The organism is Candidatus Accumulibacter vicinus, assembly GCF_000584955.1.
In the GTDB taxonomy this organism is placed as follows: Bacteria; Pseudomonadota; Gammaproteobacteria; order Burkholderiales; family Rhodocyclaceae; genus Accumulibacter; species Accumulibacter vicinus.
Genome location: NZ_JDSS02000006.1, coordinates 144,303 through 200,204, shown reverse-complemented (window position 1 = coordinate 200,204; position 55,902 = coordinate 144,303). Strand labels below are relative to the sequence as shown.

The 55,902-nt window shown below is 61.0% G+C and carries 52 protein-coding genes, 1 tRNA gene and 3 pseudogenes (1 of these 56 cut by a window edge); 29 read left to right on the top strand and 27 right to left on the bottom strand.

The genetic code is table 11. The features are described from left to right. The 3 genes from CAPSK01_RS01730 to CAPSK01_RS01720 form a co-directional block, all read right to left on the bottom strand. Nucleotides 1-251, bottom strand: partial view of a hypothetical protein gene (locus CAPSK01_RS01730; RefSeq protein ID WP_273702874.1) — the 5' portion only. It extends 238 nt beyond the left edge of the window; only the first 251 of its 489 coding nucleotides appear in the window; the start codon lies at nt 249-251; the stop codon falls past the left edge of the window. 209 nt (nt 252-460) lie between these two features. Continuing rightward, nucleotides 461-1,102, bottom strand: coding sequence for a response regulator transcription factor (locus CAPSK01_RS01725; protein WP_034921460.1), 642 nt, complete (start codon nt 1,100-1,102; stop codon nt 461-463). Then, nucleotides 1,099-2,364 (bottom strand): sensor histidine kinase, encoded by a 1,266-nt coding sequence (locus CAPSK01_RS01720; protein WP_273702873.1) that lies wholly within the window; start codon nt 2,362-2,364, stop codon nt 1,099-1,101. Before CAPSK01_RS01720 ends, CAPSK01_RS01725 begins: the two co-directional genes overlap by 4 nt. 58 nt (nt 2,365-2,422) lie before the next feature. Here CAPSK01_RS01720 and CAPSK01_RS01715 point away from each other — a divergent pair, with 58 nt between their 5' ends. Continuing rightward, on the top strand, nt 2,423-4,231 hold the full coding sequence (locus CAPSK01_RS01715; protein WP_034921457.1) for a serine hydrolase domain-containing protein: 1,809 nt from the start codon (nt 2,423-2,425) through the stop codon (nt 4,229-4,231). A gap of 3 nt (nt 4,232-4,234) precedes the next feature. Continuing rightward, on the top strand, nt 4,235-5,014 hold the full coding sequence (locus CAPSK01_RS21375; RefSeq protein ID WP_273702872.1) for an alpha/beta hydrolase family protein: 780 nt from the start codon (nt 4,235-4,237) through the stop codon (nt 5,012-5,014). Here CAPSK01_RS21375 and CAPSK01_RS01705 read toward each other — a convergent pair. From CAPSK01_RS01705 to CAPSK01_RS01690, 4 genes are all read right to left on the bottom strand, one after another. Then, the gene (locus CAPSK01_RS01705) at nt 4,983-7,826 is read right to left on the bottom strand and encodes a valine--tRNA ligase (RefSeq protein ID WP_034921454.1); all 2,844 of its coding nucleotides are present in this window, start codon (nt 7,824-7,826) and stop codon (nt 4,983-4,985) included. The two genes, CAPSK01_RS21375 and CAPSK01_RS01705, sit on opposite strands and share 32 nt — an antisense overlap. Nucleotides 7,827-7,894: 68 nt before the next feature. Then, nucleotides 7,895-8,374, bottom strand: coding sequence for a hypothetical protein (locus CAPSK01_RS01700; RefSeq protein ID WP_034921451.1), 480 nt, complete (start codon nt 8,372-8,374; stop codon nt 7,895-7,897). Next, nucleotides 8,374-8,799, bottom strand: a complete 426-nt coding sequence (locus CAPSK01_RS01695; RefSeq protein WP_034921449.1) for a DNA polymerase III subunit chi — start codon at nt 8,797-8,799, stop codon at nt 8,374-8,376. Before CAPSK01_RS01695 ends, CAPSK01_RS01700 begins: the two co-directional genes overlap by 1 nt. After that, nucleotides 8,796-10,292 carry a leucyl aminopeptidase gene (locus CAPSK01_RS01690; RefSeq protein WP_034921446.1) on the bottom strand — a complete coding sequence of 499 codons (1,497 nt, stop codon included), beginning with the start codon at nt 10,290-10,292 and terminating at the stop codon, nt 8,796-8,798. Before CAPSK01_RS01690 ends, CAPSK01_RS01695 begins: the two co-directional genes overlap by 4 nt. Nucleotides 10,293-10,366: 74 nt before the next feature. On the opposite strand from CAPSK01_RS01690, the gene lptF reads away from it, so the two are divergent. Next, the gene (lptF, locus tag CAPSK01_RS01685) at nt 10,367-11,446 is read left to right on the top strand and encodes an LPS export ABC transporter permease LptF (RefSeq protein ID WP_034921444.1); all 1,080 of its coding nucleotides are present in this window, start codon (nt 10,367-10,369) and stop codon (nt 11,444-11,446) included. Then, the gene (gene lptG, locus CAPSK01_RS01680) at nt 11,443-12,516 is read left to right on the top strand and encodes an LPS export ABC transporter permease LptG (RefSeq protein WP_034921442.1); all 1,074 of its coding nucleotides are present in this window, start codon (nt 11,443-11,445) and stop codon (nt 12,514-12,516) included. The genes lptF and lptG overlap by 4 nt, the downstream gene beginning before the upstream one ends. Nucleotides 12,517-12,523: 7 nt before the next feature. Here lptG and CAPSK01_RS01675 read toward each other — a convergent pair whose 3' ends face one another. Genes CAPSK01_RS01675 through CAPSK01_RS01660 form a run of 4 tightly spaced genes read right to left on the bottom strand, consistent with a single transcriptional unit; the run spans nt 12,524 to nt 14,494 of the window. After that, nucleotides 12,524-12,952, bottom strand: a complete 429-nt coding sequence (locus CAPSK01_RS01675) for an RDD family protein (RefSeq protein ID WP_273702871.1) — start codon at nt 12,950-12,952, stop codon at nt 12,524-12,526. Continuing rightward, nucleotides 12,952-13,581 carry a DUF3106 domain-containing protein gene (locus CAPSK01_RS01670; RefSeq protein ID WP_273702870.1) on the bottom strand — a complete coding sequence of 210 codons (630 nt, stop codon included), beginning with the start codon at nt 13,579-13,581 and terminating at the stop codon, nt 12,952-12,954. The genes CAPSK01_RS01675 and CAPSK01_RS01670 overlap by 1 nt, the downstream gene beginning before the upstream one ends. Further along, nucleotides 13,554-13,931 carry a DUF3619 family protein gene (locus CAPSK01_RS01665; protein WP_034921437.1) on the bottom strand — a complete coding sequence of 126 codons (378 nt, stop codon included), beginning with the start codon at nt 13,929-13,931 and terminating at the stop codon, nt 13,554-13,556. Before CAPSK01_RS01665 ends, CAPSK01_RS01670 begins: the two co-directional genes overlap by 28 nt. Next, nucleotides 13,928-14,494: an RNA polymerase sigma factor gene (locus CAPSK01_RS01660; RefSeq protein WP_034921671.1), complete on the bottom strand. Its 567-nt coding sequence runs from the start codon at nt 14,492-14,494 to the stop codon at nt 13,928-13,930. The genes CAPSK01_RS01665 and CAPSK01_RS01660 overlap by 4 nt, the downstream gene beginning before the upstream one ends. A 134-nt stretch (nt 14,495-14,628) precedes the next feature. On the opposite strand from CAPSK01_RS01660, the gene ilvB reads away from it, so the two are divergent. The 5 genes from ilvB (at nt 14,629) to CAPSK01_RS01635 (ending at nt 20,485) form a co-directional block, all read left to right on the top strand. Next, nucleotides 14,629-16,341 (top strand): biosynthetic-type acetolactate synthase large subunit, encoded by a 1,713-nt coding sequence (gene ilvB / locus CAPSK01_RS01655; RefSeq protein ID WP_273702869.1) that lies wholly within the window; start codon nt 14,629-14,631, stop codon nt 16,339-16,341. A gap of 12 nt (nt 16,342-16,353) precedes the next feature. Further along, complete coding sequence (gene ilvN / locus CAPSK01_RS01650) at nt 16,354-16,845, top strand: acetolactate synthase small subunit (protein ID WP_034921432.1); 492 nt, start codon at nt 16,354-16,356, stop codon at nt 16,843-16,845. Between the two features lie 32 nt (nt 16,846-16,877). After that, entirely contained in the window at nt 16,878-17,894 is a 1,017-nt protein-coding gene (ilvC, locus tag CAPSK01_RS01645) for a ketol-acid reductoisomerase (protein WP_034921430.1), read from the top strand. Between the two features lie 70 nt (nt 17,895-17,964). Next, nucleotides 17,965-18,732, top strand: a complete 768-nt coding sequence (gene pssA, locus CAPSK01_RS01640) for a CDP-diacylglycerol--serine O-phosphatidyltransferase (RefSeq protein WP_273702868.1) — start codon at nt 17,965-17,967, stop codon at nt 18,730-18,732. A gap of 214 nt (nt 18,733-18,946) precedes the next feature. After that, a complete protein-coding gene (locus tag CAPSK01_RS01635; protein WP_034921427.1) occupies nt 18,947-20,485 on the top strand; it encodes a 2-isopropylmalate synthase in 1,539 nt (512 codons plus the stop codon). Between the two features lie 30 nt (nt 20,486-20,515). Here the strand turns inward: CAPSK01_RS01635 and CAPSK01_RS01630 are convergent, their stop codons facing one another. Further along, complete coding sequence (locus CAPSK01_RS01630; RefSeq protein WP_034921424.1) at nt 20,516-20,860, bottom strand: DUF2069 domain-containing protein; 345 nt, start codon at nt 20,858-20,860, stop codon at nt 20,516-20,518. Then, nucleotides 20,860-21,453, bottom strand: a complete 594-nt coding sequence (gene wrbA, locus CAPSK01_RS01625) for an NAD(P)H:quinone oxidoreductase (RefSeq protein ID WP_034921667.1) — start codon at nt 21,451-21,453, stop codon at nt 20,860-20,862. The genes CAPSK01_RS01630 and wrbA overlap by 1 nt, the downstream gene beginning before the upstream one ends. Nucleotides 21,454-21,475: 22 nt before the next feature. Here wrbA and CAPSK01_RS01620 point away from each other — a divergent pair, with 22 nt between their 5' ends. Next, the gene (locus tag CAPSK01_RS01620; RefSeq protein ID WP_273702867.1) at nt 21,476-22,318 is read left to right on the top strand and encodes a YihY family inner membrane protein; all 843 of its coding nucleotides are present in this window, start codon (nt 21,476-21,478) and stop codon (nt 22,316-22,318) included. Between the two features lie 126 nt (nt 22,319-22,444). Here CAPSK01_RS01620 and CAPSK01_RS01615 read toward each other — a convergent pair whose 3' ends face one another. Continuing rightward, complete coding sequence (locus CAPSK01_RS01615; protein ID WP_034921421.1) at nt 22,445-23,950, bottom strand: hypothetical protein; 1,506 nt, start codon at nt 23,948-23,950, stop codon at nt 22,445-22,447. 309 nt (nt 23,951-24,259) lie between these two features. On the opposite strand from CAPSK01_RS01615, the gene rpsP reads away from it, so the two are divergent. Genes rpsP through rplS form a run of 4 tightly spaced genes read left to right on the top strand, consistent with a single transcriptional unit; the run spans nt 24,260 to nt 26,263 of the window. Then, on the top strand, nt 24,260-24,514 hold the full coding sequence (gene rpsP / locus CAPSK01_RS01610; RefSeq protein ID WP_034921418.1) for a 30S ribosomal protein S16: 255 nt from the start codon (nt 24,260-24,262) through the stop codon (nt 24,512-24,514). 18 nt (nt 24,515-24,532) lie between these two features. After that, entirely contained in the window at nt 24,533-25,087 is a 555-nt protein-coding gene (rimM, locus tag CAPSK01_RS01605; RefSeq protein ID WP_273702866.1) for a ribosome maturation factor RimM, read from the top strand. After that, a complete protein-coding gene (gene trmD / locus CAPSK01_RS01600; protein WP_273702865.1) occupies nt 25,084-25,875 on the top strand; it encodes a tRNA (guanosine(37)-N1)-methyltransferase TrmD in 792 nt (263 codons plus the stop codon). Before rimM ends, trmD begins: the two co-directional genes overlap by 4 nt. Before the next feature lie 22 nt (nt 25,876-25,897). After that, nucleotides 25,898-26,263 (top strand): 50S ribosomal protein L19, encoded by a 366-nt coding sequence (rplS, locus tag CAPSK01_RS01595; protein WP_034918938.1) that lies wholly within the window; start codon nt 25,898-25,900, stop codon nt 26,261-26,263. 69 nt (nt 26,264-26,332) lie between these two features. Here the strand turns inward: rplS and folE2 are convergent, their stop codons facing one another. The 4 genes from folE2 to CAPSK01_RS01575 are packed head-to-tail and all read right to left on the bottom strand — an operon-like array spanning nt 26,333 to nt 30,319. Beyond that, nucleotides 26,333-27,160 carry a GTP cyclohydrolase FolE2 gene (folE2, locus tag CAPSK01_RS01590; RefSeq protein WP_034921416.1) on the bottom strand — a complete coding sequence of 276 codons (828 nt, stop codon included), beginning with the start codon at nt 27,158-27,160 and terminating at the stop codon, nt 26,333-26,335. A 15-nt stretch (nt 27,161-27,175) separates the two neighbouring features. Beyond that, nucleotides 27,176-29,068, bottom strand: coding sequence for a 1-deoxy-D-xylulose-5-phosphate synthase (dxs, locus tag CAPSK01_RS01585; protein WP_034921413.1), 1,893 nt, complete (start codon nt 29,066-29,068; stop codon nt 27,176-27,178). A 43-nt stretch (nt 29,069-29,111) separates the two neighbouring features. Beyond that, entirely contained in the window at nt 29,112-30,035 is a 924-nt protein-coding gene (locus tag CAPSK01_RS01580; RefSeq protein ID WP_273702864.1) for a polyprenyl synthetase family protein, read from the bottom strand. Beyond that, entirely contained in the window at nt 30,032-30,319 is a 288-nt protein-coding gene (locus CAPSK01_RS01575; protein ID WP_273702863.1) for an exodeoxyribonuclease VII small subunit, read from the bottom strand. The genes CAPSK01_RS01580 and CAPSK01_RS01575 overlap by 4 nt, the downstream gene beginning before the upstream one ends. 146 nt (nt 30,320-30,465) lie before the next feature. On the opposite strand from CAPSK01_RS01575, the gene CAPSK01_RS01570 reads away from it, so the two are divergent. Together CAPSK01_RS01570 and CAPSK01_RS01565 are read left to right on the top strand one after the other, a co-directional pair. After that, nucleotides 30,466-32,190, top strand: a complete 1,725-nt coding sequence (locus CAPSK01_RS01570; protein ID WP_034921410.1) for a proline--tRNA ligase — start codon at nt 30,466-30,468, stop codon at nt 32,188-32,190. Nucleotides 32,191-32,201: 11 nt separating this feature from the next. Next, a complete protein-coding gene (locus CAPSK01_RS01565; protein WP_273702862.1) occupies nt 32,202-32,780 on the top strand; it encodes a lytic transglycosylase domain-containing protein in 579 nt (192 codons plus the stop codon). Nucleotides 32,781-32,807: 27 nt separating this feature from the next. On the opposite strand, the gene ffh is transcribed toward CAPSK01_RS01565, so the two are convergent. Beyond that, on the bottom strand, nt 32,808-34,163 hold the full coding sequence (gene ffh, locus CAPSK01_RS01560) for a signal recognition particle protein (protein WP_034921404.1): 1,356 nt from the start codon (nt 34,161-34,163) through the stop codon (nt 32,808-32,810). A gap of 30 nt (nt 34,164-34,193) precedes the next feature. On the opposite strand from ffh, the gene ccsA reads away from it, so the two are divergent. Together ccsA and CAPSK01_RS01550 are read left to right on the top strand one after the other, a co-directional pair. Beyond that, nucleotides 34,194-35,033: a cytochrome c biogenesis protein CcsA gene (gene ccsA / locus CAPSK01_RS01555; RefSeq protein WP_034921403.1), complete on the top strand. Its 840-nt coding sequence runs from the start codon at nt 34,194-34,196 to the stop codon at nt 35,031-35,033. A gap of 136 nt (nt 35,034-35,169) precedes the next feature. Further along, nucleotides 35,170-35,553, top strand: a complete 384-nt coding sequence (locus tag CAPSK01_RS01550) for a VOC family protein (protein ID WP_034921400.1) — start codon at nt 35,170-35,172, stop codon at nt 35,551-35,553. Between the two features lie 142 nt (nt 35,554-35,695). On the opposite strand, the gene CAPSK01_RS01545 is transcribed toward CAPSK01_RS01550, so the two are convergent. Further along, a complete protein-coding gene (locus tag CAPSK01_RS01545; RefSeq protein WP_273702861.1) occupies nt 35,696-36,142 on the bottom strand; it encodes a glycine zipper 2TM domain-containing protein in 447 nt (148 codons plus the stop codon). A 135-nt stretch (nt 36,143-36,277) separates the two neighbouring features. Further along, nucleotides 36,278-37,720, bottom strand: coding sequence for an SPOR domain-containing protein (locus CAPSK01_RS01540; protein WP_034921397.1), 1,443 nt, complete (start codon nt 37,718-37,720; stop codon nt 36,278-36,280). A gap of 255 nt (nt 37,721-37,975) precedes the next feature. On the opposite strand from CAPSK01_RS01540, the gene CAPSK01_RS21370 reads away from it, so the two are divergent. The 3 genes from CAPSK01_RS21370 (at nt 37,976) to CAPSK01_RS01525 (ending at nt 41,684) form a co-directional block, all read left to right on the top strand. Continuing rightward, nucleotides 37,976-39,391: an FkbM family methyltransferase gene (locus CAPSK01_RS21370; protein ID WP_273702860.1), complete on the top strand. Its 1,416-nt coding sequence runs from the start codon at nt 37,976-37,978 to the stop codon at nt 39,389-39,391. A gap of 102 nt (nt 39,392-39,493) precedes the next feature. Then, on the top strand, nt 39,494-40,618 hold the full coding sequence (gmd, locus tag CAPSK01_RS01530; RefSeq protein WP_034921395.1) for a GDP-mannose 4,6-dehydratase: 1,125 nt from the start codon (nt 39,494-39,496) through the stop codon (nt 40,616-40,618). Between the two features lie 7 nt (nt 40,619-40,625). Then, the gene (locus tag CAPSK01_RS01525) at nt 40,626-41,684 is read left to right on the top strand and encodes a GDP-L-fucose synthase (protein WP_034921392.1); all 1,059 of its coding nucleotides are present in this window, start codon (nt 40,626-40,628) and stop codon (nt 41,682-41,684) included. A gap of 101 nt (nt 41,685-41,785) precedes the next feature. Here CAPSK01_RS01525 and CAPSK01_RS01520 read toward each other — a convergent pair whose 3' ends face one another. The 3 genes from CAPSK01_RS01520 to CAPSK01_RS01510 form a co-directional block, all read right to left on the bottom strand. Further along, nucleotides 41,786-43,633: a glutamine--tRNA ligase/YqeY domain fusion protein gene (locus tag CAPSK01_RS01520; RefSeq protein ID WP_034921389.1), complete on the bottom strand. Its 1,848-nt coding sequence runs from the start codon at nt 43,631-43,633 to the stop codon at nt 41,786-41,788. Nucleotides 43,634-43,708: 75 nt separating this feature from the next. Continuing rightward, nucleotides 43,709-44,221: a type II toxin-antitoxin system RatA family toxin gene (locus CAPSK01_RS01515; RefSeq protein ID WP_034921386.1), complete on the bottom strand. Its 513-nt coding sequence runs from the start codon at nt 44,219-44,221 to the stop codon at nt 43,709-43,711. Nucleotides 44,222-44,312: 91 nt separating this feature from the next. Further along, entirely contained in the window at nt 44,313-46,199 is a 1,887-nt protein-coding gene (locus CAPSK01_RS01510; RefSeq protein ID WP_273702895.1) for a sulfatase-like hydrolase/transferase, read from the bottom strand. A gap of 141 nt (nt 46,200-46,340) precedes the next feature. On the opposite strand from CAPSK01_RS01510, the gene CAPSK01_RS01505 reads away from it, so the two are divergent. Further along, complete coding sequence (locus CAPSK01_RS01505) at nt 46,341-47,288, top strand: cation diffusion facilitator family transporter (RefSeq protein ID WP_034921382.1); 948 nt, start codon at nt 46,341-46,343, stop codon at nt 47,286-47,288. After that, on the top strand, nt 47,285-47,737 hold the full coding sequence (gene dtd / locus CAPSK01_RS01500; RefSeq protein WP_034921379.1) for a D-aminoacyl-tRNA deacylase: 453 nt from the start codon (nt 47,285-47,287) through the stop codon (nt 47,735-47,737). The genes CAPSK01_RS01505 and dtd overlap by 4 nt, the downstream gene beginning before the upstream one ends. Before the next feature lie 130 nt (nt 47,738-47,867). Here the strand turns inward: dtd and CAPSK01_RS01495 are convergent, their stop codons facing one another. Next, nucleotides 47,868-48,191: a hypothetical protein gene (locus CAPSK01_RS01495; protein ID WP_273702898.1), complete on the bottom strand. Its 324-nt coding sequence runs from the start codon at nt 48,189-48,191 to the stop codon at nt 47,868-47,870. A gap of 11 nt (nt 48,192-48,202) precedes the next feature. Here CAPSK01_RS01495 and CAPSK01_RS01490 point away from each other — a divergent pair, with 11 nt between their 5' ends. Together CAPSK01_RS01490 and CAPSK01_RS01485 are read left to right on the top strand one after the other, a co-directional pair. Next, nucleotides 48,203-49,483, top strand: coding sequence for an aspartate kinase (locus CAPSK01_RS01490; protein WP_034921376.1), 1,281 nt, complete (start codon nt 48,203-48,205; stop codon nt 49,481-49,483). Next, nucleotides 49,483-49,576, top strand: a tRNA-Ser gene (locus CAPSK01_RS01485). Before CAPSK01_RS01490 ends, CAPSK01_RS01485 begins: the two co-directional genes overlap by 1 nt. Before the next feature lie 220 nt (nt 49,577-49,796). Here the strand turns inward: CAPSK01_RS01485 and CAPSK01_RS01480 are convergent. Next, nucleotides 49,797-50,279: an HNH endonuclease gene (locus CAPSK01_RS01480; RefSeq protein ID WP_273702859.1), complete on the bottom strand. Its 483-nt coding sequence runs from the start codon at nt 50,277-50,279 to the stop codon at nt 49,797-49,799. 393 nt (nt 50,280-50,672) lie between these two features. Next, a pseudogene (locus CAPSK01_RS01475) lies at nt 50,673-51,776 on the bottom strand (transposase). Here CAPSK01_RS01475 and CAPSK01_RS21365 point away from each other — a divergent pair. From CAPSK01_RS21365 to CAPSK01_RS01465, 4 genes and pseudogenes are all read left to right on the top strand, one after another. Next, nucleotides 51,723-52,094: a DUF2934 domain-containing protein gene (locus CAPSK01_RS21365; protein WP_273702858.1), complete on the top strand. Its 372-nt coding sequence runs from the start codon at nt 51,723-51,725 to the stop codon at nt 52,092-52,094. The pseudogene CAPSK01_RS01475 and the gene CAPSK01_RS21365 overlap by 54 nt on opposite strands. Continuing rightward, nucleotides 52,095-52,178: pseudogene (locus CAPSK01_RS21360) on the top strand (BAX inhibitor (BI)-1/YccA family protein); the annotation flags it as partial. A 280-nt stretch (nt 52,179-52,458) separates the two neighbouring features. Continuing rightward, nucleotides 52,459-52,614: pseudogene (locus CAPSK01_RS21355) on the top strand (universal stress protein); the annotation flags it as partial. A 200-nt stretch (nt 52,615-52,814) separates the two neighbouring features. Next, on the top strand, nt 52,815-55,448 hold the full coding sequence (locus CAPSK01_RS01465; protein ID WP_034921372.1) for an HAD-IC family P-type ATPase: 2,634 nt from the start codon (nt 52,815-52,817) through the stop codon (nt 55,446-55,448). Nucleotides 55,449-55,902 lie beyond the last annotated feature (454 nt).

Genomic DNA, 55,902 nt, shown 5'->3' with positions numbered 1-55,902 from the left:
TTCTTGTAACTGGTATCGGTCAAGGTCAGCGTGTCACGCAGCCCGTCCGCCGCGAGCATCCACGGCATGGCCAGAACCGCCGGGACGAGCGGGAAAGCGTTGCCAAGCTTGTACTCCTTGATGCCTCGGTCAAGTACGAACTTAGCGTGGGCGAAGGTGAAGCGCTTCATCTGAGCCAGCAAGGCGAAGCGCGGATCGTTCATCCACATCGGATTGCTGCCGGCGTCCGGATGCGCCATCGCCTCGTTCACGTACTGTGAAATGGCGCGCGCGACTCGGTCGCTGCTGACGTTGGCAACGTCGATGAACAGGTCTGCTCGTGCCACAATCGCCCATCGAACGTTTCCGGCGGCACGACGATGCTGGCCTCGGCGGCGCCGGCGACGGAGCTGTTGCTGGAGCGGCAGGCCTGGTCAGTACCGCCACCCGATTCGCGAGGCATGAAGCGGGCCACCCCGATCTACAACAGACCCTCGCTCATCGCCTTCAGCACCGCCCGGGTACGGTCCCGTACCCCCAGTTTCGCCAGAATGCTCGAGACATGGTTCTTGATGGTGCCTTCCGAAGTGCCCTGGGCGCGGGCGATCTCCTTGTTGCTCCAGCCCCCGGCCATGAGCCGCAGGATCTCGCTTTCCCGCCGTGTGAGCACTTCGGAAGGCAGGCCGTCGGCAGCGGCGGCGGAAGTCTCGGCGGACATGTCCTTCGCCCGCTGCGTGAAAGCCGGCTGGAACAGACTTTCGCCGCGGGCGACGCGGCGCACCGCGTCGGCCAGCCGCTCGGGCGAAATGTCCTTGAGCAGAAAACCCTTGGCGCCGGCCCGCATGCCGTCGAACAGAGCCTCGTCGTCGTCGAAGGTGGTCAGCAGCAACACGGGCGGCAGGCATTTCCGCGCCGCCAGCGCTTGGATGACGCCGATCCCCGAGAGCTTGGGCAGACGCACATCGAGCAGCACCAGGTCGGGCCGTTCGCGGGCGATGAGTTCCACCGCCTCCTGGCCGTCCGCCGCTTGAGCCACCACGCGGATGTCCTCGTTCAGTTCCAACAGGCCGTGAATGCCCGCCCGCACCAGGGTCTGGTCGTCCACCAGGATGAGCCGGATCATGGGCCTTCCCTGTCGATCGGCACCCGGATGTCGATCTGGAAACCCTCGCCCGGAGCGGAGACGAAAGTCATGTCGCCACCCAGCGCCGCTATCCGCTCGGCCATGCCGGTCAGGCCGTGGCCAGCCCGCGGGCAGGCGACACCGCGTCCGTCGTCGCGGATGCGCAGCCCGAGATCGCCGTTGGTCCGACCCAGAGTGATGCGCAGGTGGCGGGCATCGGCATGGCACAAGGCATTGTTCACGGCTTCCTGGATACAGCGGTAGAGGATCTGCTTCAAGTCCGCGGGGAGGAACGCCAGCTCATCGGCCAGTTCCGCGGCCACCTCCACGTGCAGTTCCGGCTCGGGAATCGCCGTCCGCAAGTCCGCCAGCGCCTGGACCAGGTCCACGTCCTGCCTTTCCCGCAGCCTGCCTACGACCACGCGGACTTCCTCCAGCAACTGGCGGGCGATGGCGGCGGCGTTGGCGACGTGGGAGGGACGGGCGGGCTCCGCCACGCGCTGCGCCAGGTCCAGTTGCAGCTTCAGGGCGACCAGGTGGTGGCCCGCCGTGTCGTGGAGTTCCCGGGCGATGTGCAGACGCTCCTCCAGGCGGCTGGCCTCCGCCAGGGCGCGCTGGGCGGCCACCAACTCGCCATTCAGCCGGGCCAGTTCCCGCTGGCCGCGTGACTCGCCGGCGGCGAACCAGCCGGCGCAGAAGGCGAAGAACTGCCAGGCCAGCACGGACAACAGGGTGACCGCGAAGGCGGTTTCGGCGGGGCGTGCCTGCAGCGCAGTGAGGCCTTCGAACACGCCGCTGTGGGCGAGCAGCAGGGACCACAGCACCATGACCACGGTCTGGCCGGCCAACCATTGCAGACTGCGCCGGGACGCCAGGACCAGGGGCGCCTCGGCGGCGACGATGTACATCAGATCGGTGGCGATCAGCAGGCCGCTCACGGCCTGGACGAGCAGCAGGAGCAGACGGTGTCGGCTGTCGCCATCGGCGGGAATGGCCCGCATGTTGAGCCAGAAGCAGATGGCGAATACCGCCAGCAGGCCGAACACCAGCCCCTGCACGGCCAGGTAGGCGAGCCGAGGGACACCCGGTAGCGGTGGCCACGCCGAGGCCGCCTGGCTCACTCCCACGAGCAGCCAGACGGAGAGACCGGCGAAGCGCAGCAGGGATTCGGTACGTGGGCGGATCATGGCCGCCAGTCTACCGAAAAGCCGGTGCCCGACCAGGTGCCGGAAGTCATCCCTGGCGCCCATGACTTCCGGCACATGCGCCGCTCAGGCCTGGCGTGGGAGAGTGGCGGCGTCGCCAGCGAAGGAGAAAGACATGCCGCACCGATTCGCCATCCTGCTTGTGCTGCTCGCCGCTCTATCCGGCTGCGGCGAAGATGAACCCGTGCGCCTCGAACGAGGCGACCAAGACAAGGTGGCGGCCATCCTGGCTAGCGAGATCGAGACCTTGCTGCGCAAGCGGGATATCGCCGGGCTGAGTATCGCCCTGATCGACGATCAGCGCATCGTCTGGGCCAAAGGCTTCGGCATCGCCGACCGTGCCAGCGGCCGGCCCGCGACGCCGCAAACGCTTTACCGGGCCGGTTCTCTCGCCAAGGTGTTCACCTGCCTGCTGCTCCTGAAAATGCGGGACGAGGGTCAATTGGGCCTCGACCAGACGCTCGCCGAAGTCCTGCCCGGCTTCGCCATGAAGACGCCGTTCCCGGAGGCCGCGCCCCTGACCCTGCGTGCGCTGGCGGCCCACCACGGCGGCCTGCCAGGCGACCAGTTCCGGGGCATGTGGGCGCGGCAGCCGGGAACCCTCGCCGGCCTGCTCCGCGAACTCGAGCAGGAGTTCCTCGCCGCGCCGCCACAAAGCCAGTACCGCTACTCCAACCTGGGCTTCTCCGTCCTCGGCCGCGCCCTCGAAGCGCGCGCCGGACAAGCCTTCGAAGCGCTCATCGAGCGCGATCTGCTGCTGGCCATGGGCATGCCCCGATCACGTTTCTCCGCCGCCCGTCCGGAGGGGCAGGATGTCGCTACGGGTCATGGCGGGCAAGCGGCATGGCCGTGGCTCGCGCTGCGCGACACGCCCGCCGGCGGACTGACGACTTCCGTGTGGGAACTGGCCCAGCTTCCCAAGCTCATCTTCGCCGGCGGCCTGAGCGACGGGCGGCGAGTCGTTTCGCCGGCCAGCATCCGCGACAGCCTGGAGCCGCAGTTCCCTGGCCTGGCCCTGGATTTCGGCCACCGCGTCGGGCTGCCCTGGATGCTCTCGGGAGTGCGCACCTCCGCCGGCGATGCGGTGGTCTGGCACGACGGCTTCGCGCCGCCATTCAATGCCTCGCTGGTCATGCTGCCGCGCGACAAGCTGGCGGTCGTCGTGCTCGCCAACAGCGAGGGTGCCCGGCCCTTCGTCCTGCCCCTGGCCACCCGCGCCTTGAGCCTGCTGCAGACCGCCAAGACGGGCGGCATCCACCAGTTTCCGTCACCGCCGAAGAGTCAGACCATTCCGGCAACACGACAGCAGATGGAAGGGTACGCCGGCGACTATGTCGTGGTCGGTCAAAGACTGACTTTGCGGGCGGTGGACGGCGGCTTGCGCAGCCGATTCCGGGGGCAGGATTTCGAGCTGCGACCCACCGCGGCCGGCCATTTCATCCTGCAGACGCGGCTGCTGGGCCTCTTCGGCGTGACCCTGCCCGACCTCGGAATCGCACTGCCGGAACCAGGTTCGGACGCGCCGGGCAGGCTGACCGGCCTGCCCGCACCGATCCCCGTTACCCGCCTGCCCGCGGCCGTCATTTCCCCAGCCTGGCAGAATCGCCTCGGAGAGTGCCAGGTGGATGACGACGGAGAGTACTTCCGCGTCGATGCCTGTGCTCTGGAACGGGAAGGCCAGCATCTGCTGCTGCGGGTCGGCGCCACGAACGCCTTCACCGGCCAGACCGAGCAACAGGCGATCCCGCTGCTTCCGGACAATGACCGGCGGGCGCGCGTGCCCGGCCACGGGCCCAACGAGGGCTACGTGCTCCCGGTCGACGGCGAACCCGGGCGGGAGTCGCTCCGCTATTCCGGTTTCCGCATCCGTCTGTCCTCCGCCGGCGCCCGGCCCGGGCAGGATTTCCCGACCGCAAAGGAGTGAAGCGTGCCACGCCAGAACCGCCTAGCGGCGTCGCTCGGCGCCTGCCTCGTCCTGTTGCCCGCCTGTTCCGGCCTGCCCATGACGGGTCACGCCAAGGTCGGCGGCAGCGCCCAAGCCTATCGCCTGGAGGGTGCAGGCTCGCCGGCCGTGGTGTTCCAGTCCGGCCTGGGGGATGGTGGCGATGCTTGGCGCAAGGTTTTTCCACAGCTCGTCCGCCAGCGCGCCGGCATCGCCTACGACCGCCTGGGCTACGGCGACAGCGGCCAGGCGGCAGGCCGGCGCGACCCGTGCGCCATCGCCCGTGAGCAGCACGAGCTGTTGCGATCTGTCGGTTTGCAGCCGCCCTATATCCTGGTCGGCCATTCGCTCGGCGGCCTCTACCAGTACGCCTACGCCAAGCTGTATCCGGACGAGGTGGCCGGGCTGGTGCTTCTCGAGCCCACCCATCCCGAGCACCTGCAGCGCATGAAGAGCGAAGCGCCGGCCATGGCGGCACTGATCCGCTTCGCTTACCTGCGCTTCAGCGGCACGATGCAGCGCGAGTTCGACAGCCAGACCGTCTGCGTCGACGCACTGAAGGACAAACCGATGCCCGCGGTGCCGGTGAAACTGCTGCTGCGCGGGCGCTTCCTGCCGCCCGAGTCGGGAAGCTTCGCAAGCCTGATGAAATCGCTCTCCGCCGACTGGGAAAGCCTGCTGGGCGGTACCCGCGCCATGCCGGTGGCGGGTGCCGGTCATTACCTGCAGAGAGTTACCGTCTGTTTGCCGGCTGTGACCGTCTGAGGCGTTCGCGTTGCAGTTCGAGTTTTTCGAGTGTGGCGACGAAGTCCTGGAGGCGCTTTCTTTCCTGTTCGACCACCGCGGCCGGAGCGCGCGCGACGAAGCTCTCGTTGGCGAGTTTGGCTTTCGCCTTGCCGATCTCGGTGCCGAGTCGCGCGATCTCCTTGTCCAGGCGTTCGCATTCGACGGCGAGGTCGATCTGAACCTGCAGCATCAGCCGGGTTTCGCCCACGATGGCGATCGGTGCGCTGGCGTCGGCCGGGATTTCGTCGACGATCTGCAGGTCGGAGAGCTTGCAGAGCGCTTTGAGATAGGGCGCGAAGCCGGCGAGCGATACGGCCTGACCGCAGGCGAGCAGCGGGACCCGCAGTGCCGGTGAGAGGTTCATTTCCCCCCGCAGGTTGCGGCAGGCGTAAGCCAGATTCTTCAGCTCCTGGACGCTGGCTTCGCTGGCCGGGTCGATGCTTGTCGCCTGCGCCTGCGCCTGCGGATAGGCGGCGAGCATCACCGAGGCATGGGTCTTGCGGCCAGCAATCGGCGCCACCGCCTGCCAGAGCTCCTCGGTAATGAAGGGCAGCAGCGGGTGGGCCAGGCGCAGCACCGTCTCCAGTACGCGCGCCAGCGTCCGCCGCGTCGCGCGGACTTCTTCGACGGAACCCTGCTGCAGTTGCACCTTCGACAACTCGACATACCAGTCGCAGAACTCGTCCCAGACGAACTCGTAGACCGAGCGCGCCAGCAGGTCGAAGCGGTAGTCGGCGTAATGCTGTTCGACCTCGGCTTCGGTACGCTGCAGCTTGCTGACGATCCAGCGGTCAGCGAACGAGAAGCGCAGTGTCGACCCACCGTCGTCGGTCGTACCGCTTGCCAGGCCGAGATCCTGGTCTGCGGTGTGCATCAGCACGAAGCGTGCCGCGTTCCACAGCTTGTTGCAGAAGTTGCGGTAGCCTTCGCAGCGGTTAAGGTCGAACTTGATGTCGCGACCGGGGCTGGCCAGCGACAGGAAGGTGAAGCGCAGGGCGTCGGTGCCGAATGCCTGGATGCCTGCCGGGAACTCCTTGCGCGTGCGCTTTTCGATCTCTGCGGCCTGTTTGGGGTTCATCAGTCCGCTGGTGCGCTTCTCGATCAGCGCGTCGAGGCCGATACCGTCGATGAGGTCGATTGGGTCGAGGACATTGCCCTTCGACTTGCTCATTTTCTGGCCTTCGGCGTCGCGGATCAGGCCGTGCACATAGACGTGTTTGAAGGGGATTTTGCCGGTGAGATGTCTGGTCATCATCACCATGCGCGCCACCCAGAAGAAAATGATGTCGAAACCGGTCACCAGGACTGTCGACGGCAGATAGAGGTCGAGCGCCGGGTTGCTTTCGGCTGGCCACTGCGGCGTCCAGTCGAGCGTCGAGAACGGCCACAGTGCTGACGAATACCAGGTATCGAGGACGTCCGGATCGCGTGTCAGCGGGCCGAGGTAGCCTTGTGCCGCGGCCTCGTTCCTGGCTTCGGCTTCGTCATGAGCGACAAAGATCTGTCCACTCTCGCCATACCAGGCGGGAATCTGATGGCCCCACCAGAGCTGCCGCGAGATGCACCAGTCCTGGATGTTGTTCAGCCACTGGTTATAGGTGTTGACCCAGTTCTCGGGGAAGAAACGGATCTCGCCTGCCGCGACACATGCCAGTGCCTTGCCGGCGATGCTGCTGCCATCGGCACCGGCCTTGCGCATGGCGACAAACCATTGGTCGGTGAGCATTGGCTCGATCACCACCCCGGTACGGTCGCCGCGCGGCACTTTCAGCAGATGCGCATCGACCTTGTCGAGCAGGCCTTCTGCTTCGAGGTCGGCGACGATCTGCTGGCGCGCTGCGAAGCGATCCATACCCTGGTAGCGAGCCGGGGCGTGGTCGTTGATCTTCGCGTCCAGGGTCAGGATCGGGATCATCGGCAGCCTGTGGCGCTGACCGACGGCGTAGTCGTTGAAGTCGTGAGCAGGCGTGACCTTGACGCAACCGGTCCCAAACGCGAGGTCCACGTAGGCATCGGCGATGATCGGGATCGCGCGCTCGCAAAGCGGCAGCCTGACCATTTTTCCGATCAGGTGCCGGTAACGCTCGTCGTCGGGATGGACCATCACCGCGGTGTCGCCAAGCATGGTTTCCGGGCGTGTCGTGGCAACGGTCAGCGAGCCGCTGCCATCGACCAGCGGATAACGGATGTGCCAGAGCTGGCCTGGTTCCTCTTCCTGCACCACCTCGAGGTCGGAGACCGCGGTCTGCAGTACCGGGTCCCAGTTGACCAGCCGCTTGCCGCGGTAGATCAGGCCCTCGCGATAGAGGCGGACGAAGGTCTCGGTGACTGTCCGCGAAAGGCCGGCGTCCATCGTGAAGCGCTCGCGGCTCCAGTCAGGCGAAGTGCCGAGGCGGCGCATCTGCCGGGTGATGGTGCTGCCGGAGAACGCTTTCCACTCCCAGACTTTTTCGAGAAATTTCTCGCGTCCGAGTTCGTGCCTTGAGATTCCCTGGGCGTCGAGTTGCCGTTCGACGACGATCTGCGTGGCAATGCCCGCATGGTCGGTACCAGGCTGCCATAGCGTGTTGTCACCACGCATGCGATGGTAGCGGGTGAGCGCGTCCATGATCGCCTGGTTGAAGCCGTGCCCCATGTGCAGGGTGCCGGTGACGTTGGGTGGGGGCAGCAGGATGCAGAAAGCGTTCGGTTTTTCGGCATCGAGGCCGGCGCCGAAATAGCCTCTGGTTTCCCATTCGGGGTACCAGCGACGCTCGATGTCGGCCGGTTCAAAGCTCTTGGCGAGTTCCATGGGAGGGCGGGGGGGATGGCAGGAGCGCGCATTATACCCGCATCACGCGCTTGCCCCAGTGGGGATGCCTAGGCCTGATCAGGCAAGGCCTGCTCACGAGAGGGTTCCTCGAGGGGCTGTCGAGGCTGCCCGTTCTGCTCGATGAAGTCACGCAATACGGCTTCAATGGTTGCGGCGATGCCGTTCTGCAAGTAGTCCGTGGCCGTCAGCAGTGCCGCTTCGACGAGCGCCAGGATTTCGCTCTGCAGTTGCCGATCAAGGCGTTCGGCGAGATCTGCGGCCAGCGTTTCGCGCAGCCTGGCGCTGTTTTCTTCCGGGATGTCTGGCGCCGGCAAGATCACTTCGGTGAGGACCGGCAGGTCGTCCTCGTCTTCGACCGACGGGGTGGCGGGCATCATGCTTGCTGACGAGTCGGCTGACGTGGTCGAGGCCAGGAAGCTGCGCCGTCGCCGCAACCGGCGTGAGTCGTCGCGACGATCGCCGCCAGCTGCGGCTTCGGCGTTGATCAGGGAATCCACCCGGCGGATCAGGTCGCTGTCGTCGGCCATCAGCCTTTCCCTGTCAGATCGACGTACTGGATGTCGTAGCCACGATCCTTGTAAAACCGCGCGCGCTGGCGACCGGCAATGCGCTCTTCGCTTCCCTGACCGACCACTTCGATGAGGCTGGCAAAACGAGAAAAACCCGGCGGTACCTCGGTCGCGAGGTTGAACAGTCGTTCATCCTGCGGTAATACGTCAAGCTGGCCGGCAATCAGTACCGGGGTTTCGGTGGCCAGTGGCGAGTTGATCTGCACGTGCGGGATAAAGCCGGTTGGCGGATACACCCACAGCCTGCGGTCGAGTGCCGCGGCGACCTCGGCATCCGGTGCATAGACCAGTGAGGCCTTCTTCCGTGCCAGAGCCTTGCCGATCAGGGTGGCGGTCGCGGCAATCCGGTCAGAGGCGTTGTGGTAGAAGAAAATGCGTGTCAATTCAGCTTCCCGGCGCGTTTCAACAGATAGTGCATGAGTAGCGGTACAGGTCGCCCGGTCGCACCCTTGTCGGTGCCCGACTTCCAGGCGGTGCCGGCGATGTCGAGGTGGGCCCAGACGTACTTGCGGGTAAAACGGGCGAGGAAACACGCGGCGGTGATGCTGCCTCCCCAGCGGCCACCGATGTTGGCCATGTCGGCGAACGGGCTCTTGAGCAGTTCCTGGTAGTCGTCCCACAAGGGCATTTGCCAGGCGCGGTCGTGCGCATCATCGCCGGCATGCACGAGTTCCCGCGCCAGGGTCTCGTTATTGGCAAAAAGGCCGGTCGCGACATGGCCAAGAGCGATCACACAGGCGCCGGTGAGCGTGGCGACGTCAATCACCGTCTCCGGCTGAAAGCGAGCGGCGTAAGTCAGTGCATCGCAGAGAATGAGGCGGCCTTCAGCATCGGTGTTGAGGATTTCGATGGTCTGACCAGACATCGAGGTGACGATGTCGCCCGGTCGCGTGGCGGACCCGCCGGGCATGTTTTCAGAGGACGGAACGATCACCGTCAGATTGATCGGCAGTTTCATCAGCGCCGCGGCCTTGATCGTACCCAGCACGCTGGCGGCACCGCACATGTCGTACTTCATCTCGTCCATGTCCGGTGCCGGTTTGAGCGAAATGCCCCCGCTGTCGAAGGTGATGCCCTTGCCGACGAGAACCACCGGCTTGTCATCGTTCTTGCCTCCCTTGTGCTGCAGGACAATCAGTTTTGGTGGCTGCCGTGAGCCTTTGGCGACGGACAGCAGGGAGTGCATGCCCAGGGCGGCCATCTCGTCACGTTCGAGAATCTGGCACTCCAGCTTGTGTTCAGAAGCCATCTTTTGTGCCGTTTCAGCAAGAAAGGCGGGGGTGCACACATTACCCGGCAGATTGCCGAGATTCTTTGCCAGGGCCATGCCCTCGGCAATGGCCTGCCCCTGGTGCAGCGCTTCCTCGGCAGCGGCCAGTTCGTTGCGGCGATCAATGACAAAGGTGAGTTTGCGCAGGGGCCGGCGCACCTTGTCCTTTTTGCTCTTGAACTGATCGAAACGATAGACGGTTTCCTGCGCCACCATGGTGGCCTGACGAACGCGCCAGGCAGAGCTGCGTTTCCTGACGCTCGTTTCGGTCAGAAAGACGGTGCCGTCAAAGGAGCCGGTTTCGTTGAGCGTCCGCACGGCGCTGCGAATGGCGTCGCAATACGCCTTGTCGCCAAACTCCTTCTCCTTCCCGAGACCGACCAGCAGGACCCGATCACAGAGCGTGCCAGGAACATTGTGCAGCAGCAGCGTCGAGCCCGCCTTTCCCTCCATGTCGCCGCGGCGAATGATGTCCGAAAGATGGTTGTGTGCCGCGTTGTCGAGAAGTTCAGCGGCCAGTGTCAGCTTGCGCGGTTCGAAAATTCCGACCACCACACAGGCGCTGCGTTGCTTCTCCGGGTTACCACTTTTTATGCTAAATTCCACTCACCCCTCCTCAGGCAACCCGCACCGTTTGCGAAAAGCCGATTATCACTGCAGTATTTCACCAAAGTCAAAAAATGATCTTTCAGCGTGCGGTCCGGCGCGAGTTCACGCACTTGGCGGCCGGCATCTTCACTGCACTTTTCGCCATCATGATAACCATCCAATTGATTCGGCTGCTCGGTGACGCGGCACAAGGCCGTGTCGACCCGGACGCCGTGGTGGCCCTGCTCGGTTTTGCATCGCTCAACTACCTGCCGGTGTTGTTGTCGCTGTCGTCGTTTGTCGCCATCTTGCTGGCGCTTTCACGAAGCTATCGGGATTCCGAGATGGTGGTCTGGTTCTCTTCCGGATTGTCGCTGATGGCGTGGATTCGGCCGGTCCTGGTGTTCGTCATGCCGCTGGTGCTGACCATCTCGGTGCTTTCCCTTTTTCTGTCGCCCTGGGCCGTGTCGCAGAGCGCCGAGTTCCGCGACAAACTGAGTTCTCGACACGACGCGGGACAAATCTCGCCCGGCGTTTTCCAGGAATCGTCAACCGGCGAACGCGTCGTTTTTGTGGAAGGGATCGCTGATGACACCAGCAACGTCTTCAACGTATTCGTCAACGAGATACGGCCTGAGCGTTTGGGCGTGACGATGGCCGCCTCCGGGTATCAGGAAGTTGCCGCAAACGGTGATCGCTTCATCATTCTGGAGAATGGCCGCCGCTACGAGTTCCCTCCGGGCAGCGCGGAATTCCGCATTATGGAGTATGCACGCTATGCGGTTCGTGTGCAGACCAAGGAGGCGCGCGGTATTGCCCCGACACCGAGGACGATGCCTACCATGGCTTTGTTGCCCATCGATTTGCCAGTCTATCGGGCTGAGCTGCTGTATCGTTTGAGCGTGCCGTTCTCGGCGGTCGTGCTGGCGTTACTGGCGATTCCCCTGTCGTTCGTCAATCCGCGCGCCGGTCGTTCGGCGAACATGCTGCTGGCCATTTTCGTCTATCTGATCTACAACAATCTGGTGACCATCAGCCAGGGCTGGGTGGCGAGCGGGAAGGTTTCGTTTGCTGTCGGTGTGCTGGCTGTGCACCTGTTCATGCTCTGTCTTCTCCCGTTGATGTTCTACCAGCGCATTGCCGTGAGTTCATTCGCCCGTCTGTCGCGATGAAGATTTATCGTCGCTACCTGGCGCGCGAGCTCGCCGGTGCCATCCTGCTGGTACTGCTGGCGTTTCTGGCCTTGTTTGCCTTTTTTGACCTGCTCGGCGAGATCAAGAGCGTCGGGCAGGGCGGGTATCAGCTGCACCATGCGCTTGGCTTTGTCTTGCTGCGCGCGCCGGGGCGTGCCTATGAATTGATGCCGATTGCTGTCCTGATCGGTACGCTCTACGCGCTATCGGTGCTCGCCCGTCATTCCGAACTCACCGTCTTGCGTGCCTCGGGTTTGTCCACCGCAGCCTTGCTCGGCGGTTTGTTTCAGGTGGCCGGCCTGTTTGCCCTGGCGACCTACCTGATCGGCGAGTTTGTGGCGCCGCCGGCCGAACGTGCGGCGTATCAGATGCGCTTGAAGGAAAAGGGCCGAATGGTTGGGCAAGATCTGCGGTCGGGACTGTGGGTCAAGGATGAACGGAGTTTTATCAATGTGCGCGTGGTTCTGCCGGATGCGCGTTTACGCGGCATCCGGATCTACGAATTTGACGAGATGGCACGCTTACGTGCCATCACCGAGGCTGCGGAGGGGAAGCACGTTCTGCCCGACAGTTGGCGGCTGACCGAAGTGGTACAGACCGTCCTGCTTGCCGAGCGGGTCGAAGTCCGGAAGATGCCGGAGATGTTGTGGCGATCGGCCCTGAGTCCGGACATTCTCGCGGTGCTGATGGTTTCACCCGATCGGATGTCGCTGCGGCACCTCTCGGCGTATACCAAACATTTGGCGGACAACCATCAGAAGACCAACCGCTACGACATTGCCTTCTGGAAAAAGGTGGTCTATCCCTTGGCAGCCTTGGTCATGGTTGCGCTCGCCTTGCCGTTCGGTGGCGCACATTACCGGGCCGATCGGGTAAGCATCAAGATCTTTGCCGGAGTGATGACCGGAATCCTGTTCTACATGCTCAACGGCTTGTTTGCCAATCTCGGTGCGATCAACAGCTGGTCACCGCTGCTCAGCGCAGTCACTCCGTCAGTGCTGTTCATGCTGACGGCGGTGGTCATGATCTGGTGGGTTGAAAAGCGCTGATCGGGACTCAGTGGATGATCAGCCGCGTACCGGCGAGACGATCGTGCAGAAATTGTCGGTCGCGGTCGAACAATGCCCAGAGGATGCCGGCGCCGCCGAGAACGAGGCTCGGCCAGCACAATAGATAGCGCAGGAGCACCCGTGCCGGGCGGACGGGCAAGCCATCACGGGTCACCAGCCGGATGCGCCAGGTTTTCATGGCCAGGGTCTGCCGCCCGTTACTCCAGAACCAGAGAAAATAGATCAGCATCACAAGGAAGCAATGCGCCCAGCCAATGACCGGGGAAACCAGGCGGTGTGCGAAAGCGCCCAGGAGAACGTGCGGCAGAAGCACCAGCACGGCCAGTACTGCAAACAGCAGCAGGGACTCGTACGCCATGCTCAACAGACGACGCAGGATGCCCGGTCGCCCGATGGCCTGCGCAGCAGCCGGCATCAGCGGCGGACTTCCGCTTCGCTGGCGGGCGGCGCAGCCGTGGTAGGCGTTGGTGCGACAGTGACCGGCGGCGGCAGGGGGCTGGCTTCGACTGGCGGGGATGGAGTGCCGACGGCTGGAGGGGCGACTGGTGTCGGCGCTGCAGTGCTGGCGGGCGTGGCGCTACCGGGTAGGCTCCCTGGTTTCGGGACCGACTTGCTTGCGGCTTGCTGCTTGAGTCTTTCCTTTTCTTCTTCCGGCAGGCTGGAGTACTCCTCCCATTTCTGCCGGAGTTCCTGTTTCTTTTCGGCTGGAAGCTGGTTGGCGGTCATGAAGCGCGCGCGCGCCAGGCTGCGCTGCTCGGGGGTCAGTTTCGCCCAATCCTGCATCTGAACCTGGACTCGGCGTTGCTCCTCCGGCGTCATGGTGGCAAAGCGGCGTGTGATGCCCAGCCATTTCTTCTGTTGACTGTACTCCATCGCGTCCCAGTTATCGCTTAGCGGCGCGAGGATGACCTTTTGCGCGACCGGCAACTCGGTCCATTGTGGCTGGGGTGGGGTGACTATGGCCGTCGGGCTGGGTACGTCTGCCCACGCCGTCAGCACGACAAAGCCAGCGAGAATTACTGCGACGCAGAGCTTTTTAGCCATGCATCAAAGCCCTTGTCGGTGAATGCGGCGATTGGCAGATCGTCCGAGAGCAGCGCGCTGTCGATGATCTCGAGTTCGGTGATGCTTTGGTCTGCATACCAGCAAGTGTAGCTGGTGATGCCGAGAACGACGACCAAGGCCAGCAACACCTGCTTGATGTGCAGGTTGTCGACCTGATGCTGTACAAAATTACCTACTCCGGCCAGTACCGATTGGTGGACCAAGACCTTTTGCTGCGTCAATGCCCGTTGTCTTGCACTTTCGAGTCGCTTGAGGGTTTCCACAGGCAGTTCGTTGAGCCCGCGATTCAGGTGTTGCCTGATCTTGTAGGCAAAATGCAGTTCATTCATAAGGTGATTCCTTTTGCTTTCAGTGCAGCCGCCAGCGAGTGATTGGCACGCGAGCAGTGCGTTTTGACGCTGCCCTCCGAGCAGCCCATGGCGGAGGCCGTCTCGGCCACATCCATATCCTCCCAGTAACGCAGGAGGAAGGCTTCCCGTTGACGTGCGGGCAGCGATTCTATCTCTTTTTCAATTATCGCAAGGAGTTGCGTTTGCTGGAGTTGGCCGTCCGGCGTTTGTGGGCTATATGATCCCGATTCACCACTGACCGTTTCAAGTGGATCGTAATCCTCGTCATCGCTGTGTGAAGAAAGCGACGAGAACAAGGTGGTCCACAGCGAGCGAACCTTGCTGCGCCGATAGTAGTCGCGAATCGTGTTCTGCAGGATGCGTTGAAAAAGCATCGGGAGTTCGGTCGACGGGTGATCGCCATATTTCTCGGCGAGCTTCATCATGGCATCCTGAACGATGTCGAGCGCTGACTCTTCATTACGCACCGCGAACATCGCCTGTTTGAAAGCACGACGTTCGATTGCAGTGAGGAAGTCCGACAGTTCGCGTTGGCTGGCCAGAGCGAGAATCCTTGCTGTTGTTGGTTGGAAACTGTTTCCGCAGGCGTCGGTTGTGTGAATGCCTTGACCAATCGTGGCCAAAGCTTTAACGTGGCAGACTTTTTTCGAGCAATTTGCTTGCTGGGGCGACGGCAATGACGATGATGACCGGTGCGGAGATTGTAATCAGGTGCCTGCAGGAAGAAAAGGTCGAATATGTATTCGGCTATCCGGGTGGGGCGGTACTTCACATTTATGATGCCCTGTTCAAGCAGGATCAGATCAAACATATTCTGGTCCGCCACGAACAGGCAGCAGTACATGCGGCCGACGGCCTGGCGCGGTCGTCATACAAAGTCGGCGTGGCGCTGGTGACCTCGGGTCCGGGCGCAACCAACGCCGTGACCGGCATTGCCACGGCCTATATGGATTCGGTGCCGTTGGTGGTGATTTCGGGACAGGTGCCGAATGCCTATATCGGTCAGGACGCCTTCCAGGAGTGCGATACCGTCGGCATCACCCGACCTTGCGTGAAACACAACTTTCTGGTCAATGACGTACACCAGTTGGCGGTGACGATAAAGAAGGCCTTTTATATTGCCAACAGTGGCCGTCCGGGTCCGGTGGTGGTGGATATTCCGAAGGACGTTACCGCAGCCAAGTGCAAGTTCGAGTATCCGGAGACGATCCAGATGCGATCGTACAACCCGGTCATCAAGGGGCATCTGGGCCAGATCAAGAAAGCGGTTCATATGTTGCTCGAGGCCAAGCGGCCGATGATCTACACCGGCGGGGGCGTCATTCTCTCCAATGGTGCCGATCAATTGACCAGGCTTACCCGCCGCCTGGGCTTTCCGATCACCAATACCCTGATGGGCCTCGGCGCTTATCCGGGAACCGACCGGCAATTCCTGGGCATGCCCGGCATGCATGGCACCGTCGAGGCCAATCTGGCGATGCAGCACTGCGACGTGCTGCTGGCCATCGGCGCCCGTTTTGACGATCGGGTGATCGGCAATCCGGAGAATTTCTCTTCCCTGCCGCGCAAGATCATCCACGTCGACATTGATCCCTCGTCGATCTCCAAACGCGTCAAGGTCGATGTGCCGATCGTCGGCAATGTCCCGGATGTTCTAGATGAAATGCTGAGGTTGCTGGAGGCCGGGAATGCCAGTCCGGATTCCGGGGTGCTGGCGGCATGGTGGCAGGAAATCGAGGAGTGGCGCGCCAAGCAGTGCATGAAATACCGGATGAAGAAGAGCATCATCATGCCGCAGTATGTCATGGAGAGGCTGTATGAGGTGACTGGGGGCAAGGCGATCGTGACTTCCGACGTTGGTCAGCATCAGATGTGGGCAGCACAATACTACAAGTTCGACGAGCCGCGGCGTTGGCTCAACTCGGGTGGTCTGGGCACCATGGGTGTCGGTCTGCCCTACGCCATGGGGGCGGCTCTGCAGCATCCGGAGATGGCGATTGCCTGCGTCACCGGCGAAGGCTCGATCCAGATGTGTATCCAGGAACTGTCAACCGCCAAGCAATTTCGTTTGCCGATCAAGATCATCAATCTCAACAACCGCTACCTGGGCATGGTTCGGCAGTGGCAGGAAATGTTTTACGGGAGTCGTTATGCGGAGTCGTACATGGATTCCTTGCCCGACTTCGTCAAGCTGGCGGAAGCTTATGGGCACGTCGGCATGCGCATCGACAAGCCAGAAGACGTCGAGCCGGCGCTGCGCAAGGCATTTATCGACCATAAGGACGATCTCGTATTCATGGATTTCATCACCGATCAGAAAGCGAATGTCTTTCCGATGGTGGCTGCCGGCAAAGGTCTTGCCGACATGATCCTGACTGAAGACCTGTAAGGGAAAGGCAAGATGCGACACATTATTTCAATCCTGCTGGAGAATGAAGCTGGGGCACTGTCGCGGGTGGCTGGTCTGTTCTCGGCGCGCGCTTACAATATCGAGACCTTGACAGTTGCGCCAACCGAAGACACCTCGCTTTCACGGCTGACCATCGTCACTTCGGGTACCGACGCAGTGATCGAGCAGATCACCAAGCAACTGAACAAACTGATCGACGTGATCAAGGTCGTCGATCTCTCCGAGGCTGCCCATATCGAGCGGGAACTGATGCTCATCAAGGTGCGTGCCACGGGCAAGGACCGCGAGGAACTGAAGCGTCTGGCCGACATCTTCCGCGGTCACATCATCGACGTCACCGAATCGACCTACGTGGTCGAGCTGACAGCCAGTGGCGCGAAACTCGACTCGTTCATACAGGCGATCGATGCCGGATTGATTCTCGAGACGGTACGTACCGGCGTGTGCGGCATCGGCCGTGGTGAACGCATTCTAAAAGTCTAATCAGATCGAACTGCGGGATAGAAGGAAATTTCATGAAAGTTTATTACGACAAGGACGCCGACCTCTCCCTGATCAAGGGCAAGAAAGTCACCATCGTTGGCTACGGATCCCAGGGCCATGCACACGCGCAGAATCTGAGCGATTCCGGCGTCAAGGTCACGGTCGGTTTGCGCAAGGAGGGTTCGTCCTGGAGCAAGGCCGAGAATGCCGGCTTGAAGGTGGAGGAGGTGGCCCGGGCCGTCAGGGGTGCCGATGTGGTGATGATGCTACTCCCGGATGAGACCATTCCGCAGGTGTATCATGCGGATGTGGCGCCGAACATGAAGAAGGGGGCTGCCTTGGCCTTTGCCCACGGCTTCAATGTACATTACAATCAGGTGGTGCCGCGAGATGATGTGGATGTCATCATGATTGCGCCAAAGGGGCCGGGGCATACGGTTCGCTCGGAGTATCTCAAGGGGGGCGGCGTGCCGTCGCTGATCGCGGTACACCAGGATCGTAGCGGGAAGGCCAAGGATATCGCGCTTTCCTATGCCGCAGCGAATGGCGGAACCAAGGGCGGGGTGATCGAGACCAACTTCCGTGAAGAGACTGAAACCGACCTCTTCGGAGAGCAGACCGTGCTCTGCGGTGGGGTCGTCGAACTGGCCAAGATGGGCTTCGAGACGCTGGTCGAGGCGGGTTACGCACCCGAAATGGCGTACTTCGAGTGCCTGCATGAACTCAAGCTGATCGTCGACCTGATGTATGAAGGCGGCATTGCCAACATGAACTACTCGATTTCGAACAATGCTGAATATGGCGAGTACGTGACCGGGCCGGAAGTGATCAACGAAAGCTCGCGTGCGGCCATGCGTGCGGCGCTCAAACGGATTCAGAACGGTGATTACGCGAAGATGTTCGTCCTCGAAGGGCGCACCAACTATCCGGCGATGACCGCGCGTCGCCGCCTGATGGCACAGCATGAGATCGAGACCGTTGGCGCCAGGCTGCGCGACATGATGCCCTGGATCAAGAAGAACCGGCTGGTGGATCAGAGCAAGAACTGATCGATTGAATGAAGGCAGTCGCGCTGCCTTCTGCCCTCTTGGTTCCTGCCCGTTTTCACTGCATAGCGCAATGCCCGAAATCAAGCCTCGCAAGACCTTGTTCAACCCCGAGTTGCGGCGTCGAGGCATCTATGTTCTGCCGAACCTGTTCACCACGGCTGCGCTGTTCGGCGGTTTCTTCGCCATCGTGCAGGCGATGAAGGGCAGCTTCGAACTGGCTGCGGTGGGTATTTTTGTGGCTATGGTGCTTGATGGACTCGATGGGCGGGTAGCGCGTATGACGCGCACGCAAAGCGCGTTCGGGGCGGAGTACGATTCGCTGTCCGACATGGTCTCGTTCGGCGTCGCCCCAGCGCTGGTGACCTACGCATGGACGCTCAAGGACATGGGGCGACTCGGCTGGATTGCCGCCTTCATCTACTGCGTCGGCGCAGCGCTCAGGCTGGCGCGCTTCAATACGACGCTGGAAGTGATCGATCGGCGTTATTTCCAGGGCTTGCCAAGTCCGGCCGCTGCGGCGCTGGTGACCGGTTTCTTCTGGGTGATGATCGACAAGCAGATTGCCGCTGCTGACGTGCGCTGGCTGGCCTGTGGGCTGGTGATCTTTGCCGGCATCTCGATGGTGTCCAATGTCCGCTTCTACAGTTTCAAGGACGTCAACCTGCGGCGCAGCGTACCGTTCATCTTTGTTGTCGCCATTGCACTTGGCTTTGCCGTGCTCTCCTACGATACGCCGGTGGCCCTCTTTGGTCTTTTCGTTGCGTATGCTCTCTCGGGGTACGTCCTGGCACTGATGCAGCTACTCCGGCGCAAGCCATCGCCGCCGCCAGTGGCTTAATGTGAAAGTCGCGTTAGCGACTCACGAATCTCCCCTCCCCACTTGTGGGGGAGGGGTCGGGGGAGAGGGAAACGGTCATGACTTTCATGATCCGGGGTGCCTTGCAAAGTCATGACCGTTAGCTCGGCATCGCCCGTCTTGCGACACGAAGCCTCTCGCAGTTTCGGTCGGTGGCCCGGCCAGGGTAGTTCATCCTTATCTCCGGAGTGAGCACATGAAAGAGCACTTGGTAATTTTTGATACCACACTGCGCGACGGCGAACAGAGCCCGGGCGCTTCGATGACCAGGGAAGAGAAGCTGCGCGTTGCGCGCCAGCTTGAGCGCATGCAGGTTGACGTGATCGAGGCAGGTTTTGCGGCAGCTTCCCCCGGAGACTTCGAGGCCATCCAGTCGATTGCCAAAGTCATCAAGGGGTCGACGATCTGCTCCCTTGCCCGTTCCAACGAGAATGACATCCGCCGTGCCGGCGAGGCGATTGCGCCGGCAGCGCGGGGGCGTATTCATACGTTCATCGCCACCAGCCCGATCCACATGGAGAAAAAATTGCGCATGACGCCAGACCAAGTGGTCGAGGCGGCCGTGCGAGCCGTGCACTGGGCGCGCGAATATACGGACGATGTCGAGTTCTCGGCCGAGGACGCGGTGCGTTCGGAGGTCGATTTCCTTTGTCGAGTTTTCGCGGCGGCCATCGACGCGGGCGCCACGACCATCAATGTGCCCGACACCGTTGGCTACAGCGTTCCCTCAGTGTGGGGCGATCTGATGCGCACCCTGATCGAGCGCGTAGCGGGGGCAAACCGGGTGGTATGGTCTACCCATTGCCATAACGATCTGGGCATGGCGGTCGCCAATTCGCTGTCGGCGGTGTTGGCCGGTGCCCGTCAGGTCGAATGTACGATCAACGGCCTGGGGGAGCGGGCAGGCAACGCCTCGCTCGAAGAAGTGGTGATGGCGGTGCGTACTCGCAGTGACCTGTTTCCGGTACAAACGCGTATCGATACGACGCAAATCGTTCCTGCGTCAAAGTTAGTCTCCCAGATTACCGGCTACCCGGTGCAGCCCAACAAGGCCGTCGTTGGTGCCAACGCATTTGCGCACGAATCCGGAATTCACCAGGATGGCGTTCTCAAACATCGCGAGACCTACGAGATCATGCGTGCCGAGGACGTGGGCTGGGCTCAGAACAAGCTGGTGCTTGGCAAGCACTCGGGACGCAATGCCTTCAAGTCACGCCTGTTGGCGCTGGGTATCGTTCTTGACGGGGAGGAGGCGCTGAATGTCGCGTTTGCCAGGTTCAAGGAACTGGCCGACAAAAAGCATGAAATCTTTGACGAAGACCTGCAGGCACTGGTTTCGGATGAAGACCTGACGCCTGATGGCGAGTACTACAAGCTGGTCTATTCACGGGTTTGTTCGGAAACCGGTGAAACGCCCGCGGCGGATGTCACACTGACGGTCGGTGGTGTCGAGAAGAAGGCATCGGGGATGGGCAGCGGCCCGGTCGACGCGGCATTCAAGGCGATCGAATCGATCGCTAGCAGCGGCGCAGAATTGCTGCTTTATTCGGTCAATGCGATTACCACCGGTACCGACGCACAGGGCGAGGTAACCGTTCGTTTGGCAAAGGCAGGCCGCATCGTCAATGGCAATGGTGCCGATACCGACATCGTCATTGCTTCGGCGAAGGCCTATCTCAATGCCTTGAACAAACTTCAGTTTCCCGATCGGTTGGATCCGCAGGGCGACGTCTGACGGCCAGCGCGGAGTGGGCCTGGCGTTGATTCAGCGTGCCGAGGGGCGGGTCAGTCTGGCGCAGGCGACGCTGGCGCCAAAGAAGATCAGCGCCAGGATGGTTTCGGCGATCGCCAGCCACTGCCCAGTACCCTGTTCGGTGGTGGCGCGCACGATGCCTTCAGTGAAATAGAGCAGGATCAGCATCGATGCCCACTGGTACGTATAGCGGCGGCCATGCAGTATCCCGAACAGCGGCGCTAGCAGCGGCAGGCACTTCAGGGCTAGCCAGGAACCGCCGGGCTGGACCGGTGCCAGGCGCAACTCCCAGGCGAGACACAAAAAAATCAGCGCAATCAGGCTGCTGCATGCCATCAGGTAGAGACCGCGGCGCATCAGGTGTCGAGCTTCAGGGCGATGGTCGCGAGTCTTCGTCCCTGCGCGAAAGCGAGACGCCGTTCTTCATCACTGAGTGTCGGGTTGCTTTCGCCACCGGCGACATGGCTGGCGCCATAAGGAGTCCCACCACTGCGAGTGGTGGAAAGTGCCGTCTCGGTATAAGGCAGGCCGATCAGCAGCATGCCGTGATGCAGGAGCGGCAACATCATCGATAGCAGCGTACTCTCCTGTCCGCCATGCTGACTGGCGGTAGAGGTGAACACGCAGGCTGGTTTTCCGGCCAGTATTCCGGCAGACCATTCGGCTGCGGTACTGTCCCAGAAGTACTTCATTGGCGCAGCCATGTTGCCGAATCGGGTTGGGCTGCCGAGTGCCAGCCCAATGCATTCCGCAAGGTCGGCCGCCTCGACATAAGGTGCTCCGGCAGCAGGCACTGCCGGTGCGCGGGTGCTGCACTCCGACGAGACCTTGGGGACGGTACGCAGACGTGCCGTAGCACGCCCGGTTGACTCGATGCCGCGGGCAATCTGCTGAGCCATGGCGCGCACTGAACCATGATGACTGTAGTAAAGAACGAGAATTTCGGACATCACTCTATTTTATAACCACCTTATGTTGACCTCACATTTTCCTTGGCGTCGTTTCGTGGTGCGCGTCTGGCGTCGCTTTGTCGAGGAGAACTTTGATCAGATCAGCGCCAGCCTCGCCTTCACCACGCTGCTTTCATTGGTGCCGCTGGTTGCTGTGGTCCTGAGCATTGTCGCGCTTGTTCCGTTTTTCCCGAGCATGGTTGAGCAGCTGGAGCTTTCTCTGGCCCGCAGCCTGCTGCCGGAGCGTGGCGCCGAGATGATCATCGCTTACATCCTCGAGTTTTCCCAGAAGGCGGCCGAGGTCACTGTGATTGGTTCGCTGGTTTTGGTGGTGACGGTCCTGATGCTGTTGCTGACCATTGAGCGCGCCTTCAATCACGTCTGGTTGGTGCGGGAGACGCGCCCCTGGTGGCGGCGCCTGCGTTTGTTTGCCGCTTTGGTTGCCTTGTGGCCGGTGGTGATTGGTAGCGTGCTGCTGGCCACCTCTTATGCTGTTACCACTTCGCTTGGCGTTCTGGACGAGCCGCCGTGGGTCAGGCAAATCCTGTTCAAGGCACTCGGGTTGGTGGTCGCGAGCTTGTTTCTTGGCGGGCTTTACCATGCTCTTCCCAATACCCGGGTGGCGACGCGCGACGCGGCATGGGCCGGCCTGTTTGCCGCGCTGGGCTTCCTGCTGTTGCAAAAGGGATTCGAGCTGTACCTGTCAAACTTTCCAACCTACACCGCCGTTTACGGTACGTTCGCGACGCTACCGATGTTTCTTTTGTGGCTCTATCTGTCGTGGGCGGTGGTACTGCTGGGTGCGCTGGTTGCGGCGACCCTGCCCGAGTTCAGGGATACTGGAAATCGTCATTCGCCCCCCTAACGGTCATGACTTTTCCAGGTGCCCCCGATCATCAAAGTCATGACCGTTTCCCTCCCTTGCAGGCGCATTCCGGCTTGCACGCCGGAGTCGCTCGATGGGCACGGAGCAGGCTCCGCGACTTTCACATTAAAAAGGGTTCTGTATAGGTGCGATCGACATGATCTCGACGCTGCCGGTTTGTTCTTCAATGCCGGTCCTGCTGACTTCACGCACACTGACGTTGTCGCCCTCGATCAGCAGAAGCAATTTCTCGCGTTCTTTCGGCAAGGTTCCTGTGGCGACCACTAGCGACTGACCGGAACGAAGCTTCGGGATTTCCGGCAGAATAAGAACTCGCAGATACTCGGTTCCCGTATCATGGGAGGGCTGGGCGAGAATGGCCGGGACTGCCTTGGGCGCGAGAATCTGCAAACCGAGTTCAAGATGCTCGGGGTTTTCCGACAAAGCCCAGCGAACTAGGCAAACCTGCCAGTTCTGGTCAGCGTCTGTGCGAATCGCGACCACATTCCCAACCGACAGTACCCCGGTGTTGCCGGAGACATGCATGACGGCATAGCCCTCGGGACTTTCATTGGTCACCATCCACGTCGATACGTTGACACTTGCCGGCGCGCCTTTCTGGCCGAGATGCCACAGTCCATCGATGCCTGAACCGAGGAGTGCGCGGTGGTTCTGTCTGCGGCGAATAAAGCGGCGTTTTCCTAAGTCGCTCCAGCGAGTTGCGAGGCGGCCAAGAACACCGCGTCCGGCTGACGTGCCTGCGAAGTCCGGCAGGTTCAGCTCTGGTGCGGAGATGCCCGCGTCGAGTTGGGCAATCTGAGCCCTGAGCAGGAAGCACAGGCGAACGCATGAAAAACAATCGAGCGGGGCGGTGGGTCGAGAGAGCTTGCGTAGGGCAGAGAAGGCGGCTACGTCGCGCGCGGGATCGATCCAGAAAGTTGCCGAAGTGACGGACAGCTCCGTGGAGATCGGTTCAACCTGATCGGAAAAGCGTTCAAAGTAGTCAGCAAGGAACAGGACTTCCTGTGGCGTCAGTGACGTGGGCTGAGCACAGCCGAGCAGGACTGCCGAATAATAGACGTCCTGCAGCCTGCGCGAGGTGCCTCTCGGGACCGCTGTATCCACCTGCAGACGTCGCGCCCTTGCATAGGTCTGATGCAGCTGCTGCCAGGCGCCAGTGGGGGCTGGACAGGCAATCAGGTGACTAATCATCAGCTGTTGCGCAAGGGCTTGCAGACTTCGCCACAGTGCCAGCTCGGGTGGCCGGGCCAGGGAGGATTCCTCCAGCAGTGCCAGCATATCGTCAGCGAGCATTTGCAGCAGGCCCAGAACGCCATTCACGATGCGGCGTGTCTTGCGTGGTACAGGGAGTACCAGGTCTCTGGTCAGCGACGGGAGCAGGCAGGCGATGACCCGCATGCCGCGCTTGTACATGCGGTCGAGCGCATGAGCGCGTTGTACTGAGGTGACTTGGATCTCGCGTAACGCCTGCAGATGGGATCGCAATATCGGCAGTTCGTCAACCGGCTGCGGTGCCGCTGGCGACGTGAGCCACTGGAGAATGTTTCGTATGTCCATCTGATGCACAGCGTTGCGAACTGTGCCAGCAGGGTTAAAAGCGGTTTCGGTCATCAGCAATCTGCCAAAGGAGTTGGAGTTTGCATCATGCTGCTGTCAGCATGGTCGTTGTCTGGCCTGTGGCAGCACAGGGCAGCTACCGCGGAGCCCAGAAGCATTCCTTAAAATCAGAGCCTTGTGTCACCACTTTGATTAAGCGGATTATACCTGTGAGTGCAAACTGGTGGGCAAGCGAAGTTTCTGTTGCAGTGGTTTCCTGCGCCTGGTGGATCGCTGTCCTCGTGATCGCCGCGACGCTCTGCGCATCTTTTCTTGCTTTCTTGCTATAATTCCATCTTTTTCCTGGATTTGGAAGAGATTGACATGGTTGTTATTCGCCTAGCCCGTGGTGGTGCCAAGAAGCGCCCCTTTTACAATATGGTGGTCGCTGATTCGCGCGCTCGCCGCGATGGCCGCTTCATCGAGCGCATCGGTTTCTACAACCCGCAGGCTGCAGGCAATGAGCGGGGGCTGCACATTGCGGCTGATCGCCTCAGTTACTGGCAGCAGCAGGGTGCCCAGGCTTCGCCGACGGTGACTCGTCTGCTCAAGCAATCGATCAAGGCCGCAGCAGCCTGAGCCTTGGCTGTTGCGTGCGTGCCTGACACGAGCGGAGTGCTTGCCCAGGAATCCCCGCCTGCCGACATCGTTGTCCTCGGCAAGATTGTATCTGCCTCCGGGCTGCAGGGTAGGGTGCGCGTACATCCGTTTGCCGACGATCCGCTGAGCTGGTCGCGACTGACTCACTGGTGGGTTGGTCGGGAGGGCGATGCCCCCAATCTGTGGCGTCAGACGAAACTGCTCAGATGCCAGCTCCGCAACGGTCTGCTGCTTGCCGAGCTCGCGTGCCTGGCCGATCGTACCGCCGCTGAAGCGATGAGCGGCGCTCTGGTTGGCGTGCCGCGTGTAGCCTTGCCGCCGACGGCGGCCGACGAATACTATTGGGCCGACCTCGTTGGTCTGGAAGTACGCAATACTTGCGATCAATCACTGGGTCGGATTCTCGGTTTGATTGAAACGCCGGCCAATACCGTGCTGCGGGTTGGCGATGGCGAGAGTGGCGAAAGACTGTTGCCTTTTGTGGCTGCGATCGTGCTGGATGTGGACCTCGCCGGGCGATGGGTTCGCGTTGACTGGGAAACGGATTGGTGATTGCACCAGAGGTGAGGTCGCTGATTGTTGATGTCGTGACCTTGTTTCCCGAAATGTTTGCCGTGCTCACGCACGCGGGGGTGACGCGCAAGGCGCTGAAAACCGGGCGCTGGAGCCTGAACTTGTGGAATCCGCGTGATTTTACTTGCGACCGGCACCGGAGCGTCGATGATCGTCCGTATGGCGGTGGGCCGGGGATGGTGATGATGCCAGCGCCCATGGAAGCGGCAATCGAGGCGGCACGAGCGCGGCAGCAGGCGCTGGGTGTGCCTGCCAGCCGCGTCATCTGCCTGTCACCGCAGGGCACGCTATTGACCCATGCGCGGGTGCTGCGCATGGCCCAGGCCGATGAAGCACTGCTGCTGGTTTGTGGGCGCTATGAAGGAATTGACGAACGGGTCATCGCACGCTGTGTCGATGAGGAAATTTCCATCGGAGATTTCGTCCTCTCGGGGGGAGAAATTCCGGCGATGGTGCTTCTGGACGCAGTTGTCAGACAGTTGCCAGGGGTGCTCAACGACGCCGAGTCGGCACAACAGGATTCGTTTGTGGCGGGCTTGCTGGATTGCCCGCACTATACGCGGCCCGAGGAATACGCCGGGCTGCGGGTGCCGGAGGTGCTGCTCTCTGGTCACCATGAGGAAATACGACGATGGCGCCTACAGCAGGCGCTGGGTCGGACGTGGCAGCGACGTCCCGAGTTGTTGGCTGGGCGCGCGTTGTCAAAATCGGAAACGCAACTCCTGGTGAAGTTTCAGGAGCAATGCGGTCAGGACAATAAAGCGTAATTCGCTTGCATGGAGTTCAACAATGAATCTGATCGAGCAACTTGAGCAGGAAGAAATCGCCCGTCTGGGCAAGGTCATACCGCCGTTTGCACCGGGCGACACAGTCGTCGTCCAGGTCAAGGTGAAGGAAGGGGCTCGCGAGCGCCTGCAGGCTTACGAAGGCGTGGTGATCGCCAAGCGCAATCGCGGCCTCAATTCCAGTTTCATCGTCCGCAAGGTTTCGTCCGGCGAGGGTGTCGAACGTACCTTTCAGACCTATTCGCCGCTGGTGGCGGCGATTGAAGTGAAGCGTCGCGGTGACGTACGGCGTGCCAAGCTTTACTACCTGCGCGAGCGGTCAGGCAAGTCGGCGCGGATCAAGGAAAAACTGGTCCGTCGGCAGCGCTGAACCCCCCCCACCATCCTGCTGAAACGCGACGAAGTCGGGAGAGACTTCGTCGCATTCTTCGGGGTAGCCTCAAGCGGAAGCCGGAGGAGTCCGCTTGTCGTTTCCGATCAGTGCATAAGCTGAGTGATTGTGGATTGATTCGAAGTTTTCGGACTCGATCACGTAGGCGTCGATACGTTGCTCAGCGTTGAGACGTGCTGCCACATCGCGCACCATATCCTCGACGAACTTCGGATTGTCGTAAGCCCGCTCGGTGACGTATTTTTCATCAGGGCGTTTGAGCAGGCCATACAGATCACAGGAGGCCTCGGCTTCGACGAAGCGAACCAGTTCTTCGATCCACAGGTGATCGTTGATCTGGACGGTGACGGTGACATGAGAGCGCTGGTTGTGAGCGCCACGCTCGGAAATCTGTTTTGAACACGGGCAGAGACTGGCGACCGGGACAGTGACCTTGATCGTAGACTCGATGCGGCCGTGGCAGATCTCGCCAATCAGCGTCACGTCGTAATCCATCAGGCTCTGCACTTCGGAGACCGGCGCCGTCTTGTTGATGAAATACGGAAAGCTCATTTCGATATGGCCGGTTTCGGCTTCCAGCCGGTTGACCATTTCACGCAGCATGGCCGGAAAATTCTCGACCGAAATCTCGCGCTCGTGGCTGTTGAGAATTTCCACGAAACGTGACATGTGGGTGCCCTTGAAGTTGTGCGGAAGGCCGACATACATGTTGAAGATGGCGATCGTATGCTGGATGCCGCCAGATTTGTCAAGCACCTTGACCGGGTGCCGGATGGCCTTGATCCCCACTTTGTTGATGGCGATCTGTCGGGTATCGGTCGAGCCCTGGACGTCGACCATGACGGCGGGGCTGCGTGAGGTTTCGGGTGCGTTCATTGCTGCTCCAGGTAATTATTTTTGGGACGGTGGCATCGACTCGCCCGAATCCGCCGTGCCGTTTTGATGTGCGCGTACTGCACGGACAATTCCTTCGCGGTCGAGTCCGATTTCAGCCAGCAGCAGTGCTTGATCTCCATGTTCGATGAAATGGTCGGGGATTCCCAGCCGCAACAGGCGAACCGAACTGGCGATGTCTTCGAGGACCCGTTCGACCTCTGAGCCGGCACCACCAATCACGGCATTCTCTTCGACGCTGACCAGCAGAGAATGTTCCGCAGCCAGCGCAATGATCAGGTCGCGGTCGATTGGTTTGACAAAGCGCATGTTGGCGACGCTGGCATCGAGCTCTTCGGCGGCAGCGAGAGCCGGCGTCAGCATGCTGCCAAAGGCGAGCAGCGCAACGCCGCTACCGATACGGCGGATTTCGCCCTTGCCCACCGGTAGTCCGACCAGTTCCTTGTCGACGGCCACGCCGGCACCGCTGCCGCGCGGGTAGCGAACCGCACTGGGACCGTCGAGGCGGTAGGCGGTGGTCAGCATCTTGCGACACTCGTCTTCGTCGGACGGGGTCATCACTACCATATTGGGGATGCAGCTCAGGAACGAGAGGTCGAAAGCGCCATGGTGGGTGGGTCCATCGGCGCCGACTAGGCCGCCGCGGTCCAGCGCGAAGACCACTGGCAGATTCTGCAGCGCCACATCATGCACCAGTTGATCGTAGCCGCGCTGCAGGAAGGTCGAGTAGATCGCCAGAACCGGTCGCAGCCCCTCGCAAGCCAGGCCAGCGGCAAAGGTGACGGCATGCTGCTCGGCAATACCGACATCGTAATAGCGGTCAGGGTAGCGTTGGCTGAAGCGCAGCAGGCCGGATCCTTCGCGCATGGCCGGGGTGATGCCGACGAGTTTCGGGTCTGCCGCCGCCATGTCGCAGAGCCAGTCGCCAAAAATCTGCGTGTAACTGGGCTTGGCCCCGCTCGGGCTACCGGCGATCCCGACCTCGGGCTGAAACTTCGAGACCCCGTGGTAGAGAATCGGGTCAACCTCTGCCAGCTTGTAACCCTGCCCCTTCTTGGTGATCACATGCAGGAACTGCGGCCCCTTCAGATTTTTCAGGTTCTGCAGGGTGGGGATCAGCGATTCGAGGTCGTGGCCGTCGATCGGGCCAATATAGTTGAATCCCATTTCCTCGAACAGGGTGCCAGGTGTCAGCATGCCCTTGACGTGTTCCTCGGCGCGTTTGGCGAATTCTCGTAGCGAGGGCGAAAAGTCGAGAATCTTCTCACCTGCCTTGCGAGCGGCATTGAAGCTGCCCCCGGAGAAGAGCCGCGCCAGGTAGCGGTTGAGGGCACCCACCGCAGGTGAGATCGACATGTCGTTGTCGTTGAGCACGACGAGCATGTCGGCGTCCGCCACGCCGGCATTGTTCAGTGCTTCAAAAGCCTGGCCGGCGGACATTGCGCCATCGCCGATGATCGCCACGACCTTGCGCGACTCGCCTTTGATCTTGGCGGCCAGCGCCATGCCAAGGGCAGCCGAGATCGAGGTGGATGAGTGACCGACACCGAAAGTGTCGTACCTGCTTTCGCTGCGCTTTGGAAAACCCGAAACGCCGCCGTGCATTCGCAGCCTGGCCATGCCGGTGCGCCGACCGGTGAGTACCTTGTGCGGGTAGGTCTGGTGGCCGACGTCCCATACCAGGCGATCGTGCGGGGTGTCGAATACATGGTGCAGGGCGACCGTGAGTTCGACCGTGCCGAGGTTCGAAGAAAGATGCCCGCCGGTCCTGGCTACCGATTCCACCAGGAAGCTGCGCAACTCGTCGGCGAGTTGCGGCAGTTGCTTGCGCTCAAGTTTGCGAACCTGCGCAGGATCACAGATGGTGTCGAGGAGAGGGTAACGAGTCATGGGTCGTCCTGCTGAAGCGCTCGGTGGCAGACAGAAGTGGGTCTTAGAACTTGCGCTGAGTGATGAAATCGGTCAGTTCGACCAGCCGCTGAGCGCGTACATCGAAAATGGCGAGGGCTTCGATTGCCTGTTCCCTGAGATCGGCAGCAAACTCACGTGCGCGGTCGAGTCCCATCAAGGTGACATAGGTTGGTTTGTCGGCGGCTGCATCCTTGCCTGCCGTCTTACCCAGCGTCGCTGTGCTGACCGTGCAGTCGAGGATGTCGTCGACGACCTGGAACAGCAGGCCGACGCGTTTTGCAAAGCGATCCAGCGATGCACGTTCTGCAACCGTCAGTGCCTGGCCGCACAGTCCACCGAGCAGCACGGCGGCACGGATCAGGGCACCCGTCTTGAGCGCATGCATCAATTCGAGTTCGGGTTGATTGAGTCGCTTGCCGACTGCCTCAAGGTCGATCGATTGCCCGCCAGCCATGCCACAGGAACCGCTGGCGCGCGCCAGGAGGTGCAACATTTCCAGTTGCCGGCAGGGGTCACCAAAATCCGCGCGCGCCAGCAGTTCGAAAGCTAGCGACTGCAGGCTGTCACCAACCAGCAGAGCGGTTGCCTGGTCGTACTCGACATGGCAGGTTGGTTGGCCGCGGCGCAGCACGTCGTCGTCCATGCACGGCAGGTCATCATGCACCAGCGAGTAGCTATGGATCAGCTCGACGGCGCTGGCGGCGACTGCCAGTCGCTCTGCTGCAGCGTCGGTCAATTCACCGGCAGCGAACACCAGCAATGGGCGCACCCGCTTACCGCCATTCAGGGTGGCGTAGCGCATGGCCTGGTGCAGACGGCCTGGAATGGCCTCGCCGGGCGGCAGGCAGTGGGCAAGCGTTGTTTCCAGTCGATCCTGAACACTGAACATCCAGTCCGGAAAGGACAGCCTGTGGGGATTGGCAGGCTGCAAGGAAGGCGTGCTCATGGCGCCTCTCCGCCTGCCGACTTGAAATCGCGCAGCGTGCCATTCTCGAGAATCTGGATCTGGCGTTCGGCGTCGCTGAGTTGCTGCTGGCAGTGCTGGAGCAGCTCACTACCGCGTCGATATGCGGCCAGCGATTCTTCGAGCGGCAGGCGGCCCTCCTCCATATGCTGAACGATCTGTTCGAGTTCGGCGAGTGCTGCTTCGAATTTCAGTTCACCAACAGCTGTTCCTGCCTTGCCGGAGGTGGCATTGTCTGCAAGGTGCCCGGAGTTTGGTTGTGGCATCGGAAAGGTTCGGCTCAAACTGGCAAAAATAGCCTATTAGTGGGCTTCCGGTCAAATGAAAACATACTTCGTGTGCCACGATTGACATCGCGATTTGGTCGTCTGTCGAGTAAAATCGCGGCTTCATCCCTGCCAAACCAATTCCGATGCGTACCACACGGTTTTTTCTGTCCACGCTCAAAGAAGCGCCCTCTGACGCTGAAGTCATCAGCCACCAGCTGATGCTGCGTGCCGGGATGATCAAACGGCTGGCGGGTGGGATCTATACCTGGATGCCGATCGGGTTGCGCGTGCTGCGCAAGGTCGAGAAGATCATCCGCGAGGAGATGAATGACGCGGGAGCAATCGAGCTGTCGATGCCGGCAGTGCAGCCAGCAGAACTGTGGCAGGAGTCCGGGCGCTGGGAGCAGTATGGCCCTGAACTGCTGCGCTGCAAGGATCGGCACCAGCGCGATTTCGTCATTGGTCCGACGCATGAAGAGGTGATCACCGATATCGTGCGCAGAGAGGTGAAGAGTTATCGCCAGTTGCCCGTGCACTTCTACCAGATACAGGTCAAGTTTCGCGACGAAATCCGGCCGCGTTTCGGTATCATGCGCGGTCGCGAATTTCTGATGAAGGACGGTTACTCGTTCCATAGCAGCTTCGATGACCTGCAGCGCGAATACCGAAACATATTCGACACCTATACGCGGATATTCACGCGTCTCGGACTGAAGTTCCGTGCCGTCGCTGCCGACACGGGTTCGATCGGCGGTACTGGATCACATGAGTTTCACGTCCTGGCGGATTCCGGCGAGGACGCACTGGCGTATTGTCCGGATTCGGATTTTGCTGCCAACGTCGAACTGGCCGAGGCCCTGGCTCCGCCGGATGGACGCTCCGCAGCAACTGTCGACCTGCAGAAGGTTGCCACACCAGATCGTATTCGCTGCGAGGATGTCGCTGCATTCCTCGACATTCCGGTAACCAAGATGGTCAAGGCCATCGCCATCGTGTTGAATGACGCGGCAGAAGGTTCAGGTCGGCTGGCGCTGATCCTGCTGCGCGGTGACCACCAGTTGAACGAACTCAAGGCCCAGAAGACCATCGGCGAGTTCCGTTTCGCGCGCGACGATGAGATCGCTGCAGCCCTTGGCGGCCCGCCTGGCTATATTGGTCCTGTCGGTATTGCCAACATACCGGTCTTCGCCGATCGCAGTGTGGCGGTGATGAGCGACTTCGTTTGCGGCGCCAATGCGCAGGGTTTCCATCTTGTCGGTGTCAACTTCGTTCGCGATCTGGTCGAGCCGACACTGGTCGGCGATTTCCGGAATGTCGTCGCCGGCGACCGGTCGCCGGATGGGCGGGGTACGCTCGAACTGTGTCGGGGCATTGAAGTGGGGCACATCTTCCAGTTGCGCAGCAAGTACGCCGAAGCACTCAAATGCGGCTTTCTCGACGAAAATGGTCAGGGCCGGGTCATGGAAATGGGGTGTTACGGCATTGGCGTGACCCGCGTCGTTGGCGCGGCCATCGAACAGGGGCATGATCAACGCGGCATCATTTTCCCGGCGGCGATTGCGCCGTTCCAGGTGTGCATCGTTCCCATGGCTTATGCCAAGAGCGATGCGGTGCGGGCAGCAGCCGATGCCTTGTACGCCGAACTGATGCACGCCGGTATCGACGTTCTGCTTGACGACCGCAATGAGCGTCCGGGTGTGATGTTCGCCGAAATGGAGCTGATCGGCATCCCACACCGCGTGGTGGTCGGTGAACGCGGACTTGCGGCAGGAAAGTTCGAATACAAGGGCCGGGTCGACGCCGAATCGCAGATGCTGCCGATGACCGAGATCGGCCAGTTCCTGAAGGACCGGCTGTGCGCTGCGTAGCGGTGCTGTTCATGCTCCTGTTGCCAATGGCGGTACACGCCGGGGCGCAGAAGTATGAACCCCTTTCGGCGAGTGTGCAGTCGGCTCTATCGAGAACGGTTTCGGATCGGGCGCCACCAAGGAGCTCGTTTCAGGATTCGATGGAGGCGATCGACTGGCTGACCGAGATGTCACGCCGGCTTGAGAAGCGCATCCCTGACCGTGAAGCCCGTTTCGAATTCCTGCGCTCGGTGCACTACGAAGCGACGCGCGCAGGTCTCGATCCTCAACTGGTACTCGGCCTGATCCAGGTCGAAAGCGGTTTCAAGAAATACGCGGTATCAAGCGCCGGCGCGCGAGGTTTTATGCAGGTGATGCCATTCTGGATCAAGCTCGTCGGAACCGGCGATGACAACCTCTTTCATTTGCGCACCAATCTTCGTTACGGGTGCACCATCCTTCGCCACTATCTCGACATCGAGCGTGGCGACCTCTACCGCGCGCTGGGCCGTTACAATGGCAGCCTTGGCCAGCCCGAATACCCGAACATGGTACGCATGGCCTGGCAGAATCAGTGGTCCTATACGAAGAGCAAGCTGGCGCTACGTTGACCGGGCTGTGAACCGGTACTGCGGGCATCATCGCATCCCCGGCAGCATCCCCTTGATGCCACGCATCAACTGCGCCATGCCCCCTCTGGAGAACTGCTTCATCATTTTCTGTGCCTGTTCGAATTGTTTGAGCAGACGGTTGACCTCCTGCACCTGAACTCCGGCACCCATGGCAATGCGGCGCTTGCGTGCGGCCTTGAGCAACTCGGGCCGGCTGCGCTCGGTGGGGGTCATCGAATTGATAATGCCTTCAATCCTCGCGACCGCCTTTTCCTCGCTGCCTGCCGGTAGCTGACCGGCTCCCTGCGAGAATTGCGCCGGCAGCTTCTCGATCATCGAAGACAGCCCTCCCATCTTGCGCATCTGGCCGATCTGGTCCTTGAAGTCATTGAGATCGAAGCCCTTGCCCGATTTCAGCTTCTTCGCGAACTCAAGCGCCTTTTCTTCGTCGATGCCCTTCTGCGCATCCTCGATCAGCGACAGCACGTCGCCCATGCCAAGGATTCGCGACGCCATTCGCTCCGGGTGAAAGGCTTCGAGGCCCGTCAGTTTTTCGCCGATTCCGGCAAACTTGATCGGTTGGCCAGTGACGTGCCGAACCGAAAGGGCGGCACCCCCACGCGCGTCGCCATCGAGCTTGGTGAGGATGATGCCAGTCAGCGGTAGTGCATCGCTGAACGCCCGCGCGGTATGGATGGCATCCTGACCGAGCATCGCATCGACGACGAAAAGAGTCTCGATGGGCCTGATGGCGGCGTGAATATCGGCAATTTCCTTCATCATTGCCTCGTCGATTGCCAGCCGACCGGCAGTATCCACGAGCAGGACGTCGTGGTAGTGCCGCTTTGCCCAGTCGACCGCCTGGCGTGCGATATCGACCGGCTGGTCGGTCGTCGCCGAGGGAAAGAAATCGGCACCCGCCTGTGCCGCAACCGTTTTCAACTGTTCGATTGCCGCCGGGCGGTAGACGTCGCAGGAAACCACGAGCACCTTTTTTCTTTGCGTCTCGCGCAACATTCTGGCGAGCTTGCCGACCGTGGTGGTCTTGCCGGAACCCTGCAGGCCGGCCATCAGAACGATTGCCGGTGGTTGTGTGGCCAGATTCAGCCCTTTATGAGCCTCGCCCATGAGCTGGGTAAGTTCGCGATGAACGACCCCGACCAGTGCCTGTCCCGGGCTCAGCGAGCCGATCACTTCCTCGCCAACCGCCTTTTCCCGAACGGCGGCGATCAGAGCCTTGACCGCGGGCAAAGCGACATCAGCTTCGAGCAAGGCGAGGCGCACTTCACGCAAGGCATCGGCAATGTTGGATTCGGTCAGGCGTGCTTCGCCACGCAACGTCTTCATGACGCGGGCAAGGCGTTGGGTCAGGTTGTCGAGCATTTGGATTCCAGCTTGGTGTAGACTTTAAGAATGTCAGACATTCTACTTCAGCTTCTGCCGCACGTCCTTGCATCGCTGCTCTACACTGCTCTTGGCATCCATTTCTGGCAGACGCGCTGGCGCGAAAGCACGCAGCCGCGGCTGACCCTGCCGATGCAACCCTGGGAGCGCGCAGCCATCTTCGGTGCTCTGGTGGTGCAGGGCATCGGCCTTTACTCTGGCCTGTTCAGTGCCGGTGGCATGCGCTTCTCATTCAGTTTTGCGCTCTCCCTGATGCTCTGGCTGGCGGTCCTGATCTACTGGCTGGAGAGTTTTCGCGCACGCATGGATGGCCTGCAGCCGATGGTCCTGCCGCTCGCGGCGCTCGCGGCCCTGGCGCCAGCGCTGTTTCCGCAATTGCGTGAGGTGGCCAATGCCAATGCCTGGGGCTTCCAGCTTCATTTTCTGACGGCGATGCTCGCCTACAGTCTATTCACGCTGTCCGCACTGCACGCCGTGTTCATGGGTTTTGCCGAACGTAAGCTGCACCAGCGGGCGGTCACCAGAAGCCTGAGCAGTCTGCCGCCGATCCTGACCATGGAAGCGCTATTGTTTCGCATGATTCTCGTCGCCTTCTGCCTGCTCACGGCCGCGCTGGTCAGTGGGGTGATGTTTTCCGAAGCGATTTTTGGCAAGGCCATGGTTCTCGATCACAAGACCCTGTTTGCCTTCGCCTCGTGGGGAATCTTTGCCGCCTTGCTGGTCGGGCGTCGCGTTTATGGCTGGCGCGGTCGTGTTGCACTGCGCTGGACTCTGGCAGGATTCATGGTGCTGTTCCTGGCGTACATCGGCAGCCGCTTTGTCGCCGAGGTCCTGCTCGGTCGACTATGAATCTGCTGCGCGCGATGGCGGGGTTGCGAGGGCCGGCGCTCATTCGCCGGTGAAGGCCAGGCGGGCGGCCGTCTGACCGTTGCTTTTCGAGTATCCGCGAATATTCTTTTTCAACAGAAAACTGAGGAGCAAGAGCATGGACAAGCCAGGTAACCCGGTGGGATGGTTCGAAATCTACGTTTCCGACATGGCGCGTGCGCGCGTCTTCTATACGACCGTCTTCGGGCGCGAACTGATGGCACTGCCGGAAATCGGAGAAGGTGGCGAGATGTACGCTTTTTCCTGGATTGAAGGCGCAGCGGGCGCAGCCGGTGCGCTGGTTCGGCACCCCATGGCCAGTCCTGGAAAAGGCGGCACGATGGTGTATTTTTCCTGTAACGATGTCTCGGACGAATCTGCTCGTGCCGTGCAGGCGGGTGGTCGCCTCATCCAGCCGAAGATGGCGATCGGGCAGTATGGCCATATCGCCTTGATCGAAGACAGCGAAGGCAACATGATCGGTCTGCACTCGCTGCAATAGAGCGGTTTCGCACAACGCGAGCGCGACCAAAGACTGCGCCCGCGCCGCGGGTATTCATCTGGCCGTCGCTACGTCGGCAACGGCCGTCCAGTTTGGCGTAGAAGCAGGTTCCAGCGTCGCCACTGCGCAGGGTGAGACAGTTTCAGCGTGGAACGACGCGAGCGTTCTCGCCGCTGCCTTCAACATACACCCGCTGACCCTGGCGAAGACCCGGATTGCTCGGCTGTGTCACAGAAATCAGCACGCCGTTGGCCACCCGGACAATGATTTGCTGACCCTGGACAGGCTGCTCGTACTTTTTCTGAACTTCGTTGCCGACGAGCGCGCCGCCGATGGTGCCGAGCACCATGGCCACATCGCGACCGCTGCCGGCACCGATCAGGCTGCCGATCCCGAGGCCAGCCATGCCGCCGACAATGGCGCCAACCCCCATATGGTGATTGCTCGGCAACTGCACCAAGGTGATCTGTTCGATCACACCGTGACGGATTTCCATGGGCTGCTCCGCCTGTATCCCGGGTCCAACGCAGGCGGCCAGGATCAAGGCGAGGGCGAATGCTGACAGGCACGACGAGATTCTCTGAAACATGCTGGACCTCCTTGGCAGGTTGATCGGACCGACCCATGGCATACCGCAGGAGTATGCCAAAAAATGAGTTGGGGCGATAGCAAACTCAATCGCGGTTTTGCGACCAGCGTTCGGCAGAATCTCTCGATCCTGTGGTCAGCGCAAGGAAGCCTGTACCGACTGGAACTGACGCACCCACGGTCCGTTGACATGCAGTTCCGGCGGCAGTGCGGCGATGGCGGCACGCGCCTGGGTAACCGTAGTGAACACGCCGAAGAACAGCTGGTAGTCCGTGCGCTGCGCGCGCGTGCTCACCGAAAAGGCCAGGGAATCCAGCGCCAGCCTTTTGACGTTGCGGTCGATGAAGCGTGCCATGTCGGCCTGGCTGGGGGAGGTCACCAACTGTACGGTATACGCCTTGGGGTTTTGCGCGAGTAACCACTGGCCGTCATGTACCACCCCGGCTCCCACGCCTTGCACTTGCAGCTTCTGTACCGCGGCACGCAGATCGCCGAGGCTTTTTTCCAGATCGGAAACCTGGTTCGAGACCTGGTCAATACTTGCCTGCTGGCGTGACTCGTGCTCCTGGCGGGCCGTTTCTTGCGCGGAGAGTGCGGCTACCTGGCCGCTGACTTCGGTGATCCGGGCCTGATGTTGCGCCATCGCCGATTCGTTGCCGGCGGGGGCAAAGGCCGGTAGCCACTTGACCAGAGCGAAGCCCACCGCGGTCAGCAAGAGCAGGCCGGCAATCGCCCGATGGGTCCACTTGAACCGGTCGCGAGTGTCACCCTGATGGTCTGCCAGCGCGGTAGCGACCCTGCCGATTTTTTCGTCCAGGTGCTCCGTTTCCGATTGCAGCACGCCGACCAGGCTTTGCAAGGTCTGAAACTCGGCATGGTGTTCGCGTTGCAAGGCGCTCAAACCCTCGATCCGCGCCTCGACGATCGCGTGTTGCTTTTCTGCTTGCTCGCGTACTGCTTCGATACGGTTCTTGTTGCCGCGTGTCGCGGTATCAAGCAATTGATAGGTGATATCAAACTGATCCAGGCGCGCGCGTTGCTCGGCGATGATTTGTTCCTGTGCCTTGAACAGACCGTGCAGTGAACCGAGACCGGCGTCGAGCTGTGCGAGATCCGAACTGATACGTGCATTTTGGGTTGCAAGCTGTGTATTCCAGCGCTGCTCCGAGTCGGCCAGCCAGGTGCGAGCGTCACCGCGCACCGCATCGATGCGTTGTTCCGTGGCGGCGGCATGTCCGGCCAAGGACCGGCCCTGTTGCTGCAAATCGGCGCCGAGCTGATGCACCTGGCTTGAGACCGCGCCGCCGGACTGGCGGATTTCGGCCAACTCCTGGTCGATACGACGGTTGTTTTCGGCATAGAGGGCGGTCAGCTCGTCGTAGTCACGCAGCAGACGGTCAAGCTGTGCGTTGATCTCCTTCGGCATCAGGCTGGAACCGCTGGCCTGCGTGAGTTCAAGCAACTGGGCCATCCTCGGTTCGATGGCCGGGGTTGGGGTCGCCAGTGCGTCCAGCGGCTCGGTGGGCACGGTTTCAGGCTGCACATCGTTTGGAAGCACCAATTCTGCGGTTGGGGTCATGGTCGGGCCTCTTTCTAGTGGATTTGCAAGTTTGCGTCTGGGTCGATAACAGCGTGCTCAGGCACCTTGTGTCGAACGTCGACGAGTTTCCTCATCCTTTCCTGAATGCTTGGAAGGATGAAAAATCCGACACCGTGGGGGAGTATATGTTTCTCCATCAACCATGGTCAATTGTTCCGACGTTCCGACAGAATTTTTGCGTCTATCTGCGCAAAACGGTATGGTGATGACCTTTCCTTGGAGGGGCAATTGTCGATGACTGACACCATCACTCACACTCTGCTTGACGGGGTCAGGATCGTTACTCCTGACTCGTTGGAACTGATTACTCCGTATGTCTTGCGCGAGCAGCAGGACTGGTTCGAGGATGAAATCAAGTTCCTGCGCCACTTGCTGCAACCGGGCCAGAAGGTCATCGACATTGGTGCCAACTACGGTGTTTACGCCTTGTGCATGGCCAGGGCAGTAGGGCCGACAGGCCAGGTGTGGGCCTTTGAGCCAAGCTCCAGCACGGCAGGTCTTCTTGCCGAAGGCATTGCCGCCAACGGTTTCGCGCAGGTGACTCTGGTACAAAGCGCACTCTCGTCTGCGAGTGGTACGGCCCGACTATCGCTGAGCCCACACTCCGAACTGAACGCACTGGTGCATGACCCCGCCGCAACGACCGAGACCGAGCTGGTCTCCCTGGTAACGCTTGATGAATGCCTGGAGACTTATGGCTGGCAGGACATCGAGGTCGTCAAGATCGACGCCGAGGGCGAGGAGGCCAATATCCTGAAGGGCGGCGAACGCTTCTTCGCGCGGCTGTCACCGCTGGTCCAGTACGAGATCAAGGCGGGTGCCGACCTGCACATGCATCTGATAGAAGCCTTTGCTGCACTTGGCTACACTTCCTATCGGCTGGTACCCGGACTCGACCTGCTGGTGCCCTTCAATCCCGAAGCGCAAATGGATGGGTTCCTGCTCAATTTGTTCTGCTGCAAGCCCGACCGCGCCGCACGACTTGCCGAACGCGGTGTTCTGCTTGATTCGGCCGGACTTGAAACCGCAGGAGAGCAGATCAAGGAGCTTCTCGGAATCGATGGCAGTCTAGATGTCCATCGCTGGCAGCATGCCATCATCGGATTACCTTACGGGACACAACTCGCGAATGAGTGGGAAGTGACCATGAATTCTGGGGGCAGTGAAGAGGTCGCACATGCCTTGTCCCTCTATGCGCTCAGCCGGGATTCGTCCTTGCCGGCAACGGCGCGTTTTCTTGCGCTGGAGGCCGGTTTCCGCTGCCTCGAGACGCTTTGCGGACAGCAGGCTGCACACCTGCGGCTGGCCAGCCTGGCGCGAGTAGCGAGAGATTACGGCTCCAGATCCCTGGCGGTAAACGCACTGGCACAACTGTGCACAACGATCCTTCAGCAGCAGCAGGTGGACACCAGCGAACCGTTTCTTGCACCGGGTGAACGCTTTGATTCGATCGTACCTGGTGAGGTCATCGGCAACTGGGTTCTGGCCGCGGTTCTGGAGGAACTGGAGAGGCTCAGCTCGTTCTCTTCGTTCTACACGGGTGCTTCGGCGTTGCAGCGCCTGCAAATCATTCGCGAGTTAGGGTTTGGCAGCAGCGAGATGGCACGCCGTTTGAGCTTGTTACAGGAGCGTCTGGGATTGCCCGTCTAAGATCACCAATCAAACGACGTCATTGCGCAAAATCGATTACAAAAAGACTATCGGCTAGCCTTTGCCGAGCATCATCGCCTCACTGACGGATGACCCCCCCCCATGACCACTCCCCCAAAGGTTGCCCTGATTACCGGCGTGACTGGCCAGGACGGCGCCTACCTGGCTGAATCCCTGCTCCACAAGGGCTACCAAGTGCATGGTATCAAGCGCCGTTCCTCGTTGTTCAACACCGACCGCATCGATCATCTTTATCAGGATCCGCACGAGCCCGGGCGGCGCTTCATTCTCCACCACGGCGACCTCACCGACTCCACCAGTCTGATCCGCATCATCCAGGAGGTGCAACCCGACGAGATCTACAATCTGGCCGCACAAAGCCACGTCGCCGTGAGCTTCGAAGAACCCGAGTATACCGCCAATGCCGACGGTATCGGCGCCCTGCGCATGCTCGAAGCGATTCGCATCCTCGGCCTGGAAAAGAAAACCCGTTTCTACCAGGCCAGCACCTCGGAGCTCTACGGTCTGGTCCAGGAAACACCGCAAAAGGAAACCACTCCCTTCTATCCGCGCAGCCCCTACGCCGTCGCCAAGCTCTACGCTTACTGGATCACCGTCAATTACCGCGAGGCCTACGGAATTTATGCCTGCAACGGCATCCTCTTCAACCACGAAAGCCCGGTTCGCGGTGAAACCTTCGTCACCCGCAAGATCACCCGCGGCATCGCCCGGATCGCCCTTGGCCTGCAGGATTGCCTCTATCTTGGCAACCTCAGCGCCCTGCGCGACTGGGGCCACGCCCGCGACTATGTCGAAATGCAGTGGCTGATGCTGCAGCAGGATCATCCTGAAGACTTCGTCATCGCCACGGGTGTGCAATACAGTGTTCGCCAGTTTGTCGAATTCGCCGCAGCCGAACTGGGCATGGGCGTGCTTTTCGAAGGCGAGGGCGTCAATGAGATCGGCATCGTCACCGGGGTCGAGGGCGACAAGGCCAAAGTCAGGCCGGGTACGGTCATCGTCCGGGTGGACCCGCGCTACTTTCGCCCGACGGAAGTCGAGACCCTGCTGGGCGATCCCCGCAAAGCCCGCGAAAAACTCGGCTGGACGCCGACCACCAGCCTGCACGAACTGGTCAGGGAAATGGCACTGGCTGACTACAACTCCGCCAGGCGCGATGCCCTGGTCAAACTGGCCGGCTTCAAGGCCTTCGACCACAACGAATGAACAGACCATGACGCCCGCCCGAATCTACGTCGCCGGCCACCGCGGCATGGTCGGCTCGGCCATTGTTCGCACTCTGCAGCAACGCGGCACAGCGACGCTGATCACCCGCACACACGCTGAACTCGATCTCACCCAGCAGGCCGCCGTGCGCGCCTTCTTCGAAGCGGAAAGACCCGAACAGGTGTACCTTGCCGCCGCCAAGGTCGGCGGCATTCACGCCAACCAGACCTACCCGGCCGAATTCATTTACCAGAACCTGATGATCGAGACCCACATCATTCATGAAGCCTGGCGAGTCGGCGTGCAGAAACTCCTCTTTCTCGGCAGCAGTTGCATCTACCCCAGACTCGCCGCGCAGCCGATCCCGGAAGAAGCACTGCTCACCGGGACCCTGGAAGCAACCAACGAACCTTACGCCATCGCCAAGATTGCCGGCATCAAGCTCTGCGAAAGCTACAACCGCCAATACGGCACGGATTACCGCAGCGTCATGCCCACCAACCTCTACGGACCCGGCGATCACTACGACTTGCAGAACAGCCACGTCATTCCGGCGATGATCCGCAAGCTGCACCTTGCCAAGCTCGCCGCCGACCACAACTGGTCCGCGATCGAACAGGACGAAACCAGAAATGGCCCGATTCCGCAGGACCTCAAGCGCCAGTTGCAAGGCGTCTGCACTTGGGCCCTGGAGCCTTCCCTATCCCTCTGGGGTACCGGCACTCCCAGGCGCGAATTCCTCTACGTCGACGACCTGGCCAAGGCCAGCGTGCACATCATGAACCTGGACCAAGCCACCTACAAGGCCCACACCCGGCCGATGCTCTCACACATCAACGTCGGTACCGGCGAGGAACTGACCATCCGCCAACTGGCCGAAGCCGTCGCCCAGGTCGTCGGCTATACCGGCCGCATCGAATTCGACCCGCGTAAACCGGACGGCACGCCAAGAAAGCGGCTGGATGTCTCGCGCCTGCGCACTCTGGGCTGCCAAACCACGGTGGGTCTGGAAGAAGGGCTGGGTAAGACCTATACAGACTTTCTCGCCAGAGAAGCCTGCGCCTGAGAGCCTGTGAAAATGTTCTCCAGGTTTTCGCCTGCGAGACTCACGCCAGGGGGCCATCTGCCGCTGAAACCGCTTCCGACACCGTTTGCCTGTGCAAGTTGCTAGCTGCGTTGACCGGGTTTGCTCGACCATGAGTCCCTGAGCGTCATCGTGCGGTTGAAAACCGGCGCGCCTTCCCGGGAGTCGACGCGATCGGCAACGAAATAACCATGGCGTTCAAACTGGAAACTCTCTTCCGGCCGGGCATGCTGCAGCGCGGGTTCGAGCCAGGCCCGGATGACCCGGATGCTGTTCGGATTGAGGTCGTCGCGAAAGTCTCGTTCGACGTCGTCGGGATCGCCCGCACGTCTGGCACCCGGAGAGGGAACCGCGAACAGTCGATCGTAGAGCCGCACTTCGGCAAGAAAGGCACCGGCGACCGCAACCCAGTGCAGATTGCCCTTGACCTTGTAGTTGTCGGCACCCGGAGTACCGCTCTTCGAATCTGGCAGGTATTCGCAATGCACAGCGATGAGGGTGCCATCCTCGTCATGGTCACAGCCGGTGCATCTGAGCACGTAGCCGTAGCGCAGCCGAGCGAGATTGCCTGGGTAAAGGCGATGGTAGCCCTTGCTCGGCTGTTCCATGAAGTCTTCGCGCTCGATCCACAGCTCCCGGCCAAAGGGCATCGCGCGCTTGCCCAATTCAGGTTTGAGCGGATGGTTAGGTGCGACACACTCCTCACTCTGGCCGGCCGGATAATTGTCGATGATCAGCTTGAGCGGATCGAGCACGGCGACGCGGCGCTCGGCCGACTCGTTCAACACTTCGCGCATGGTGTCTTCGAGTTGCGAGTACTCGATTAGCGAATCAGAACGCGATGCGCCGAGACGCTCGGCAAACAGGCGAAAACCTGCCGCCGGATATCCGCGGCGGCGCGCGCCGACCAGGGTCGGCAAACGCGGATCGTCCCAGCCGGCGACATGCTGCTCCTCGACGAGCTGGATCAGCTTGCGCTTCGAAAGCACGATGTAAGTCAGGTTAAGGCGCGAGAATTCGATCTGCTGCGGCAGCGGGCGCTGCAGCAACCCGCCTTCCGCCAGACGCTCGAGCAGCCAGTCGTAGAACGGGCGCTGGTCGGCGAATTCGAGCGTGCATATCGAGTGGGTGATGTTCTCCAGCGCGTCTTCGATGGGGTGAGCATAGGTATACATCGGATAGACGCACCAGCGATCGCCGGTGTTGTGATGGCTGGCGTGGCGAATGCGGTAGATCGCCGGATCGCGCAGGTTGATGTTCGCTGCCGCCATGTCAATCTTCGCGCGCAGGATATGTGTGCCGTCCGGAAATTCGCCATTCTGCATGCGCCTGAAAAGGTCCAGGTTCTCCTCGACACTGCGCTCGCGAAAAGGCGAGTTGCTCCCCGCTTCAGTGAGCGTGCCGCGATTGCTGCGCATCTCTTCGGCGCTCTGGCTCTCGACATAGGCGTGGCCGCTACGGATCAGGTATTCGGCGAACTCGATCATCCAGTCGAAGTAGTTGGAGGCAAAATAAAGGTTGCACTCCGCGTCCGACGGGCCTTCGCAGACCGGGTCTTCCCAGGAATAGCCGAGCCAGCGTACCGAATCGATAATCGAATCAACGTATTCCTGCTCTTCCTTTTCCGGATTGGTATCGTCAAAGCGAAGGTGACAGCGACCGCCGAAATCCTGCGCCAGGCCGAAGTTGAGGCAGATCGACTTGGCATGGCCGAAGTGCAGATAGCCATTGGGTTCGGGCGGAAAGCGCGTGCGGATTTGCGCCCTGTCGAGCGGGCCGGCAAGTTGCTGTTCGGCAGGGCCGGGATGACCAGACCACCGGCGTGCCGCGTATTTGCCGGCAGCGAGATCGGTTTCGATGATGTTGCGGATGAAATTGCTGCTGGCGAGTGCTGCCGGACTTGCCGCTCGGCTATTTGGCTCCTGGCTCACGATGCAATCCTTGATTCGAGAAGGCTCGCATTTTAACCGGCCGGGGGTTCAAAGCAGCGAGAATTCATACCTTGCTCAGGGAATCGACCGGCCATCGACGCCACCCGACCCCGGTTGACTTGCATGCCCTGCCGTCGCCGCGGGCACCGCTCCGGTCTTTGCAGCCAGTGCGTGGGCTCTGGCCTCGAAAGCCGTGACCATGCTGGCGGCCATCGGCAGGATCAGCATTTCGACAACCGGCCTGAGGAACAACGAGCGGGTCGCGCAGTCCAGCGCGAAGTCGACGTGGCAGTGATCGTCAGCAAGCGGTGAAAATGCCCAGCGAACGTCGAAGCGACAGAACGAGCGATCGTCGGAAACGATGGTGATGCTGTTCGGCCGGGCAAGTTCGGTGCGCGTGTGGAAGCGATGCAGCAACAGCCCCAGGGCCAGGGTCTGTTCGGTTTCATAAGCCTCGGGATAACGTCTGACGATCCTCGCTGCGCGCATCAGCGGCAGGAACTCGGGATACCGCTCGACATCGGCAACGATATCGAACAACCACTCCGACGGTAGTGCAATGGCGCGGCTCTCACGATGGGTTGCCATGCTCCTCCCATTTGCTGTTGCGGCTGACCGGATCCTGGCGGAGTCTTGCCGGGACGATCACCAGAACCGCCGTAAGGCTGGCGTTTTACCTCTACCCTTTCGGACGGCTGAAGCGTGTCAGATTGTTCATCATTTCGACCATTGCCGATTGGATCTCGCTTTTTGCGCGTTCACGGTCGCTGACCGGGCGGTCGTCTTCATCGAGCACTTCGTCGCGAACTGCACCCGCCGCATTCACCGGGAACGAGATCTTGAATTTTTCACCGAGGTAGGCGATACGGTTCCAGCCGGCCGCAACCGCGTAATCGCGGTGGAAGTCAGGCGCCAGCAGATTCTGTCCGAGCGAGTAATCGGCCGGCGGATTTCTGACGCCAAGCAAGGGCATCAGCGTTGCCGGGATATCGAGATGGCTGCTGATGCCGCTGATGGTGCGTGCCTGCTGACCAGGAATCCACAGGACACCCGGTGTGCTGGTCTGAAAACGATTGAAGTCGGCAGCGTGTCCCCAGCGCTTGCGTTCCATGAATTCCTCGCCGTGATCGCCAAGAACGATAATGATCGTGTCGTCGAGCAGTTTCCTTTCACGCAGATGCGCGATGACACGCCCGATCAGATGGTCGACATGGTGAGCGGCGTTGATGTAGCGGTTCTTGATCTGCACCATCTGCTGCGCGAAGTCAGCCGACAGATAGTTGAAGTCCTCAAGATACGGGCGAGCAATGACGCTCTCGGGCGGGAAAGTGTAATTGGCATGCGTACCCTCGAAGAACATGTAGGCCATGAATGGTCGCGTCCTGTCGCGGGTATCGATGAACCGGAGGATGTCGTCGATGTTCTGCCGGTCGCGTTGCCACGGCGGCGGACCATCGGACAGCGCATGCATGTCGGCCGGGTCCATTCTCGCGAAAACTGTCTCCTGAAATGGTGGGTAGGTAAAACTCTGGCTGGTATGCAGGCTGAACTGATAGTTCTGTTGCTGCAGCACATCCATCAGCAGAGGCGATCGGCGCGCCGCCTGCATCGGAAACCAATAATTGCCGTACAGGCCATAGAACATCGAGAAGATGCCCATCTGCGTGGTGTTGCCGCCACTATAGTGATTCTCGAGGCGCAGCGAATGCCCGGAAAAGTCCCAGAGCTGCGGCATGATGGTGCGGTCCAGCATGTCGTAGCGCAGCGATTCGACCGCCAGCCAGACGATGTTGAGCGGGCGTGCGGGCGGCTCGACGCGTAGCGGCAGCAGCGGATAACTCAGGACGCCATTCTTGATATGCACCCCGCCGGCATTCTCGGGAGCGCCGCTGACGCCCAACCGGGACGCCAGCTTGCGAAAGGTGGTCGGCAGGTAAAGCGGGTAGCGCTCACTGGCAAAAAGAATCGGCTGGTAGTTGGCGGCCGCGCTGAAACCATAGGCAACGCGCTCGCCGACCGCAAAGCTCAGGATGGCCAGCAGCACCCAGCCCGCACGCGGGGTCCAGCGAGATGGACGCGACTGGGCGGCGCGACGTGTCACCCAGGAGTAGGTTGCCGCCTGCAATGCCAGCAGGGCGATGACCACCAGACTTGCGGTCAGTTCGGTACTGCGACTGGCTCCGAGCGAGGCAATTCCGCCGGGGGTGAACACCAGATCGAGGACAAAACCGTTGATGTGAAATCCGTACATCCCATAAATCATCCGGTCGGCGAACAGGAGCACGTGAATCATCCCGGTCAGGCCGATCAGCAGCAACGCCAGAGTGGCTACCCCGACGCGCGTCGCCGGGCGCCGCAGCAGCAGCCGGTGCAGCAGGTAGCCCGGGATCAGTGCCGGCAGCAGGTACAGGAAGGTGTAACTGACCGTGGTCGCCAGCGTCCACAGAGCCACCGCGAGAGTGCTGTAGCTCTGGTCGTTGGTGAAGGCGCTGACGTGCAGCAGCACCCATAGTCCAGTCAGGAGAAAAAAGCGCTTGATGCTGTCGCGAGTGGGTAGTTGGGGCAGAGGGGTCATCGGCATCCTTCGGCGTAAGAGGCTATTTTAGCGGATAAACATTAAGCCGGGCTGAAGCGATGGCGCCCAGCCGCCTGCCTGGCCAAACTCATCTCCAATGCAAACAGCGATCTCGGGTAAAATGCCCGGATCATGAGTGATCCACACCTCCAGCACGCGCACCAGCACCATGAGCACGGCGAGCATGTCGACACCGGCCCACGCCTGCTCTGGGCCTTGCTGCTGACGCTCGGCTTTGCCGGGGTCGAGGCAGCGACCGGCTTCTGGTCGGGATCGCTGGCATTGCTGAGTGACGCCGGGCACATGGTTACCGACAGCGCCTCACTCGGGCTCGCGGCCTTTGCGGCCTGGCTTGCGCAACGCCCACCGACGCAACGACACACATACGGCTATGGTCGGGTGGAGACGCTGGCGGCGCTGCTCAATGTCGTTTTCATGGTCCTGGTGGTGGTCGGGATCTCGGTCGCCGCCGTCGACCGCATCCTCGATCCTGCCGCGGTCAATGGCGCAGCGGTCACCCTGGTGGCGGCGCTCGGCCTGCTCCTCAACATCGCCGTCGCCTGGTTGCTGATGCACGGCGAGCAGACGATGAATACGCGCGGCGCCCTGCTGCACGTCCTCGGCGATCTGCTCGGTTCGGTGGCGGCTCTGGTCTCCGGCGCCGTCGTGATGTGGACCGGCTGGACCACCATCGACCCTCTGCTTTCGATCCTGATCTGCGCGCTGATGCTGGCGTCGAGCCTGCGTCTTTTGCGCGAAGTTCTGCAGGCACTGATGGAAGGCGTGCCGCCGAGCCTGTCAACCGAACAGATCGGAGGAGTACTGGCTGGCATTGCGGGTGTTGCCTCGGTGCACGACCTGCATATCTGGACCTTGTCGTCGAGGCGCATTGCCCTTTCGGCGCATCTCGTCGTCGAGTCACTCGAACAATGGCCGACGGTCCTCGCCGCCAGTCGGCATGCGCTGGCCGAGCAGGGTATTGCGCACGTGACGCTGCAGCCGGAACCCTTGACCAATACCGTACGCTGGTTGCCTATCCCCGAGAAACTCCGTCAGCAGAATGCCGGGGCCACCCGATGAGGGTGGTCGTGCAGCGCGTCGCCGCGGCACGGGTCGAAGTCGGAGGAAAAATCGTTGGCTCGATCGGATCGGGCCTGTTGATCCTGGCCGCTTTCGAGGAGGTCGATGCCAGCTCTGATCTGGCCTGGATGTCCGCCAAGCTGGCCCGGCTGCGCATCTTCCCCGATGCGGCCGGGGTAATGAACCGCAGCGTCGTCGACACCAGAGGTGGGCTTCTCGCAGTCAGTCAGTTCACGCTCTTCGCGTCGACCCGGAAAGGCAATCGTCCATCGTGGAGTCGCGCAGCTCGGCCTGAGCTTGCGCAAGCACTGTTTCAACGCTTTGTCGAGCAGCTCGAAAGCGTCAGCGGGCAGCGCGTGCAAACCGGCATTTTCGGTGCCGACATGAGGGTACACCTGATCAACGACGGACCGGTGACGATCAGCATTGATTCGCGTCGGTCGGAATAGATTGCGCACTGGCCCAGTAAAAAACGCCGCCACTTCTGCCTGTGATCAGGCACGGGCGTCCCCACGGCGAGACGAACTGTTCCCCGCTTGCAGGGCAGACGTGCGCGTTCATGTTCCGCACAACAGGTGCTTAGAGCATCATGGGTGCCTGATTCATTTCCTCGATGCCCTGGAGGATGCGCGTCTTCAGTTCGTCGATAGACTTGACGCGAATGTGGCGCAAGAACTTACAGCAATTCTCATTTTGGCCAACGAGGCCTTTTGCTTCTCCAGCGAGCGGCGCATGGAAATCAGCAAAATTTATGGGCCAAACCCCTCTCATGAACGGCAGAAAGGCGCTTTCCGACCAGATCGCCCCCATTGCTTCGGTCATAATGAGAATTGCTGTGGACAAGGCTGCCTTTTGCGGGAAGGTCATGCCTTGCATTAGAATACCGGCTTTTGCGTTGCTCAACTGGATTTGGGATGGCACTGATCGTTCAGAAGTTTGGCGGCACGTCGGTTGCATCGACGGATCGCATCAAGAATGTCGCCAAGCGAGTTGCTCGCTGGCGAGCGCAAGGACACGACATTATCCTGGTTCCCTCGGCCATGGCCGGAGAGACCAACCGGCTGATCGGCCTGGCCAGGGAAATCTCGCCTACACCGGATCCGCGCGAACTCGACGTGATTGCCTCGACCGGCGAACAGGTCACCATCGGCTTGCTGGCCATGGCCATGCATGCCGAGGGACTCAAGGCAAAGAGCTTTACCGGTTTCCAGGTCGGGGTGTTGACCGATAGCACCTTTACCAAGGCGCGGATTCTGAAAATCGACCAGCACCGGATTCGCAAGGCGCTGGCCGATGGACACGTCGTCGTCGTGGCAGGTTTTCAGGGTGCCGATGAGTATGGCAACATCACCACCCTGGGTCGTGGAGGATCCGATACCTCAGCCGTAGCGCTGGCGGCAGCGATGAAGGCGGACGAGTGCCAAATCTACACTGACGTTGACGGCGTCTACACGACCGACCCGCGCGTCGTTCCGGAAGCACGCAAACTCAACAGCATCACTTTTGAAGAGATGCTGGAGATGGCCAGTCTCGGGTCCAAGGTGCTCCAGATCCGCTCGGTCGAGTTTGCCGGCAAGTACAAAGTCAAACTCCGTGTGCTTTCCAGCTTCGAGGAGGAAGGTGAAGGTACGCTGATCACTGTTGAGGAAAAAGGGAATATGGAACAACCGATCATCTCCGGGATCGCTTTCAATCGCGACGAAGCCAAACTCACCGTACTGGGCGTTCCGGACCGTCCAGGCATTGCTTACCAGATCCTCGGGCCGATCGCCGATGCAAACATTGACGTCGACATGATCATCCAGAACATCGGCCGTGACGATACCACCGACTTTTCCTTCACGGTCAATCGCACTGACTATGGCAAAGCGCTTTCCATCCTGGAAACCGTCAAGGACAAAATTGGCGCACGCGACATCGCCGGTGACAACACCACCTGCAAGGTCTCTGCCGTTGGCGTCGGCATGCGCTCCCATCCAGGCGTTGCAAGCAAGATGTTCGGCGCACTGGCCAAGGAAAACATCAATCTGCAGATGATCTCGACATCAGAGATCAAGATCTCGGTGGTCATTGAAGAAAGATACCTCGAGCTTGCGGTGCGCGTCCTGCACAAGGCCTTCGGCCTGGAAAAACCTCCGAAGTCGAAGTTGGGTTTGACCGGCCGTGGTGAAACCGATATCATCACGCCTTCCTAGGAGACGTGGCCGAGAGGTCGAAGGCACTCCCCTGCTAAGGGAGCATGCGGGCATAAACCTGCATCAAGGGTTCAAATCCCTTCGTCTCCGCCAGGACACCGGCTGCAAACGCTCTGCAGCAAAAACGAACACCCCGCTCAACGCCATGTTTTGCGGGGTTTTTCGTTCAAACCTCCTGACTTCGCAAATTTAGTACGGTTTTTTCAAGCTGTTGTTTTCAAGTGGCTTTTAGAGCTGCCTCGGCGGGTTTTGCGATGGCGTATGCTTTGATTTTGTGGGACGCCATCGGGGCTGCTTGGCGCTTTTTGCCAGCTCACGCCGCCGCTTTGAAGCGCTCATATCGCAGGGCCAAGCGGTCGCGGTCGGGGCAGTCTTTAACACGACTCGGCAAGTGGATCATCGTGCCGTCCAGGCATTTCAGGGCTTCAAGCATCGGTCCGTCATGTTGGACCAGCAGCCGTTTCGACACATGCAGCCGGTAATCAGGGTCAATGCCGATCAGATGCGCGTCGAAAGCTGCATGATGAATCTTCGATAGCGGAATTTCGTTGGGGACTATCGGCTGACCGAGGTGCTCGTCCTTGTCGGCGACGATGTGGGCGGCATCCAGGAGCAACGACTCGGGCAAGCCGGACAACGCGCAGCGACCGCCATAAGCCGTGATGACCGCCTCGCGGAACGACGCCTGATGCAGTCGCTGCTTAACGGCGCGCAGCGCATAGCGATGTTCCCTAGCATTGTCGGGTGGCGCAAGCAATTCCTGATCGGGCACGCCGAAGGCGACATGCGCCTTCAACGCCGTAGCCTCCCAAGCGGACACGAAGACCGGAAACATCGCCTGGTAGCGGCCAGGCGCGATACCGAGAAAGTAGATGCGGGACCTGGTTCTCGAACGCCTCAGGGAGCCAGCGGTTGTCGGCCGCGTCCGGATCCAGGCCCATGCAGGCGTAGTCAATCGTCTCGTCACCCGCGAAAATCTGCCGATGTAAGCGGAGCCTCTTGCAAAACTCCCCCGGGCCGGTTGCTGCGCCGCACCATTCGGTCACTGGGAGCAATTTTCATCGCGAGAGCAGGCTCCTTGGCGGAGCGGCTAACCTAATGGCATGGCTTGCATTTTTTCGGGCGAACCCCCCTCCTGCATTCCTCGAATGCACTGCAGCCGGAGAGGGAACGTAGGGGGGCATTGTCGTCATCGCATCAACTGGTCAGCAGACAGCGTCAGAATATCGAACATCAAGTGGGCCATCACTTTGGTATCGCCCTTGACATGAGGGTCTTGCCGCCGAATTCGTCCTTCAGCCGTGCATTGCTGCGCTCGGCAGCGGTCCGCTCGTTGTAGCGGATGGCTTCGGCCAGGGCGAATTCGATCTTCGTGCCACGGCGCGGATTGTGATCGATCAGGGGAACGTGGCCCAGGCTCTGGCTATGCTCACGCAATTCGCTGCTGCAATAGGCGGCATCCATGAGATCGTCAAGGTTAGTCACGCGCTCGGCGCTGATCAGCGACAGGGGAATGGCGCCCAGGCTGTCGTGCATCAATGCGCCGGAGAGCAGCGCCGCAATCGGCACGCCACAGTCAGCGGTATCGAGATGCAGCTTGTAGCCGGGGCATTGCACTTCGTACCGCGATCACACGCCGTGGGAATCTCATCGAGCATTTGCGCCAATGTCTGCCCGCGTTGGCGCTTGATCGGAGACGCTTTCGCGGGCGGACGCGCTTCGCTGCGCCGGGGCGGCTGCGTTTTCTCGCCGGTGCCGGCGTTTCGGCCGGGCTCTCTGCAGCCGGCAACAGGGTAGGCTGCGCCGTGGGGGCCGCTTCCTCTGCCGCTGCCTGGGTCCGAGACGGCTGTTCGCGAGCTTCGATGGCCGTGCCATCGCGACTGATATGCCCGATCAGTTCCTCCCCGAGGTGCTCCTTGATGAGGGCTTCATGCACCCGTTGGCCCAGGCCCGCTTCGGCCAACTCGTCGAAGGCGCGCGAGAAGGTGGCCTCGGAAGGCAGCGTCTTGCACAGGGGGGAAACCACCGATCCGTCGCAGCGCACGGTCGATCGTCAGACGTTCAATCAGCCCCAACACCGCCTTGGTGACAAAGGCGTTCGCCAACCACGCCCGCTCAAAGGGCGGACGCCCCACACCACACCACGATTCCCCCGTGAATTCCTCGATGCGTACCCATTCCAGCGTGCGCACAGCATTCTCCAGCTTCGGCGTCAGCGCTTCAGTTCGGGCAGAAGTTCGTGCTGAACGACCTTCCACCGTTGCATGATCAGTTCGCTTTGGGTAGTATCCATTTTGCTGGCGTTATGATGTTGGCCTCGATAGCCGTATCATGCCAGAAGTGGCCGCCGGCATTCTCCCCTTTCGCCACCGGCGCAAAATTAGCCGTGGAGTGCGAGTTATGCAAGAGGCTCAGCAAGTCAAGAATCAGCAAGAACGCCGGTCCTACGGTGATGATCGATCCGGAAAACGAACCGGAAGCAGGAGATCGCCTGCAACGCATTGCGACGATCGCGTACTACAAGGCAGAAGCTCGCGGGTTTGCCCCGGGACTGGAAATGGATGACTGGCTGCAAGCCGAAGCGGAAGTAGACACCGAGGCGCAACAGTAGGCAACCGTGTCATTATTCGTTTCGATCTTCAATCTGTTTACCAGTTTGCTGCACCTGCTGGGCTTTGCCTACAGTAGCGACTGATTGACGAGATGGAGCGGCGCCAAAGAGCGACTCATTGAAAGTTGGCGCTGGCAAGACGGTACCCGGACTGATTTGCAGGAAGATCAAGCGGAATAGGGAGGGATGGTGCACGGTGTTTTCGGCGAATTTGCGCTCTTGTTGCTGATGTCTGCAGCGGCAGGGGGCGGTTTCGCTCTGGCTGCGCCAGCCGGTGCTGATCGCCTACATTGTCATCGGCATCGTCGCCGGTCCTGCCGTGCTTGGGGTCGTCACGGCGCAGGACCAGATCGACTTGCTGGCCCAGGTCGATGCCGACCTGCTTGTCGTCGGCAAGCACGGCTCGCACATGGCCGACAAATTATTGCTCGGCAGCGTGACCAAGCACGTACTCGCCGAATCGCAATGTGATGTTCTGGTCATTGGCGACCCGCGCGAAGCGACGGACGAATCGCCATGAGCGACCTGGCGCTCATCCGGGGTGCCTTCTGCTGGCGGCTGCGGGCGGCGAGTCCTTCCTCAAGTCCATTCTCGACGCGGCGCTGCATCTGCGCATTCCGAAGAGGGTGGTAGCGACTACCCTGGCCGCCTTTGCTACTTCCAACCCGGAACTTACTGCCGGGTTTGTCTGGGCGACGCTCAATTCCTGAACCGAATCCCATGCAAAGCGATCCCATCACTCTCTGGCATGCCCTCTTGGCAAAGGAGGTTATCGACCGGCTGGCCTCCGATGCCACGCGGGGACTGGCTGCTACTGATGCTGCACAACGCCTTGCCGTTCATGGCCCCAACCGTCTCGCCGAGAAGCCGCCGCGCCCGACCTGGCTCAAGTTTCTCGACCAGTTCAAGAGTTTGCTTGTGATCATCCTGCTCGGCGCCGCCGTGCTGGCGGGGGCGATCGGCGATCTCAAGGATGCGGTCGTTATCGGCATCGTCGTACTGCTCAACGCGAGTCTGGGGTTCTTCCAGGAGCATCGTGCCGAAGCGGCACTGGCCGCGTTGAAGAACATGCTGGCCCCGACGGCACGGGTGCGGCGCAACGGGAAGGTGCAGCTGATCGAAGCCGTCGATCTGGTACCGGGCGACATCCTGCTGCTCGAGGCGGGCGACCGCATTCCCGCTGACGCGCGCGTGCTATCTGCGCACAGCGTCGAAGTGGCCGAGGCGGCGCTGACCGGTGAATCGCACGCCGTCGCCAAGCTGCCCGACCCGGTCGATGAAAGGTCGGCGCTGGCGGAATGGCACGACATGGTGTTCATGAACACCGTAGTCACCCGTGGCCGGCTGGAGGCCATCGTCACGGCGACCGGCATGCACACGGAGATGGGCCGGCTGGCGGGTCTGCTGGCCGAAACGGCCGAGGGCGAAACGCCGCTGCAGCGGCAACTCGACAGCCTTGGCAAGCGGCTGGCGCTGATCGCCTGTGGCGTCGTCGCACTCATGTTCGGCTTCGGCCTGATGCGCGGCGATCCTTTGGTTCAAACCGCGATGACGGCGATTGCACTGGCCGTGGCCGCAATACCCGAGGGCTTGCCCGCCGTGGTGACGGTGACGCTGGCACTCGGCATGCATCGCATGGCCAAGCGGCACGCCATCGTCAAGAAACTCGCTGCCGTCGAGACGCTGGGTTGCACCACGGTGATATGTTCCGACAAAACCGGCACTCTGACGCTCAACCAGATGACCGCTCGTGCACTGTACTGCCATGGCCGCCGTCATCCTGTCAGCGGCGAGGGCTATGGTGCCGAAGGCGCCATCGAGGGCCGGAGTGGCAGTGGCGTCCTACGAGATGTGTTGTTGCCGGCAGCGTTGTGCGTCGATGCGCGCATCCGGGATGGCCAACTGATCGGCGACCCCACCGAGGGTGCCTTACTCGCGTTGGCGGCGAAGGCGGGTCTGGATGCCGACGTAGTGCTGGAGCATCTGCCGCGCATCGCCGAAATTCCCTTCGATTCAGCCACCAAGTACATGGCGACCTTCCATCATGACGGCGACCGCGTGCTCCTGTGCGTGAAGGGCGCGCCCGACGTCCTGCTGGCGCATTCCGCGCTCGACGAGACAGCTCGGGCCGGTTTTACGGCGGAGAACGAGGCGTTGGCCAATGAGGCCTTGCGCGTGCTGGCGCTGGCCAGTCGCGAGATTCCTGCCGCGGATTTCGATCCATCCGGCGACTTGCTGCCTTGGGTGAATGACCTGACCCTGCATGCGCTGGTTGGCATCATCGATCCACCGCGCGCCGAGGCACGCGAGGCAATATCCACGTGCAACGCCGCCGGTATCCAGGTAAAGATGATCACCGGCGACCACCGTGTCACCGCTGCGGCGATTGCTCGCGAACTGGGGCTTTCCGGAGAGACGCACGAAGGGCGCGAACTCGACGGCCTGAACCAGAATGAGATTGCCGCGCTGATCGCGAATAGCTCGGTGTTCGCGCGCGTCGCTCCCGCGCACAAGATGCGAATCGTCGAAGCGCTACAAGCGCAAGGGCACGTCGTGGCGATGACCGGTGACGGTGTAAATGACGCACCGGCACTGAAGAAGGCCGATATCGGTGTCGCCATGGGCATCACCGGCACCGAGGTGACCAAGGAGGCGGCGACGCTTGTACTGACTGACGACAACTTCGCCTCGATCGTGCGCGCGGTTGAGGAGGGGCGCACCATCTACGACAACATCGTCAAGTTCGTGCGCTTCCAACTCTCCACCAACATCGGCGCCATCCTCACCGTGTTGGGTGCACTTTTCCTCGGCTTCGCCACGCCCTTTACAGCCATCCAGATTCTCTGGGTGAATATCATCATGGATGGGCCGCCGGCAATGACCCTCGGCGTAGAGCCGGCCCGCCCCGGCATCATGCGGGACCGGCCGCGCGCTGCTGACGCATCCATCCTTTCATTGGAACGCATGTGGCGCATCGGTCTCTACGGCCTGACCATGGCGGTAGGCACGCTTGCCGTGTATGCATGGGGACTGACGACGCTCGGCGAAGAAGTGAAAGCGACCACGCTGGCATTCACGACTTTCGTACTGTTCCAGTTCTTCAACATCTTCAACGCCCGCGCCGAGCACGGGAGCGCCTTCAATTACCAGTTCTTCAGCAACGGCAAGCTCTGGTTGGCCTTGGCTGCCGTGGTCGGCCTCCAGGTTGTAGCCGTGCATTGGGCACCTGCTCAGGCGGTGTTCGACACCGTCGACCTGACGGCCTTTGAGTGGGGCATCTCGGTATTGGTGGCATCGACCACCTTGTTCCTCGAGGAGGTGCGCAAGCTCGTCTTGCGCTTGGTCGCGAAGTGAATGCCTGAGTGTGAATCGGTCGCAGTTGGCCTTCTTTGGCGATCACAGTAATTTAGATCCGGCGACGTTGCTGCTAATGGCTGGTGCAGATAGAATCGCATCACCGAGGGCTAGACAGTTTGTTGTGACATTTCTTCTGGCCCGCCAGGACACCGGCTGCAGACGGCATCGAGGTCAAGCTGGCGTCGATGGAATCGGAAAGGGCGGCGATGAAGCCGTGTGCAGACATCACGCCGGACACGGTGCGCCGACTGCTGCGAACCATTCTGAATGATCTGAAGGCAACCCCCCGGACGGGCTGCGTGACGCGATCCACCCATTGATCGATCGGATTGAATTGTCACCAGAAACCTTCGAGGCGGTGCTCTACTACCGCATCAGCCCGCCCGATAAAAAGCGGGGAACTGGTGGCGTCCCCACGGGGATTCGAACCCCGGTACCTACCGTGAAAGGG

Excerpts from the sequence above, each read along its gene's own strand:
- CAPSK01_RS01725 (WP_034921460.1), bottom strand. The coding sequence starts at position 1,102 with ATGATCCGGCTCATCCTGGTGGACGACCAGACCCTGGTGCGGGCGGGC.
- CAPSK01_RS01715 (WP_034921457.1), top strand. The coding sequence starts at position 2,423 with ATGCCGCACCGATTCGCCATCCTGCTTGTGCTGCTCGCCGCTCTATCC.
- CAPSK01_RS01705 (WP_034921454.1), bottom strand. The coding sequence starts at position 7,826 with ATGGAACTCGCCAAGAGCTTTGAACCGGCCGACATCGAGCGTCGCTGG.
- CAPSK01_RS01700 (WP_034921451.1), bottom strand. The coding sequence starts at position 8,374 with ATGGCCGACGACAGCGACCTGATCCGCCGGGTGGATTCCCTGATCAAC.
- lptF (WP_034921444.1), top strand. The coding sequence starts at position 10,367 with ATGATCTTTCAGCGTGCGGTCCGGCGCGAGTTCACGCACTTGGCGGCC.
- lptG (WP_034921442.1), top strand. The coding sequence starts at position 11,443 with ATGAAGATTTATCGTCGCTACCTGGCGCGCGAGCTCGCCGGTGCCATC.
- CAPSK01_RS01675 (WP_273702871.1), bottom strand. The coding sequence starts at position 12,952 with ATGCCGGCTGCTGCGCAGGCCATCGGGCGACCGGGCATCCTGCGTCGT.
- CAPSK01_RS01670 (WP_273702870.1), bottom strand. The coding sequence starts at position 13,581 with ATGGCTAAAAAGCTCTGCGTCGCAGTAATTCTCGCTGGCTTTGTCGTG.
- CAPSK01_RS01665 (WP_034921437.1), bottom strand. The coding sequence starts at position 13,931 with ATGAATGAACTGCATTTTGCCTACAAGATCAGGCAACACCTGAATCGC.
- ilvB (WP_273702869.1), top strand. The coding sequence starts at position 14,629 with ATGACGATGATGACCGGTGCGGAGATTGTAATCAGGTGCCTGCAGGAA.
- ilvN (WP_034921432.1), top strand. The coding sequence starts at position 16,354 with ATGCGACACATTATTTCAATCCTGCTGGAGAATGAAGCTGGGGCACTG.
- ilvC (WP_034921430.1), top strand. The coding sequence starts at position 16,878 with ATGAAAGTTTATTACGACAAGGACGCCGACCTCTCCCTGATCAAGGGC.
- pssA (WP_273702868.1), top strand. The coding sequence starts at position 17,965 with ATGCCCGAAATCAAGCCTCGCAAGACCTTGTTCAACCCCGAGTTGCGG.
- CAPSK01_RS01635 (WP_034921427.1), top strand. The coding sequence starts at position 18,947 with ATGAAAGAGCACTTGGTAATTTTTGATACCACACTGCGCGACGGCGAA.
- CAPSK01_RS01630 (WP_034921424.1), bottom strand. The coding sequence starts at position 20,860 with ATGCGCCGCGGTCTCTACCTGATGGCATGCAGCAGCCTGATTGCGCTG.
- wrbA (WP_034921667.1), bottom strand. The coding sequence starts at position 21,453 with ATGTCCGAAATTCTCGTTCTTTACTACAGTCATCATGGTTCAGTGCGC.
- CAPSK01_RS01620 (WP_273702867.1), top strand. The coding sequence starts at position 21,476 with ATGTTGACCTCACATTTTCCTTGGCGTCGTTTCGTGGTGCGCGTCTGG.
- CAPSK01_RS01615 (WP_034921421.1), bottom strand. The coding sequence starts at position 23,950 with ATGACCGAAACCGCTTTTAACCCTGCTGGCACAGTTCGCAACGCTGTG.
- rpsP (WP_034921418.1), top strand. The coding sequence starts at position 24,260 with ATGGTTGTTATTCGCCTAGCCCGTGGTGGTGCCAAGAAGCGCCCCTTT.
- rplS (WP_034918938.1), top strand. The coding sequence starts at position 25,898 with ATGAATCTGATCGAGCAACTTGAGCAGGAAGAAATCGCCCGTCTGGGC.
- folE2 (WP_034921416.1), bottom strand. The coding sequence starts at position 27,160 with ATGAACGCACCCGAAACCTCACGCAGCCCCGCCGTCATGGTCGACGTC.
- dxs (WP_034921413.1), bottom strand. The coding sequence starts at position 29,068 with ATGACTCGTTACCCTCTCCTCGACACCATCTGTGATCCTGCGCAGGTT.
- CAPSK01_RS01580 (WP_273702864.1), bottom strand. The coding sequence starts at position 30,035 with ATGAGCACGCCTTCCTTGCAGCCTGCCAATCCCCACAGGCTGTCCTTT.
- CAPSK01_RS01575 (WP_273702863.1), bottom strand. The coding sequence starts at position 30,319 with ATGCCACAACCAAACTCCGGGCACCTTGCAGACAATGCCACCTCCGGC.
- CAPSK01_RS01570 (WP_034921410.1), top strand. The coding sequence starts at position 30,466 with ATGCGTACCACACGGTTTTTTCTGTCCACGCTCAAAGAAGCGCCCTCT.
- CAPSK01_RS01565 (WP_273702862.1), top strand. The coding sequence starts at position 32,202 with ATGCTCCTGTTGCCAATGGCGGTACACGCCGGGGCGCAGAAGTATGAA.
- ffh (WP_034921404.1), bottom strand. The coding sequence starts at position 34,163 with ATGCTCGACAACCTGACCCAACGCCTTGCCCGCGTCATGAAGACGTTG.
- ccsA (WP_034921403.1), top strand. The coding sequence starts at position 34,194 with ATGTCAGACATTCTACTTCAGCTTCTGCCGCACGTCCTTGCATCGCTG.
- CAPSK01_RS01550 (WP_034921400.1), top strand. The coding sequence starts at position 35,170 with ATGGACAAGCCAGGTAACCCGGTGGGATGGTTCGAAATCTACGTTTCC.
- CAPSK01_RS01545 (WP_273702861.1), bottom strand. The coding sequence starts at position 36,142 with ATGTTTCAGAGAATCTCGTCGTGCCTGTCAGCATTCGCCCTCGCCTTG.
- CAPSK01_RS01540 (WP_034921397.1), bottom strand. The coding sequence starts at position 37,720 with ATGACCCCAACCGCAGAATTGGTGCTTCCAAACGATGTGCAGCCTGAA.
- CAPSK01_RS21370 (WP_273702860.1), top strand. The coding sequence starts at position 37,976 with ATGACTGACACCATCACTCACACTCTGCTTGACGGGGTCAGGATCGTT.
- gmd (WP_034921395.1), top strand. The coding sequence starts at position 39,494 with ATGACCACTCCCCCAAAGGTTGCCCTGATTACCGGCGTGACTGGCCAG.
- CAPSK01_RS01525 (WP_034921392.1), top strand. The coding sequence starts at position 40,626 with ATGACGCCCGCCCGAATCTACGTCGCCGGCCACCGCGGCATGGTCGGC.
- CAPSK01_RS01515 (WP_034921386.1), bottom strand. The coding sequence starts at position 44,221 with ATGGCAACCCATCGTGAGAGCCGCGCCATTGCACTACCGTCGGAGTGG.
- CAPSK01_RS01505 (WP_034921382.1), top strand. The coding sequence starts at position 46,341 with ATGAGTGATCCACACCTCCAGCACGCGCACCAGCACCATGAGCACGGC.
- dtd (WP_034921379.1), top strand. The coding sequence starts at position 47,285 with ATGAGGGTGGTCGTGCAGCGCGTCGCCGCGGCACGGGTCGAAGTCGGA.
- CAPSK01_RS01490 (WP_034921376.1), top strand. The coding sequence starts at position 48,203 with ATGGCACTGATCGTTCAGAAGTTTGGCGGCACGTCGGTTGCATCGACG.
- CAPSK01_RS01465 (WP_034921372.1), top strand. The coding sequence starts at position 52,815 with ATGCAAAGCGATCCCATCACTCTCTGGCATGCCCTCTTGGCAAAGGAG.